Annotated in this window: 55 protein-coding genes and 3 tRNA genes (2 of these 58 cut by a window edge); 13 read left to right on the forward strand and 45 right to left on the reverse strand. The window is 57.0% G+C overall.

The genetic code is table 11. The annotated features are described in order from the left end of the window. Positions 1–399, forward strand: partial view of a universal stress protein gene (locus KEHDKFFH_RS03325; protein WP_104320610.1) — the 3' portion only. Its footprint begins 33 nt before the window's first position; only the last 399 of its 432 coding nucleotides appear in the window; the start codon falls outside the window, past its left edge; its stop codon occupies positions 397–399. A 59-nt stretch (positions 400–458) separates the two neighbouring features. Here the strand turns inward: KEHDKFFH_RS03325 and KEHDKFFH_RS03330 are convergent, their stop codons facing one another. From KEHDKFFH_RS03330 to KEHDKFFH_RS03355, 6 genes are all read right to left on the reverse strand, one after another. After that, the gene (locus KEHDKFFH_RS03330) at positions 459–1,127 is read right to left on the reverse strand and encodes a DUF6901 family protein (RefSeq protein WP_104320611.1); all 669 of its coding nucleotides are present in this window, start codon (positions 1,125–1,127) and stop codon (positions 459–461) included. After that, entirely contained in the window at positions 1,124–3,076 is a 1,953-nt protein-coding gene (locus tag KEHDKFFH_RS03335) for an ATP-binding cassette domain-containing protein (RefSeq protein WP_104320612.1), read from the reverse strand. The genes KEHDKFFH_RS03330 and KEHDKFFH_RS03335 overlap by 4 nt, the downstream gene beginning before the upstream one ends. Before the next feature lie 8 nt (positions 3,077–3,084). Then, on the reverse strand, positions 3,085–3,879 hold the full coding sequence (locus tag KEHDKFFH_RS03340; RefSeq protein ID WP_104320613.1) for an MOSC domain-containing protein: 795 nt from the start codon (positions 3,877–3,879) through the stop codon (positions 3,085–3,087). 135 nt (positions 3,880–4,014) lie between these two features. Further along, positions 4,015–4,090 (reverse strand) — tRNA-Gly (locus KEHDKFFH_RS03345). Positions 4,091–4,148: 58 nt separating this feature from the next. Further along, positions 4,149–4,865 (reverse strand): murein L,D-transpeptidase catalytic domain family protein, encoded by a 717-nt coding sequence (locus tag KEHDKFFH_RS03350; protein WP_104320614.1) that lies wholly within the window; start codon positions 4,863–4,865, stop codon positions 4,149–4,151. A gap of 146 nt (positions 4,866–5,011) precedes the next feature. Continuing rightward, positions 5,012–5,614, reverse strand: a complete 603-nt coding sequence (locus KEHDKFFH_RS03355) for a DUF924 family protein (RefSeq protein WP_104320615.1) — start codon at positions 5,612–5,614, stop codon at positions 5,012–5,014. Between the two features lie 116 nt (positions 5,615–5,730). On the opposite strand from KEHDKFFH_RS03355, the gene KEHDKFFH_RS03360 reads away from it, so the two are divergent. The 3 genes from KEHDKFFH_RS03360 to KEHDKFFH_RS03370 all read left to right on the forward strand — a co-directional run bounded on the left by KEHDKFFH_RS03360 (position 5,731) and on the right by KEHDKFFH_RS03370 (position 7,238). After that, on the forward strand, positions 5,731–6,105 hold the full coding sequence (locus KEHDKFFH_RS03360; RefSeq protein ID WP_104320616.1) for a sirohydrochlorin chelatase: 375 nt from the start codon (positions 5,731–5,733) through the stop codon (positions 6,103–6,105). A gap of 54 nt (positions 6,106–6,159) precedes the next feature. After that, complete coding sequence (locus KEHDKFFH_RS03365; protein WP_104320617.1) at positions 6,160–7,077, forward strand: TIGR01777 family oxidoreductase; 918 nt, start codon at positions 6,160–6,162, stop codon at positions 7,075–7,077. Positions 7,078–7,162: 85 nt separating this feature from the next. Beyond that, positions 7,163–7,238 (forward strand) — tRNA-Glu (locus tag KEHDKFFH_RS03370). A gap of 49 nt (positions 7,239–7,287) precedes the next feature. On the opposite strand, the gene ccoM is transcribed toward KEHDKFFH_RS03370, so the two are convergent. Then, positions 7,288–7,440 (reverse strand): cytochrome c oxidase subunit CcoM, encoded by a 153-nt coding sequence (ccoM, locus tag KEHDKFFH_RS20560; protein WP_192875739.1) that lies wholly within the window; start codon positions 7,438–7,440, stop codon positions 7,288–7,290. 240 nt (positions 7,441–7,680) lie between these two features. Between ccoM and KEHDKFFH_RS03375 the strand changes: the two genes are divergently transcribed. The 3 genes from KEHDKFFH_RS03375 to pta are packed head-to-tail and all read left to right on the forward strand — an operon-like array spanning position 7,681 to position 13,500. After that, positions 7,681–10,092, forward strand: a complete 2,412-nt coding sequence (locus KEHDKFFH_RS03375; RefSeq protein ID WP_104320824.1) for a bifunctional diguanylate cyclase/phosphodiesterase — start codon at positions 7,681–7,683, stop codon at positions 10,090–10,092. 27 nt (positions 10,093–10,119) lie between these two features. After that, complete coding sequence (locus KEHDKFFH_RS03380; protein WP_104320618.1) at positions 10,120–11,316, forward strand: acetate/propionate family kinase; 1,197 nt, start codon at positions 10,120–10,122, stop codon at positions 11,314–11,316. A gap of 27 nt (positions 11,317–11,343) precedes the next feature. Next, the gene (gene pta / locus KEHDKFFH_RS03385) at positions 11,344–13,500 is read left to right on the forward strand and encodes a phosphate acetyltransferase (protein WP_104320619.1); all 2,157 of its coding nucleotides are present in this window, start codon (positions 11,344–11,346) and stop codon (positions 13,498–13,500) included. 28 nt (positions 13,501–13,528) lie between these two features. Here pta and der read toward each other — a convergent pair whose 3' ends face one another. From der to trmJ, 13 genes are all read right to left on the reverse strand, one after another. Continuing rightward, positions 13,529–14,950, reverse strand: coding sequence for a ribosome biogenesis GTPase Der (gene der, locus KEHDKFFH_RS03390; RefSeq protein WP_104320620.1), 1,422 nt, complete (start codon positions 14,948–14,950; stop codon positions 13,529–13,531). Between the two features lie 9 nt (positions 14,951–14,959). Then, complete coding sequence (gene bamB / locus KEHDKFFH_RS03395; RefSeq protein WP_104320621.1) at positions 14,960–16,132, reverse strand: outer membrane protein assembly factor BamB; 1,173 nt, start codon at positions 16,130–16,132, stop codon at positions 14,960–14,962. After that, on the reverse strand, positions 16,132–16,788 hold the full coding sequence (locus tag KEHDKFFH_RS03400) for a YfgM family protein (RefSeq protein ID WP_104320622.1): 657 nt from the start codon (positions 16,786–16,788) through the stop codon (positions 16,132–16,134). Before KEHDKFFH_RS03400 ends, bamB begins: the two co-directional genes overlap by 1 nt. Before the next feature lie 52 nt (positions 16,789–16,840). Then, positions 16,841–18,121 (reverse strand): histidine--tRNA ligase, encoded by a 1,281-nt coding sequence (hisS, locus tag KEHDKFFH_RS03405; RefSeq protein WP_104320623.1) that lies wholly within the window; start codon positions 18,119–18,121, stop codon positions 16,841–16,843. A gap of 49 nt (positions 18,122–18,170) precedes the next feature. Next, entirely contained in the window at positions 18,171–19,289 is a 1,119-nt protein-coding gene (gene ispG, locus KEHDKFFH_RS03410) for a flavodoxin-dependent (E)-4-hydroxy-3-methylbut-2-enyl-diphosphate synthase (RefSeq protein ID WP_104320624.1), read from the reverse strand. 35 nt (positions 19,290–19,324) lie between these two features. Further along, positions 19,325–20,350, reverse strand: a complete 1,026-nt coding sequence (locus KEHDKFFH_RS03415) for a RodZ domain-containing protein (RefSeq protein ID WP_104320625.1) — start codon at positions 20,348–20,350, stop codon at positions 19,325–19,327. Continuing rightward, complete coding sequence (gene pilW, locus KEHDKFFH_RS03420) at positions 20,340–21,113, reverse strand: type IV pilus biogenesis/stability protein PilW (protein ID WP_104320626.1); 774 nt, start codon at positions 21,111–21,113, stop codon at positions 20,340–20,342. The genes KEHDKFFH_RS03415 and pilW overlap by 11 nt, the downstream gene beginning before the upstream one ends. A gap of 74 nt (positions 21,114–21,187) precedes the next feature. Beyond that, positions 21,188–22,300, reverse strand: coding sequence for a dual-specificity RNA methyltransferase RlmN (gene rlmN, locus KEHDKFFH_RS03425; RefSeq protein ID WP_064228071.1), 1,113 nt, complete (start codon positions 22,298–22,300; stop codon positions 21,188–21,190). A 63-nt stretch (positions 22,301–22,363) separates the two neighbouring features. Further along, positions 22,364–22,792, reverse strand: coding sequence for a nucleoside-diphosphate kinase (gene ndk, locus KEHDKFFH_RS03430; protein ID WP_069184985.1), 429 nt, complete (start codon positions 22,790–22,792; stop codon positions 22,364–22,366). Between the two features lie 68 nt (positions 22,793–22,860). Further along, positions 22,861–24,009, reverse strand: coding sequence for an IscS subfamily cysteine desulfurase (locus KEHDKFFH_RS03435; RefSeq protein WP_104320627.1), 1,149 nt, complete (start codon positions 24,007–24,009; stop codon positions 22,861–22,863). A 22-nt stretch (positions 24,010–24,031) separates the two neighbouring features. Then, positions 24,032–24,529, reverse strand: a complete 498-nt coding sequence (gene iscR / locus KEHDKFFH_RS03440) for a Fe-S cluster assembly transcriptional regulator IscR (RefSeq protein ID WP_104320628.1) — start codon at positions 24,527–24,529, stop codon at positions 24,032–24,034. Between the two features lie 78 nt (positions 24,530–24,607). After that, positions 24,608–25,381, reverse strand: a complete 774-nt coding sequence (gene cysE, locus KEHDKFFH_RS03445; RefSeq protein ID WP_064228158.1) for a serine O-acetyltransferase — start codon at positions 25,379–25,381, stop codon at positions 24,608–24,610. Next, positions 25,374–26,237 carry a tRNA (cytosine(32)/uridine(32)-2'-O)-methyltransferase TrmJ gene (gene trmJ / locus KEHDKFFH_RS03450; RefSeq protein WP_104320629.1) on the reverse strand — a complete coding sequence of 288 codons (864 nt, stop codon included), beginning with the start codon at positions 26,235–26,237 and terminating at the stop codon, positions 25,374–25,376. The genes cysE and trmJ overlap by 8 nt, the downstream gene beginning before the upstream one ends. Before the next feature lie 183 nt (positions 26,238–26,420). Here trmJ and KEHDKFFH_RS03455 point away from each other — a divergent pair, with 183 nt between their 5' ends. Next, positions 26,421–27,221 carry an inositol monophosphatase family protein gene (locus KEHDKFFH_RS03455; protein ID WP_064228066.1) on the forward strand — a complete coding sequence of 267 codons (801 nt, stop codon included), beginning with the start codon at positions 26,421–26,423 and terminating at the stop codon, positions 27,219–27,221. An 84-nt stretch (positions 27,222–27,305) separates the two neighbouring features. Here the strand turns inward: KEHDKFFH_RS03455 and secF are convergent, their stop codons facing one another. The 18 genes from secF to KEHDKFFH_RS03545 form a co-directional block, all read right to left on the reverse strand. Next, the gene (gene secF / locus KEHDKFFH_RS03460; RefSeq protein ID WP_104320630.1) at positions 27,306–28,259 is read right to left on the reverse strand and encodes a protein translocase subunit SecF; all 954 of its coding nucleotides are present in this window, start codon (positions 28,257–28,259) and stop codon (positions 27,306–27,308) included. Continuing rightward, on the reverse strand, positions 28,252–30,126 hold the full coding sequence (gene secD / locus KEHDKFFH_RS03465) for a protein translocase subunit SecD (protein WP_104320631.1): 1,875 nt from the start codon (positions 30,124–30,126) through the stop codon (positions 28,252–28,254). The genes secF and secD overlap by 8 nt, the downstream gene beginning before the upstream one ends. 94 nt (positions 30,127–30,220) lie before the next feature. Further along, positions 30,221–30,526 carry a preprotein translocase subunit YajC gene (gene yajC / locus KEHDKFFH_RS03470; RefSeq protein WP_241956430.1) on the reverse strand — a complete coding sequence of 102 codons (306 nt, stop codon included), beginning with the start codon at positions 30,524–30,526 and terminating at the stop codon, positions 30,221–30,223. A gap of 86 nt (positions 30,527–30,612) precedes the next feature. After that, complete coding sequence (gene tgt, locus KEHDKFFH_RS03475; RefSeq protein WP_104320825.1) at positions 30,613–31,734, reverse strand: tRNA guanosine(34) transglycosylase Tgt; 1,122 nt, start codon at positions 31,732–31,734, stop codon at positions 30,613–30,615. 14 nt (positions 31,735–31,748) lie between these two features. Then, a complete protein-coding gene (gene queA / locus KEHDKFFH_RS03480; RefSeq protein WP_104320633.1) occupies positions 31,749–32,852 on the reverse strand; it encodes a tRNA preQ1(34) S-adenosylmethionine ribosyltransferase-isomerase QueA in 1,104 nt (367 codons plus the stop codon). A gap of 35 nt (positions 32,853–32,887) precedes the next feature. Continuing rightward, a tRNA-Leu gene (locus KEHDKFFH_RS03485) sits at positions 32,888–32,974 on the reverse strand. An 82-nt stretch (positions 32,975–33,056) separates the two neighbouring features. Beyond that, the gene (flgL, locus tag KEHDKFFH_RS03490) at positions 33,057–34,283 is read right to left on the reverse strand and encodes a flagellar hook-associated protein FlgL (RefSeq protein ID WP_104320634.1); all 1,227 of its coding nucleotides are present in this window, start codon (positions 34,281–34,283) and stop codon (positions 33,057–33,059) included. Between the two features lie 18 nt (positions 34,284–34,301). Beyond that, on the reverse strand, positions 34,302–36,332 hold the full coding sequence (gene flgK, locus KEHDKFFH_RS03495) for a flagellar hook-associated protein FlgK (protein WP_104320635.1): 2,031 nt from the start codon (positions 36,330–36,332) through the stop codon (positions 34,302–34,304). A gap of 5 nt (positions 36,333–36,337) precedes the next feature. Then, on the reverse strand, positions 36,338–37,324 hold the full coding sequence (gene flgJ / locus KEHDKFFH_RS03500) for a flagellar assembly peptidoglycan hydrolase FlgJ (protein WP_104320636.1): 987 nt from the start codon (positions 37,322–37,324) through the stop codon (positions 36,338–36,340). Positions 37,325–37,332: 8 nt separating this feature from the next. Next, on the reverse strand, positions 37,333–38,430 hold the full coding sequence (locus KEHDKFFH_RS03505) for a flagellar basal body P-ring protein FlgI (protein WP_104320637.1): 1,098 nt from the start codon (positions 38,428–38,430) through the stop codon (positions 37,333–37,335). Next, positions 38,427–39,128, reverse strand: a complete 702-nt coding sequence (gene flgH / locus KEHDKFFH_RS03510) for a flagellar basal body L-ring protein FlgH (protein ID WP_422385680.1) — start codon at positions 39,126–39,128, stop codon at positions 38,427–38,429. The genes KEHDKFFH_RS03505 and flgH overlap by 4 nt, the downstream gene beginning before the upstream one ends. 19 nt (positions 39,129–39,147) lie before the next feature. Beyond that, on the reverse strand, positions 39,148–39,936 hold the full coding sequence (flgG, locus tag KEHDKFFH_RS03515; RefSeq protein WP_104320638.1) for a flagellar basal-body rod protein FlgG: 789 nt from the start codon (positions 39,934–39,936) through the stop codon (positions 39,148–39,150). An 82-nt stretch (positions 39,937–40,018) separates the two neighbouring features. Then, positions 40,019–40,771 carry a flagellar basal body rod protein FlgF gene (locus KEHDKFFH_RS03520; RefSeq protein ID WP_014576887.1) on the reverse strand — a complete coding sequence of 251 codons (753 nt, stop codon included), beginning with the start codon at positions 40,769–40,771 and terminating at the stop codon, positions 40,019–40,021. Between the two features lie 76 nt (positions 40,772–40,847). Next, positions 40,848–42,749, reverse strand: coding sequence for a flagellar hook protein FlgE (locus KEHDKFFH_RS03525; protein ID WP_104320639.1), 1,902 nt, complete (start codon positions 42,747–42,749; stop codon positions 40,848–40,850). A gap of 27 nt (positions 42,750–42,776) precedes the next feature. Next, positions 42,777–43,454, reverse strand: a complete 678-nt coding sequence (locus tag KEHDKFFH_RS03530; RefSeq protein ID WP_088828593.1) for a flagellar hook assembly protein FlgD — start codon at positions 43,452–43,454, stop codon at positions 42,777–42,779. An 18-nt stretch (positions 43,455–43,472) separates the two neighbouring features. Beyond that, positions 43,473–43,922: a flagellar basal body rod protein FlgC gene (gene flgC / locus KEHDKFFH_RS03535; RefSeq protein ID WP_104320640.1), complete on the reverse strand. Its 450-nt coding sequence runs from the start codon at positions 43,920–43,922 to the stop codon at positions 43,473–43,475. A 34-nt stretch (positions 43,923–43,956) separates the two neighbouring features. Then, a complete protein-coding gene (gene flgB / locus KEHDKFFH_RS03540; protein WP_104320641.1) occupies positions 43,957–44,355 on the reverse strand; it encodes a flagellar basal body rod protein FlgB in 399 nt (132 codons plus the stop codon). Positions 44,356–44,596: 241 nt separating this feature from the next. Then, entirely contained in the window at positions 44,597–45,148 is a 552-nt protein-coding gene (locus tag KEHDKFFH_RS03545; protein WP_104320642.1) for a nitroreductase family protein, read from the reverse strand. 166 nt (positions 45,149–45,314) lie between these two features. Between KEHDKFFH_RS03545 and KEHDKFFH_RS03550 the strand changes: the two genes are divergently transcribed. Continuing rightward, positions 45,315–45,626: an Mpo1-like protein gene (locus tag KEHDKFFH_RS03550; protein ID WP_104320643.1), complete on the forward strand. Its 312-nt coding sequence runs from the start codon at positions 45,315–45,317 to the stop codon at positions 45,624–45,626. Between the two features lie 97 nt (positions 45,627–45,723). Beyond that, positions 45,724–47,067 (forward strand): adenylate/guanylate cyclase domain-containing protein, encoded by a 1,344-nt coding sequence (locus KEHDKFFH_RS03555; RefSeq protein WP_422385682.1) that lies wholly within the window; start codon positions 45,724–45,726, stop codon positions 47,065–47,067. Positions 47,068–47,097: 30 nt separating this feature from the next. Here KEHDKFFH_RS03555 and queF read toward each other — a convergent pair whose 3' ends face one another. Genes queF through KEHDKFFH_RS03570 form a run of 3 tightly spaced genes read right to left on the reverse strand, consistent with a single transcriptional unit; the run spans position 47,098 to position 49,648 of the window. After that, on the reverse strand, positions 47,098–47,916 hold the full coding sequence (gene queF, locus KEHDKFFH_RS03560) for an NADPH-dependent 7-cyano-7-deazaguanine reductase QueF (RefSeq protein WP_104320645.1): 819 nt from the start codon (positions 47,914–47,916) through the stop codon (positions 47,098–47,100). Between the two features lie 14 nt (positions 47,917–47,930). After that, complete coding sequence (locus tag KEHDKFFH_RS03565) at positions 47,931–48,704, reverse strand: ABC transporter permease (protein ID WP_104320646.1); 774 nt, start codon at positions 48,702–48,704, stop codon at positions 47,931–47,933. Then, a complete protein-coding gene (locus KEHDKFFH_RS03570; protein WP_104320647.1) occupies positions 48,701–49,648 on the reverse strand; it encodes an ABC transporter ATP-binding protein in 948 nt (315 codons plus the stop codon). Before KEHDKFFH_RS03570 ends, KEHDKFFH_RS03565 begins: the two co-directional genes overlap by 4 nt. A gap of 261 nt (positions 49,649–49,909) precedes the next feature. On the opposite strand from KEHDKFFH_RS03570, the gene KEHDKFFH_RS03575 reads away from it, so the two are divergent. Beyond that, positions 49,910–51,025, forward strand: coding sequence for an organic solvent ABC transporter permease (locus KEHDKFFH_RS03575; protein WP_104320648.1), 1,116 nt, complete (start codon positions 49,910–49,912; stop codon positions 51,023–51,025). Here the strand turns inward: KEHDKFFH_RS03575 and KEHDKFFH_RS03580 are convergent. From KEHDKFFH_RS03580 to KEHDKFFH_RS03590, 3 genes are all read right to left on the reverse strand, one after another. Further along, a complete protein-coding gene (locus KEHDKFFH_RS03580) occupies positions 51,015–52,322 on the reverse strand; it encodes a cyclic di-GMP phosphodiesterase (protein ID WP_104320649.1) in 1,308 nt (435 codons plus the stop codon). The genes KEHDKFFH_RS03575 and KEHDKFFH_RS03580 overlap by 11 nt on opposite strands. 176 nt (positions 52,323–52,498) lie before the next feature. Beyond that, positions 52,499–52,948, reverse strand: coding sequence for a hypothetical protein (locus tag KEHDKFFH_RS03585; RefSeq protein ID WP_241956419.1), 450 nt, complete (start codon positions 52,946–52,948; stop codon positions 52,499–52,501). A 217-nt stretch (positions 52,949–53,165) separates the two neighbouring features. Continuing rightward, complete coding sequence (locus KEHDKFFH_RS03590; RefSeq protein WP_104320651.1) at positions 53,166–53,444, reverse strand: PilZ domain-containing protein; 279 nt, start codon at positions 53,442–53,444, stop codon at positions 53,166–53,168. A 188-nt stretch (positions 53,445–53,632) separates the two neighbouring features. Here KEHDKFFH_RS03590 and KEHDKFFH_RS03595 point away from each other — a divergent pair, with 188 nt between their 5' ends. Further along, complete coding sequence (locus KEHDKFFH_RS03595) at positions 53,633–54,649, forward strand: Fe(3+) ABC transporter substrate-binding protein (RefSeq protein ID WP_104320652.1); 1,017 nt, start codon at positions 53,633–53,635, stop codon at positions 54,647–54,649. A gap of 156 nt (positions 54,650–54,805) precedes the next feature. Then, entirely contained in the window at positions 54,806–56,494 is a 1,689-nt protein-coding gene (locus KEHDKFFH_RS03600; RefSeq protein WP_104320653.1) for an ABC transporter permease, read from the forward strand. A 5-nt stretch (positions 56,495–56,499) separates the two neighbouring features. Here KEHDKFFH_RS03600 and KEHDKFFH_RS03605 read toward each other — a convergent pair whose 3' ends face one another. Then, positions 56,500–56,880, reverse strand: partial view of a thioesterase domain-containing protein gene (locus KEHDKFFH_RS03605; RefSeq protein ID WP_104320654.1) — the 3' portion only. It continues 105 nt past the right edge of the window; only the last 381 of its 486 coding nucleotides appear in the window; its start codon lies beyond the right edge, outside the window; its stop codon occupies positions 56,500–56,502.

Genomic DNA, 56,880 nt, shown 5'->3' on the forward strand with positions numbered 1-56,880 from the left:
GATCTCACCGAAGAGGCCCCGCAGGTGCTGAATAAGGCAAAAGTCCTGAGCGAGGCCCACGGTGCCGAGCTGATGCTGGTCCACGTGGTTGAGCCTGTTGGGTACGCCTATGGTGGCGATATCCCGATGGACCTGACGGAACTGCAGGACCAGCTCGATAAAGCGGCCCGCGAACAGTTGGGAACTTACGGCGATCAGTACGGTGTGGCAAAGAACAATCAGGTGGTGACAGTCGGGCGTCCGGAGTCGGAAATTCACAGGCTCGCCAAGGAGCAGGAGGTGGATCTGGTGATCGTCGGTAGTCACGGGCGAAAGGGTTTCCAGCTATTGCTGGGCTCAACCGCTAACGGGGTCCTGCATGGAACCGAATGCGATGTTCTGGCCGTTCGTATTCATTAACGGTTGCTGAACACAAGGCCCGGGCATGGACCCGGGCATGCGCTGAGGGGAAGTGGCTATCAGGCACCCTCCCCGCCCATTTTCGCCTCCAGTTTGCGCAGCTGACTTTCCAGTGAGAAGCTGACGCTTGAGGCCATTGAGAAGAAATTCAGCAGCGCCTTCAGGTTACTGTCACCCTTGCAGACCGAGTGAATACGCTGCCAAAGGGCCTGGTTGACCAACTGCAGCCTCTGATTCCTCTCCACCAGCCCCTTCAGCTCCCAGTCCGGAGTCTGGTGATTCCGTTTCGCAAAGTATTGCTGCAACAGATAGTGGGAAACACTGCGCATAATAAATTCATCGGTATTTGCGAACGGAAGATGGTGGACCGCCATCGGCTTGAGCTCCGAAAGCACCGGGCAACCGCTGGTTGCCATTTTCAGCCCAAGCAGCGACCGGAGCGCCTCTTCAAGGGCCGTCTGTTTCATATAGCTGCGGCGGTCATCGGTCACTTTTACTTCAACCTTCTGATAGGCATCCTCATCCCGGAAGGCCTCCACCACCGGCAATATTTCCGTTGCCGCCGGGCAGTGGGGAGATTCCGCCGCTTTTAGCGGGCAGTTGCTGCACTGGCAATGCTCCAGCTTTGTCCATGACGGGAGCGAGCCCGACGGCCGGGACGGCTTGTCCGTGACCTGGAATTCAACGGTACGACCGTCCTGAAATCTGAAATCGTAGTGTACATTCATTGGTTTGCCTGTTCTTCCAGCTCCATCCACCGCTCGATGACCTGCTCCAGACGGTTTTCCTTATCCGTCAATGCTTCCAGAGTGGCCGAGACTTCATCCGGTGGGCCTGAATAAAAATCAGCCTGGGAAATTCTTTCCTGCAGGCCGGCGACTTCCTGCTCGAGCACCTCTATCTGTCCTGGCAACTGCTCCAGCTCGAGCTTGAGCTTGTAGCTCAGCTTGGCGGGCTTTCCTTTCTCAGATAGCGCTCCCGTTTTTATGCCATCCGCAGCTTTCTGTGATCCGGCCTTGCCCGTATCACCAGACGTTTTAATGGATTTATCCTGCTTGTCCGGTCGATTGCCGGTGGCTTCTGACGGGAAACAGCCCCCCTGTCGACGCCAATCGGTGTATCCACCGACGAACTCACGCACTTTGCCCGATCCATCCAGGAAAACCGTTTCGGTGATCACATTATCAAGAAACTCACGGTCGTGACTGATCACTATCACGGTGCCAGCAAATTCCGCCAATTGTTCTTCCAGCAGTTCCAGCGTTTCCACATCCAGATCGTTGGTTGGCTCATCGAGCACCAGGATATTGGCGGGCTTGCTGAACAGCTTCGCCAGCAGCAGCCGGGCACGCTCACCACCGGAGAAGACGCTTACCGGTGACCTGGCGCGCTCCGGGGTAAACAGGAACTCCTGCAGATAGCCAAGCACATGTTTGCTCTGGCCATTAATGTCGATGAACTCCCGACCCTCGGACAGGTTATCCAGTGCGTTCCGGGTCAGATCCAGCTCACCCCGCAACTGATCGAAGTAAGCGACCTGCAGATTGGTTCCAAGACGAATAGAACCCTCGGTTGGTTCCAGATCTCCCAATAAAAGCCGAACAAGGGTGGTCTTGCCCGTGCCGTTCTCGCCAACGAGTCCAATCTTATCCCCGCGAAGGATGGTAAGATTCATATCTCTTATTACCGGGGTGCCATCCGGATAGGCAAAGCCCGCGTTCCTGGTTTCAACCACCAGCTTGCCAGACCGCGCCGCGTCTTCCACCGCAAAGCTGGCGGTTCCACCCCGCACTCTGCGCTGCCGGTGTTCCTCACGCATGGCTTTCAGGGCCCGAACACGCCCCATATTACGAGTCCTGCGAGCCTTGATGCCCTGACGAATCCAGGCTTCTTCCTGCTTCAGTCGCTTATCGAACAACGCATTCTGCCGCTCTTCCTCCTCAAGCGCTTTCTCTTTCAGATCAAGGTAGCGATCATAGGTGGCGGCAAAACTCACCAGCTTACCCCGGTCCAGCTCCACAATTCGGGTCGCCATGCGCCGGATAAACGCACGATCGTGGCTGACGAACAACATGGCGCCGCGGAATTGGCCAAGGGCTTCCTCCAGCCAGGCAATTGCCGGTACATCAAGGTGGTTTGTGGGCTCGTCCAGCAACAGTATGTCCGGGTCGGCAACCAGTGCCTTGGCCAGCAAAACCCGGCGCTGCCAACCGCCAGACAAAGTATCCAGCGTCTGATCCGGGTCAACACCGTACTGCCCGAGAATGGTGCTGACTTTCTGGTCGAGGCGCCATCCATCCAGCGCCTCCAGGCGCTCCTGAACTTTCATCAACCGATCAAGACTTGCCTCATCGGCCTGCTGGGACAACTTATGGAATTCGGCCAGAAGCTTGCCGGTTTCCGGAAAGGCTCCGGCGACAACTTCATAGGCAGTGCGGGTATCTTCTGATGGAAGGTTCTGAGGAAGCACCGCCAGAACAGCCCCGTCGTCCAGACGCACCACGCCACCATCGGGTATCACTTCCCCACTGACAATCTTGAGCAGAGTCGATTTTCCCTCACCGTTTCTTCCCAGCAAACACACGCGCTCTCCGGCATCGATAACCAGCGAAGCCTGATCCAGCAGCGGGTGCATTCCATAAGCCAGGGAAACTGAGTCCAGCGTTAACAGTGGCACGTTTGGTTTTACTCCGATTTGTTGACAGTAACGGGATCACCCACCCGAATAATGCCCGGTGATTCATGAATGGCGTTCTGGCCGAAGATGACGCCCTCCTGGGTTCTCCGATAGCCGGAGAGCGTCCTCAGGGGCTGCAGGGCAGCATCCTTTTGCCCGGTGGAAGGATCCACGGTGGTCATTACACAGCGCGAACAGGGCTTTACGATGCTCAGATGGTTGTCGCCAATGCCCAGGCTTTGCCAATAATCTTCATCCCAGGCCCCTGCCCCCTCAAGCACGATATTGGGGCGGAATCTGCGCATCTCCACAGGCACTTCGAGCCGGGTATTCAGCTCTGCCAGGGAGGCAGTATTGGTCACCAGAAAGGGGAAGCCGTCGGCGAAACCCACCCGGCGGTAGTCGTTGACCCGGCCCGCATCAACGCGGCGAAAGGAGTCGTCCGGCATAAAGACCAGGCGAACAGGCTTACCGCAGAAACGGCTCAAGGCAGCGTTAGCCTCGGGCAACCCCGTCCGGGCCTTGACCCAGTCTCTCCAGACCAGAACCCGAACCTCTTCTTCTACGGCACCCAGGACAAACTCGCCCTCATCGGGAATGCTGATCACGACCCGGTCACCTTCCAGACGGGTTCCGACACGGGCAAGTTCCGGGTGCTCCCTCTGGGTAACAAACCGGCGGTCGTCATCCACGATCATCCATCGACGATCCCCATCCGGCCCGAAGTCATCGGTACTGAAACAGGTCACTTCAATGCCAGACAAGGATTTGACGGGGTACACGAACAGCGAATGGACCTTCATGGCGGGCAGCCTCCCCAAAGAATCAGGATACGCAACAGGCTGCTGAGTATACCTGACCACACGCCCTGGCGCCGAGTTCGCAGGTGCCCGAATACGAAAAAACCCGGACCTTTTCAGGACCGGGTTTTCTGGATCTGGAGCGGGAAACGAGATTCGAACTCGCGACCCCAACCTTGGCAAGGTTGTGCTCTACCAACTGAGCTATTCCCGCAATGCTGATCGGCTGTTACCGACAACGGAGGCGTATTCTACGGATCCCGACGAAGCCGTCAACCACTTTTTTTCAGGTTTTTTCCAGCCAGTGTCTTGTTGTCGCATTTCAGGAAACCGGAACTGTGCAGCCACTCCTGGTTGGGGTAGTACTTGAACACCAGTTGCCCGCCCTTGAGGTTGTCCACCACACGCTTGATGATCTGGTTATCCACGGCCGGGCACCCGTGGCTCCGACCTATGCGGCCGTATTTGCTGACCCAATCTTCATTCACATAATCGGCGCCGTGAATCACGATGGCCCGCTGCCTGGCAAGATCATTGATGCCCGGCTCAAGACCATCCAGCCTGAGCGAGTAGCCGTGCTTACCGTAATAGGACTCCCGGGCCTGAAAAAGTCCGATACTGGACTGGTAACTGCCCTCGACATTGGAGAAGGCGGTCGATTCGAAATTCCCTGAATTCTTGCCGTGAGCGACCAGATCCCGCAGCAACAGCTCACCCCTTTCGAGATCAAAGATCCACAGTCTTTCCTGGTTGGACGGCAACGAGAAATCGATAACCGCAAGCCGCTCGGGCATCTGAACACCGTTGGAGACAGCACAACGGGAGGCGTTGATCGCTGTCTTGAGGACCGTCGTGTCAATTTTAGGCGCGGCTGCACTGAGGCGATCAAGAAGCTGGTCATCCAGAGAGGCGCCAAACGATGAAAGAGGTAGCGCAGCACACACAGCCAAAATCAGGCCGGCGGGCGAAAAACGCCGCGTTTTTTGCATTTCATGTCCCCGATAAAATAATTGAAGGCCGAGAGTCGTATCCCGAGCCAGTCATAAGTCAGTGTTGTGCATTTTATCAGGTAAAGTTGCCAACCCCGTCAGAATGTACGTTTTTCATACAAAACTTTAAGAAAACAGCGATTACCCTACTGCCCGAACCGGCGCCCACCTTCCAGGTAATCCTGCTCGTCCGGTGTTGACGTTCTGCCCAGGGCCTTGTTCCGGTGGGGGAAACGGCCATACTGCTGGATGATGGCCCGGTGATCCCGGGCAGATTGCAGAAAACTGCCCATAAAATCGGCCAGAATTCCCTGAGTAGACCGCGCAAGCTGTTCATAACATTCCACGGACGTGTCCTGGTCCTCCTTGAGCTCGGAATGCTGCAGGGGCATGTACAGGAATGCCCTGTGGACCGGAACAAGCATCATATCCTGGCCTTTCTGCATCGCTTGCCGGCAGAGCTTTCTGGCCTGACGATCCTGGTCAAATGCCATGGCAGCGCCGCGGAATATATTCCGGGAAAACTGGTCAAGCAGGATGATCTCGGCGAGTATCCCGCCGGCCTCACGGCGCCAGTGGTCGAGCCCCTGCTCGGATGCAAACAGAACCATCGACAGAAAACGCCGACGAATTTCCTGGTCGAACCTGCGATCTGACCGGAACCACTTGTTCCGATGATCACTGTCTGGCAGCCCATGTTCGTCCAATTCGCCAAACCAGAAATCCAGAATCTCTTTCCAATCGAACATTCACCGTCACCCTGTTACTTTAGTAGTTTCCGGACAGTAGTTGCCGGACCTCATATCGCGGCCGGCACTCCGGACTTACGACAGGCCCTATCAATTTGACTACCCCAGGAGCGGCAATGAACAGCCCCCGCATTATTTTGTTGGCACATGGAAGCAGTGACAAGCGCTGGTGTGAAACCTTCGAACAGCTTGCTGCCCCGACTCTCGCGTCTGTCGATAACGCTCGGGTTGCCTACATGGAACTTGCAGAACCATCCATGGACACCGTCATCAAGGAAGGTGTTGCGGAAGGCACTACCGAGTTTACGATCATCCCCCTGTTCCTTGCAGCCGGACGTCACCTGCGCAAAGACGTTCCAGCAATGATTGAAGAGCTCGAAAAGGCACATGGTGCAACCATTCAACTTGCGCCACCGATTGGAGAAAACCCGCTACTGGGACAGGCGATCCGGGATGTTGTTATGCTTCAACTGGAACAGACGCCAGCCTGAGCCGGGCGTTTTGAAAATCGATTCGACCGGCAGTGCGTGACAGGAGCAACCATTATGTCGAAAAGGATTCTGATTACCGGTGGTACCGGCTTTATCGGCCATGTTTTGTGCCGTGAATTGCTGGCACGGGAATACGAGCTCACGGTTTTCAGCCGGCAATCGGCAGAAACGGTCAAGTCCAGTTGCGGTCGGGTCGAAGCAATCCGCGACCTGCAGCAGCTTCGCGCCCACCCCGGGTACGATGCCGTAATCAATCTTGCCGGTGAAGGCATCGCCGACAAACGGTGGTCTGAAGCCCGCAAGCAGGAATTGCGGGACAGCCGGATAGGCGTAACCGAAACGCTGGTGGAGATCATCCGAAGTTGGGAGCGGGCTCCGGAGGTGCTGGTATCAGGTTCGGCCGTTGGCTTCTATGGGGATCAGGGGGCTGCAACCGTAACCGAAGATACCACCCCCAACGATGAATTTACCCATCGCCTTTGCCGCGACTGGGAAAACGCCGCCAAACCCCTCGCCGACGATGGCGTAAGGGTGTGCTACTCGCGAACAGGTGTGGTGGCAGGCCCTGGCGGAGGCTTCCTTGAACGGATGATTCTACCCTTCAAGCTCGGGCTTGGCGGGCGTCTGGGCAGCGGTACGCAGTACATGCCCTGGGTACACCGCGACGACGTCGTTGGTGCGCTTATCTGGATGGTGGAAAACCCGAGCGCCTCGGGCCCGTTCAATGTGGTGAGCCCGAACCCGGCAACCAACGCAGAGTTCACCCGAAGCCTGGGTAAGGTTTTGCACCGCCCCACGCTTTTTCCGGCGCCAGCGCCGGTGCTGAAGGTTGCCCTGGGAGAAATGGCCCGCCTTCTGCTTACCGGTCAGAAAGCTATCCCAGAAAAACTTACTACGGGAAAGTTTGAATTCCGGCATCCCGATCTGGAGCCGGCACTGGTTCAATGCATTGCGCCCGGATCATCCCGGTGACTTTTTTTAAAAAGGCGTTGACAGTATTCCGAAGCTTTCTTAATATACGCGCCACATCGACGAGGCAAGGTGTTGAAAACGTTGCGTCCCCTTCGTCTAGTGGCCTAGGACTCCGCCCTTTCACGGCGGCAACAGGGGTTCGAACCCCCTAGGGGACGCCAATTTTTCTACCTTGACGTTCTGGAAAACCGGAGTTTTCCAGAAACGTCTTCAGACCGGCTTCTGGCCGTGCTTCCCTTCTTTTCTGTTCTGGTGCCCGTGCTCCTTCTGATCTTTCATCACGAAGATGCCCACACCAACGAAAAAGCCAATCATCAGCAGTACTGTGGCGATACCCGCGATCACAACGGCGTCCATATACATGTTGTTTCTCCTTCCGGCAAAGAACTTGATTAAACTCAGGTTACGCCCGCCATGCCCGCAAGGTATTGATCCAGGTCAACGTATCCGTTTCGCCCTGTGTACGCATAAATACTGAACCACAACACATTTCCTTCGATTTTTCCTGCATTTGCAAGGCATTTGAAAGAAACTGCTGCTATAGTCGAAAGCTAAAGGAAGTGTCCGATCTCCTAACCGGTCTGGGTGGCTGAAGTTCAATACATGCCAAAACTGTCGACGCGTCTTCAACGTTTTCGCACAGGCTCGCCCCTGTCTTTCAGGCTGCTGGCCTGGATTCTTCTGTTCAGCTCCGCCTTTACACTGGTGGCCTCCGCACTCCAGATCTACTCCGATTATCGAAAAGACCTCTCGCAAATCGACAACCGCATGCAGGTAGTTGAAGCCGGCTATGCATCCAGTCTGGCCCGCAGTCTGTGGGCCCTGGACCAGAAGCTCCTTCAAACCCAGATGGAAGGCATACTCAGTTTGCCCGATGTGGTTCATCTGCGGCTGAGGATCGAACCCGATTCCGAGCTGGTTATGGGAGAAATCCCGCGGGACGCTAAAACCACCTCCCACAGTTTCAATCTCGTTCATCAGGGCGATGAAATGTTCAAATTGGGCGAGCTAACGGTGACCGCAGATCTGGACAGGGTTTACGATGAACTGAAGCGGAAGGTGGGGGTCATACTGCTGACCCAGTTCCTGAAGACCTTCTTTGTTTCGATCCTGATTATCTGGATTTTCCAGCATTTCGTGGCACGCCATCTGACTACCATGGCAAATTACGCCCGGGACTTTTCTCTGAAAACCACCTCGAAGCCTCTGACGCTGGACCGGCCCAACACACCATCGAACCGCAACGACGAGCTTGGCAGGGTTACAGACGCCTTCAACCAGATGCGCGAGCGGCTGAATGCGGATATGGAACGCCAGCAAAAAGACGCGGCGGAGATCCGGAAGTTTTCCAAAGCCATTGAGCAAAGCCCCTCCTCCGTCCTGATCTGCGACCGCCAGTGGCGTATCGAGTTTGCCAACCAGAAATTCACCCAGTTAACTGGCTACGAGGCCGCGTCGATTATTGGCAAACACCCCGGCGCACTCGGGGACAACGACATCGAAAACCGCGAAAGCCGACACCTCTGGCAGTCCATTCGCTTGCAGGTGCAGCGCGTCGGGGTCTGGCAGGGTGAAGTGAACAGCGTGCGCCGTAATGGTGAACGCTTCTGGGAGCAACTGATTGTCACCCCAATCAAGGACGAATCCGGCGGCACCACCGGTTACCTCATCCTGGGTGAAGACATCAGCATCCGCAAACGTTATGAACAGCAGCTCTTGCGCCAGGCCAACTACGACATCCTGACCGGACTGCCCAACCGGATGTTGGCCCTGGACCGTCTGAAACTGGCACTGGCACAGGCACGTCGGGAAAGCACCCTCGTGGGCGTAATGTTCCTGGATCTGGACAACTTCAAGCACATCAACGATACCCTCGGCCACGATGCCGGCGACAACCTGCTGATTGAGGCAGCCCGTCGGATTTCCAGCTGCCTCCGTGGCACCAGTACCGTTGCACGGCTGGGGGGCGATGAGTTCCTGGTCATCCTGCCGGGCCTGACCGGCCCGGAGGCCTCGTCGCAGGTTGCAGAGCGTATCCTGAAAACCTTCTCGCCACCCTACATACTCAATGGCCAGGAGGTTTTCGTAACCACGAGCATCGGCATCGCTATTTTCCCAACGGACTCTGACAACAGCGGCACGCTGCTGCAGCACGCCGATGCCGCCATGTACCAGGCAAAGCACAAGGGCAAGAGCTCCTTTGCCCATTTCGCCCCGGAGATGACAGAGGTCTCCCACGAGCGCCTGAAGATGGAGTCCAGCATGCGCAGGGCTCTGGAGCTGAAGGAATTCGAACTGTATTTCCAGCCGATCGTGAATACCGATTCTGGCACGCTTTGCTCGGTTGAGGCTCTGCTGCGCTGGAACAACCCGGCCATGGGCATGGTGATGCCCGACCGGTTCATTCCCCTGGCCGAGGAAACCGGTCTGATAACACCCATCGGCGAGTGGGTTCTTGAAGAGGCTTGTCGAGCGGCCGTGGGATGGAGGCAGGCCAGCGGAAAAGACATTGGTATATCCGTGAACGTTTCGCCACGCCAATTCCGGGATCCGGGCTTTACCGAGGCCGTGATGCACGCCCTCTCTACCAGCGGTCTGGCACCGGAGCAGCTGGAACTTGAAATTACCGAACGACTGATTCTGGACAACTCAATCGAAACCGCCGAAATCCTGCGCCAGCTGGACAAGGCCGGGATCCGATTGTCAGTGGACGATTTTGGTACAGGCTACTCTGCCCTCAGTTACCTGAAGAGCTACCCGTTCGATACGCTTAAAATTGACAAGTCCTTTGTCCAGGATGTCATGAAGGAGCCCGAGGATGCCTCACTGGTAAGGGCTATCATCAACATGGCCCACAGCCTTGGCCTGCGAGTGATCGCAGAAGGGGTGGAAGAAGAAGCTCAGACCCACTTCCTGAAAAAGGAAGGTTGCGACTTCTCCCAGGGCTATTTCTACAGTCGCCCTCTGCCGGCTTCGGATTTTGATGCCTGGCTGGCCAGCAATCATCGGGTATAGATTCAAAACCGTTGGAACCTCACTCCCATGGAAGACACCGTACTTGTCGTAAACTGCGGCAGCTCATCCCTGAAACTTGCATTATTCGATGGCCAACACAGAAAGCAGGCATCCGCGCTCGCTGAGCGCCTCGGTCAAAACGATGCATTTGCCCGCGTTGAAGGCCAGGAAGAGATCATTCCGCTGGATCCCGGTGCCAGCCACGATCAGGCGCTGAACACACTGGTCAAAGTATTCCGGGATCAGGGATTGATGGCATCGACTCCGACTGCCATTGGCCACCGCGTGGTTCATGGCGGTGAAACCTTCCGTGAAGCCGTACTTCTTGATGACGATGTCATGGATGCCATTGAGGACTGCGCGGGGCTTGCCCCCTTGCACAACCCGGTCAATCTGTCCGGTATTCGGGCAACCCTGGCTCAGTTTCCCGAGGTGCCCCAGACAGCCGTTTTCGACACCGCCTTCCATCAGACTCTGCCCAAAAAGGCCTTCCTGTATGCGCTTCCGGAAGCCTGGTATCGAGAGTGGGGAATTCGCCGTTACGGATTCCACGGCACCAGTCATGCCTTCATGGCGGCCGAAGCTGCCCGTCTGCTGGGGAAAACACCGGCCACCACCTCCGTCATATCAGCCCACCTGGGAAACGGATGCAGCATTACGGCCATCCGGGACGGGATCAGTGTGGATACCAGCATGGGCCTTACGCCCCTGGAAGGCCTGGTGATGGGAACCCGAAGCGGGGATGTCGACCCTGGCCTGTTCGACTTTCTCCGCAGCAAAGGCGTAGCCGCCGACGAGGTGCACCGGGTCCTGAACCACGAAAGTGGCCTCCTCGGCCTTTCCGGCCAGACCAACGACATGCGCTCGCTCTGTGAACTGGCGGACCATGGTCATGAGCCATCTCAAACCGCCATTGATGTCTTCTGCTTCCGCCTGGCCCGTTACGTTGGGGCCATGATGGCATCCCTGAGCAACCTGGACGCGCTGGTTTTAACTGGCGGCATCGGGGAAAACAGTGCCCGGATCAGAGCCGAAACCATTAACCATCTCAAGCTCATGGGATTTGAACTCAGCCCGGACCTCAACAATCATCATGGCGAGTTCAGCGATGGCCGGATCGAGAGTCCCGACTCCAGATTTCCCGTGTTGGTGATCCCCACCAACGAGGAACTGGTTATTGCACGGGAAGCATCCCGGATCGCCGGCTCTGCTGCTCCGGGCTGACCCACACGCATCATCAGGACGACCATCATGGCAAAGAGTCTCTTTTTTGCACCGACATCCATGGATTCAGGCCTCACTTCCGTCTGTCTCGGTCTGCTGCGCGCCCTGGAACGGGTGGGCGTGAGCGTCGGCTTTTACAAACCGTTCTGTCAGACCGTTCACCGCGCCGAATCCATGCATAACGCAGGTCAGGACTCCTCCGTCGCTTTCGTGCGGGCAAGCAGCCATCTGAACCCGCCGGATCCGATTGCCCTCAAGGAAGCCCAGCAACTGCTCAACAGAGGCAAATCGGATTACCTGCTGGAGACCGTGGTTGGCGAATACCAGAAAGTTGCCCGGAACGTGGACGTGGTCATCATCGAAGGCCTGGTTCCAGACCGAAGCGAAGCCTATATTGCCCGGTTGAACGTAGAGGTAGCCCGCAATCTCGGTTCCGAGGTCATCCTGGTGAGCACGCCCAAAAACCTGGACGCCCGGCAAATGGATGAAGAACTGGACTTTTCATCACGCCTGTTTGCCAACCCGAGCGATCCGGATGTTATTGGCGTCATCCTGAACAAGGTGGGCGAGCCCGAGCAGGCGGGGCTAGAGCCCCGATCCAACAGCAACCACCCCGCCCCAACCACCATTGATTACCAGAGCCAGTGCAAAGTATTCAGCGAGGGCCGTTTTCGGTTGATTGCGGAAATTCCCTGGCAACCGGAGCTGCTTGCACCAAGGGTCTCCGACATAGCCAGAGAACTCGGATTACCGGTTCTCAATGAGGGACAGATGCACGCCAGGCGGGTCCAGAAGGTGTCGGTGTGTGCCCGAAGCATCCGCAATATGACCGAGACTCTGAAACCTGGCACCTTGCTGGTAACACCGGGCGACCGGGAAGACATTGTGGTGACCACAGCGGTTGCTGCTCTGAACGGGGTCCCACTCGCCGGCCTGATGCTCACCGGTGGCCTGATGCCAGACCAGCGTGTGATCGAGCTCTGTCATCGGGCGCTGGAAACCGGTTTGCCGGTACTGGGATCGGATGCCAATACCTATGAGACGGCCCATATGCTGGCGAATCTGTCGTCCGCCATTCCCATTGATGACCCCAACCGTATTGAAAAAGCGATGGAGGCGGTTGCCACCCGCATAGACACCGACTGGTTGCAGCAGCACCTCAAGGTTGCGCGACAAAACAGACTGTCTCCTCCGGCTTTCCGGTATCAGCTGTCTGAACGGGCCCGGGCTGCCGACAAACGCATCGTACTGCCCGAGGGCAGCGAGCCAAGAACCGTGCAGGCGGCTATCATCTGTCATCAACGCAAACTGGCACGGTGTGCTCTGATCGGGAATGCCCTGGAGATCAAGCGAGTAGCGGACTCCCAGGATCTGGAACTGCCCAAGGATATCGAGATTATTGATCCCACAGAGGTGCGCCAGCGCTACGTTGCTCCAATGGTCGAATTGCGCAAGCATAAGGGGCTGACATCAGACATGGCAGAGGCCATGCTCGAAGACAACGTCGTTCTCGGTACCATGATGGTAGCTCTGGATGAAGCCGACGGCCTGGTGTCGGGGGCCATCCACACAACGGCCAATACGGTGCGACCCGCCCTTCAGCTGATCAAGACCCATGACCACGCGAAAGTGGTCTCTTCCGTGTTCTTCATGCTGCTTCCGCAACAGGTGGTGGTCTACGGCGACTGCGCCATTAACCCGGATCCGAATGCCGAGGAACTGGCAGACATTGCTATCCAGAGCGCGGAATCGGCAGAAGCCTTCGGAATCGAACCCCTGGTTGCGATGATCAGCTACAGTACTGGTGAGTCAGGCAGCGGCCAGGACGTGGACAAGGTCAGAGAAGCCACGAGGATAGCTCGTGAGCGCAGGCCGGATCTTCTGATAGACGGGCCGCTTCAGTACGATGCTGCGGCCATCGAGAGCGTGGCCAGGAGCAAGGCGCCGGACAGCAGGGTAGCGGGCAAGGCCACGGTATTCGTGTTCCCGGACCTGAATACCGGCAACACCACCTACAAGGCCGTTCAGCGCAGTGCCAATGTGGTCAGTATCGGGCCGATGCTGCAGGGGTTGCGTAAGCCGGTCAACGATTTGTCCCGGGGCGCACTGGTGGAGGATATCGTCTTCACCGTTGCCTTGACCGCCGTTCAGGCAAAGCAGGTAGAAAGTGCCGGGCCGGGCTGAGGCAGTCTGCCCTCACCCGGCCACGGAATCAGCGCTTGAGACTCTTCTGGCGTTTTTTCTTGGGACGACGACCCTGTTTCTCGTCGTTGTCCTTCTTGACCTTCTGACGCGGCGTCAGACGATCCACTTTGCCAGCGAAGGGATTTTCGCCCGATTTGAACTCAAAACGGATCGGTGATCCGGTTACCTTGAGGACCTTGCGGAAGGTGTTCTCCAAATAGCGCTTGTAGGCGCCCGGCAATGAATCCACCTGGTTACCGTGAACCACAAGCACCGGCGGATTGGATCCGCCCTGATGGGCGTAACGCAGTTTGATTCGACGCCCGTGCACCATGGGCGGCTGATGCTGGGCAATGGCATCCTGCAGGATGGCAGTCAGGCGGTTGGTCGGCCACTTCGCCATGGCAGACTCGTAACAGGCTTGCACCGACTCATACATCACGCCCACGCCAGAACCATGAAGTGCCGAAATGTAGTGCTTATCGGCGTAATCCAGGAAGTCGAGACGACGCTGCACCTGCTCTTTCACCCGAACACGGTCTTCGGGATCCATGCCGTCCCACTTATTGACGGCAATCACCAGCGAGCGGCCGGCATCAAGGACAAACCCGATCAGGTGAAGGTCCTGATCCACGAGGCCTTCCCGGGCATCAATAACCAGAATAACTACATGAGCGTCATCAATCGCCTGCAGCGTCTTGATAATGGAGAACTTCTCCACCACTTCACTGACATTCTTGCGGCGACGGACACCGGCGGTATCAATCAGCGTGTATTGACTGCCCTGACGCTCGTACGGGATATAAACGCTATCCCGGGTAGTACCCGGCATGTCGTAAACCACCACGCGCTCTTCACCGAGCATGCGGTTGACCAGGGTGGACTTGCCCACGTTCGGCCGGCCGACCACTCCGATGCGGATGCCGGGGTAACGATCAGCCCGATCCTCTTCCTCCCGCTCCTCCTCAGAGGGCAGCAGGATTTCGAGCATCGAGCGGATACCCCGGTTGTGGGAGGCTGCAATCAGGAAGGTGGATTCAAAGCCCAGGCTGTAGAAATCCGATGCCGCGATATCCGGATCCTGGCCATCGGTCTTGTTCACAACCAGATGGGCCTGCTTGCCGGACCGACGAAGACTGTCTGCAATGAGTTCATCGCCTGCAGTCAGGCCAGCACGACCATCCACCAGGAACAATACAATGTCAGCCTCTTCCACCGCCTGCATGGACTGGCGGGCCATTTCAAGATCAAGGCCCTGCTCGTCACCGGTAAGACCACCGGTGTCTATGACGATGAAGCGCTGCCCCTCGTAGCTGCCCTCACCGTATTTGCGGTCACGGGTAAGCCCCGGAAAGTCCGCAACCAGGGCATCCCTGGAACGGGTCATCTGATTAAACAATGTCGATTTGCCGACGTTAGGGCGTCCGACAAGGGCAATAACTGGGGTCATAATTGGGGATCAATCCTGCGGCTTAACCTGGAATACGGCCATCTTTCCGCTGTTGCCAAAAACTAGCAGGTTACCATTGGCAAGGCGCTGTGCCGGTACGCGGATACCCTCATCGTCGAACTCCAGCTGGCCAACCAGCTTACCATTCTCTCGGTCAATGGCATGCAGGTAGCCTTCGAAATCGCCCACCACCAGATGGTCTTCATAAACCATTGGCTGGGTCAGCTGGCGCCAGGCAAGACGATCCTGGGTCCAGACTTCCCGACGATCCGAGCCCCTCAGGGCAACAAGGTCGCCATTGGCCGAGGCCAGATAGATCTGACCGCCACCAATCATTGGCGAGTAAAGGCTGGACGCCTTCCGGCTCCAGATCTCCTGGCCGGTACGAATATCGACGAGGGCAAGCTTGCCCTGGTAGCCAACCACCATAACGGCGGTCTCAATAACCAGAGGTTGCCCCGCTACGTCAACCAGCCTTTCCAGCTCGGTACGCCCCTGAGGCTGGCCCACTTCGTATTGCCACATCGGCTGCCCCGAGGCTGCCGCCAACGCGATCAGTTTGCCGCTGGCAAAGGATGCAATCACCACATCACCACCGACCAGAGGTGCAGCAGCGGCTCGCATCGAAAGGACCGGAACGGTTCCGTCATACTGCCATAGCTTTTCGCCATCAGCGGCGCTGAAGCCGAGAACCTTGCCATCAGTGGTCTGGGCAACAACGAGCGAGCCATTGGACTGGGGCGCTGACAGCACTTCTGTCGGCAGAGGCTGGCGCCAGACCTCGGAGCCGTCCTCACGGGAGAGGGCTACCAGATCCGCGTTCTCGGTGGTCAGGTAGAGGTACTGCCCATCACCGCCGAGACCAGAAAAAATGCGCTCCTCAAATTCTGATTCCCAGACAACCTTGCCGGAATCCGAGGCCACTGCATAAAGCTCACCATCTGCCGACGCGGCGTAGATCAGATCACCGGTATTAAGGGGTGCCAGGTAAAGAAAATCGCCATCATGGCCGTCGCCCACGGACATGCTCCAGACTCTCTTGAATTCGGCGGTCGCCTCAATCTCGGGAACCGGAACAGGCTGTTCGAAAGTATCCGTGGTGCTGCAGCCGGAAAGTGCGGCCATAAGTGCCAGCCCCATCAGCAGTCCGCGTTTTGAGATCCTGTCGCGGATAGCCGGCATCAGGCATCCTCCCCGACACCGAGGTCTGCCAGTTTCAGTTCCAGAATACCGCTACGGCCTTGCTGACTCTGCTCACGGGCAGCAAGATAGGCCTCACGTGCGCCCTCCCGGTCGCCCTGCGCCAACAGAATGTCGCCACGGAGCTCGGAGTACATGGCATCAAACGCATCCGCATCGCCGGCGCCATCAATGGTGGTCAGTGCCTCTTCGTACTGGCCTGCGGAAAACTGGGCGCGCGCCAGGCGATTGCGCACCACAAGTGCCAGTGCCTGGTGCTCGCCAGTGTTTTCCAGCGCCCACTTCAGGGAGTCAATGGCAGCTTCGGCATTGCCCTCCTGCATCAACTGCTGGCGTGCCAGGATCAGGTTGCCGTAAACCGCATAGGCACTGTCTGTGTAATCTTCCCTCAGGGTCTGAGCCACAAACGCGATGGTTTCGCCGCTGGTTTCATCGGCCTGGTCACTGAAGGCATTCAGCAAGTTGGCGAACTGGTTCGCTGCCTCGGTGCGCTGCTGGGCCTGATGGTTCTGCCAAGCCTGCCAGCCAAACACAATGGCCAGGGCCGCACCAATGCCGATCAGCAGAGAACTGCCGTTCTTTTTCCACCAGTCCTTGATCGCCTGGATCTGTTCTTCTTCGGTGCGCAACTCTGCCATGAGGACTCCTGTTGTCGAATTTTTGCTTTTGTATCAGTAAATTTGGTCAGATTCAGTTGGCCAGCGCCGCTGCCAGAGCGGCGGCCAGCTCGTCCTGGGCAATCTCGGTTTGCGGTTCATCAGCACGCAAGGGCTTAAGTCCGGCAGTACCATTGGCAATCTCGTTCTCGCCCAGGATGACCGCGTACCTGGCACCACTCCGATCAGCCTTCTTCATCTGGCTTTTGAAACTGCCGCCGCCACAGTGAGAAACGATCACCCGCTCCGGCAAGGCCGCACGCAGCTTTTCAGCCAGTATAAGAGCCGGAGCCAACGCCACCTCACCCATCGCCGTTACATAGATGTCGGCATTGCTGTTCACGTAATCCGGGACCAGCTCAAGCGTCTCCAGCAGCAGGATAAGGCGCTCCAGGCCCATTGCGAAGCCCACCGCGAATGTCGGTTTGCCACCCAGCTGTTCCACCAGGCCATCGTATCGACCACCAGCGCACACTGTGCCCTGGGCACCAAGACTGTCGGTTATCCATTCAAATACGGTCTTGCCGTAGTAATCCAGGCCTCGAACCAACGCCGGATTCACTGAATACGCCACGCCTGCCGCGTCCAGCAAAGCTTTCAGACGCTCGAAATGCTCTCGGGATTCATCATCGAGATAGTCGTCGAGGCTGGGCGCATTTTCCAGGATCTTACGGGTGGAAGGATCCTTGCTGTCCAGAATCCGTAGGGGGTTAGACTCCAGGCGACGCTGGCTGTCGGCATCCAGGTCTGATTTGAACTGGCTCAGGTAATCCACCAGTCCCGCGCGGTAAACCCGACGGGATTCGGACGTTCCGATGGAATTGATTTCCAGCCGGGTATGCTCAGCAAGCCCGAGCTCTTTCCAGAGTCGTGCGGTCAGTATCAGCAGCTCGGCATCGATATCAGGACCAGTCATCCCGAAACATTCCACGCCAATCTGGTGGAATTGACGATAGCGCCCTTTTTGCGGGCGTTCATGCCGGAACATGGGTCCGGTATACCAGAGTCGGCGGGTCTGGTTGAACAACAGGCCATGCTCCTCGGCGGCACGAACGCAACCAGCTGTGCCCTCCGGGCGCAGGGTCAGGCTGTCACCGTTGCGGTCCTCAAAGGTGTACATTTCCTTTTCGACAATGTCGGTGACTTCACCAATCGACCGCTTGAACAGGTCGGTCTGTTCCACAATCGGCATACGGATTTCCTGGTAGCCATACTGAGCCAGTACCCGGCGCACCGTGGATTCCACAAACTGCCACACGGGCGTCTGCTCCGGCAGGATATCGTTCATCCCGCGAATTGCCTGAATCTTTGCCAATGTTAACCCTTAACTCTGTCTGGATGGTTGTGCCCGGGAATGGTAACGATCAGTTGTCAGAACGGGCAATGATCGATTCTTCCTGTTCCTTGCGCCGTGCCACTTCTTCACGAATCAGGCGCTCCAGATCGTCGGTCAGTGTGGCGTTGTCCAGCTTCTGGTTTGGTTTGCCCGCCATGTAGAAAAGATTCTTGGGGCTGCCACCGGTAAGGCCGAGATCGGCAACCTTGGCCTCACCCGGGCCATTGACGATGCACCCGATAATTGCCACGTCGAGGGAGTCATTCACATCCTCTAACCGCGCCTCCAGATCATTCATGGTCTGGATTACATCGAAGTTCTGACGCGAACAGCTCGGACAAGCGATGAAATTAATGCCACGGCTTCGCAGGCGAAGGCTCTTGAGAATATCGAAACCCACCTTGATCTCCTGCACCGGGTCGGCCGCAAGAGACACCCGAATAGTGTCGCCGATGCCGTCCATCAGTAGCATACCAAGACCAATGGAAGACTTGACCGTACCCGAGCGCAGGCCACCGGCTTCAGTGATGCCCAGGTGCAGCGGCTGCTCGATTTGCTGGGCGATCTTGCGGTAGGCATCCACAGTCATGAACACCTCGGACGCTTTCAGGCTGACCTTGAAATCCTGGAAATCATGGCGGTCCAGGATATCGATGTGGCGCATGGCGGATTCCACCAGCGCGTCTGCCGTGGGCTCACCGTATTTACGCTGAAGAGACTTCTCCAGGGAACCGGCGTTCACACCGATTCGAATCGGGATATTGCCGTCCCGGGCAGCGCTGATGACAGCACTGACACGATCATCCCGGCCGATGTTGCCCGGGTTGATACGAAGACAGTCGACACCCAACTCAGCCACCCGGAGGGCGATCTTGTAATCGAAATGGATGTCGGCGACCAGCGGCAGGGATACCTGCTCCCGAATCTTTCCGAACGCCTCTGCAGCGTCCATGGACGGCACAGAAACCCGCACGATGTCCGCACCCGCTTCCTGCAATGCCGTGATCTGGCCAACCGTGGCTTCCACGTCGCAGGTGTTGGTGTTGGTCATGCTCTGCACCGCAATTGGCGCGTCGCCACCTACAGGAACATTGCCCACCATGATCTGGCGGGATTTGCGTCTGGTAATCGGGGAATCCTGTTTCATGTCTTGCTGACCGATATAGAAAATTTGATCAAGTTTCAGATTGTCAGGGTAAATTCTGACCGGTTGTTGACAACCCGGTAGCCACCGATGTCCACAGGCTCGCCCTGGAAACGAATGGATTCGACCGCATCAACCGCGCCAATGACGACCCGTAGCGGGGCTGGTCCGGCCACATCGATCTGATCTCCGTTACGCTGAAGCGAATTCACCAACCGGTTACCCGCGGCATCACTGACCTGAACCCAACAATCATCGCTGAAGCGAATCTGAAGCCGGCCGGTATCCGCCACTTCAGCCAGCCCGTTTGGGTTTTCAAGCACCGGCTCGGGCGTCTGAACAACCGTCGGAATCTGCTCGGTGACCGGCTCGACGGCCTCCGACCGGTTCTCTTCAACCGCTGCCGTCTCAATTGGGGCCTGAGCCTCGCCAGCATCCGGTTCAGCCGGCTCTACCAACGGTTCCCGCTGCTCTGTTACCACCGGATCAGATTCCATGACCGCGGGCTCGGGCTCCTCGACACTCGCCACCATTTCGGGCTCGGAGCGTTCGGCTTCGGGCGCCGCTGCCAGTTCCTCGGTTTCACCCTGATCATCTGGTGCAGCCTCAGATTCTGTTGCCGCCTCGGAGGGTGCTGCATCCTGCTCAGGAGCCAGGAAGGTGAAGGCCAGATAACCGGCAATGCCCAGAACCACCAGAAAAAACAGGGCCTTGGCCAATTGACGTTTACGACGTCTGCGACGTTCGATATCAACCAGGGGGTTGGCTTCCTGCTCCTGTTCCCGCTGTTGCCGGATGGGCTCCAGCTCCTGGTCCAGATCTGCAATCACCGCATCCGCATCCAGCCCAACCTGTTTTGCATACGCCCTGACATACCCTTTCAGAAAGAGTTCACTGTCAATCTGGCTGTAGTCTCCCGACTCTATCGCCTGTATGACTGAAGGGCGCAAATGCTGCGCTGCGGCGACATCTCCGGTACTCAGACCGGCTTTTTCCCGTGCCTTCTGAAGCTGCTGCCCTACGGGCTCCTTCATCGCTGGCTGTGAGTTTTCTTCAGTTGCCATTAGAAATCAGCACCTTATATTGTTGGTATTCGACTGACTCCGGAAATTTGTTTCTGAGCTGAAGCGCAAGGCTCGCTTCCTGGTTTTCATCGCTAAAATAGCGGGCGATGCGGATCCCTGTAAAAAGGCTCTCCGGTGAATGAACCAGACGCTGATTCCTTTGCATCAAAGTGATCAGTCGCGAATAGTAACGGGCGGCATCATCGTAATTGCCGGTCTCGACGGAAACCCGGGAAAGTGCCAGCAACGAACGGGCATCTCCCCGCGTGAGTTCCACAGCCCGGCGATAGGACGTCTCTGCAGCCTCCAACTCGCCGAGTCGTTCCTGAGTCATACCCAGGTTAAAGAACACAGAGCCACGGTCCTGATAACCGGTATCCCGGGACGCGGCCCGGAACTGGTCGCGAGCGTCTTCCATCCGATTCTGGCCGAACAGGAAGGCCCCGTAGTAGACCCTAGCCCTGGTGAATCCCGGATCCCTGGAAATAGCACGCTTGAAATTCTGCTCGGCGAGTTCCGGTTCACCCTCGGCGTTGTACACCAGGCCCATCGCGGCCCTGGCGGATGGGGCATCCGAATCCAGTTTTAGCGCTCTTTCGAGGTGATGGCGAGCCCGCTCAAGATTGCCCTGCCCGATATAGGCGGTGGCAAGTTTCACATAGTTATCGAGGGCCTTCTGACGATCGGCTTCCCGTGAAAACCGACTGTCGGTGGTGGTAACGCAACCTGTAACCAGCAGAGTCAGCAGCATGGCGGCTAACATGGAAAAGCGTCGGTTTGCTGGTGGTGTTATCACGGGTGTCCCCTTCCTCGATTGGGCTGTAAGGCGTTCCTGGTTCAGGGATTCACCTGCTGAACCTGAATGTACCTCTGGCTCCGACGGGTTCTGTCTTCAACCCGACCTACCAGTTGACCACAAGCGGCATCGATGTCATCACCCCGGGTAGTCCTGATAGTGGCAATATATCCTGCTTCGTTCAGGACGGCCTGGAACCGCCGGGTCGCATTCATACTCGGCCTCCGGAAATCACTCTCCGGGAACGGGTTAAAGGGAATCAGGTTGATCTTGCAAGGCAGATCCCGTAACAGCACGGCAAGCTCACGGGCATGTTCCGGCTGATCGTTCATTCCCTCAATGACGGTGTACTCGATCGTCGCCTTGCGCTTGTCCGGCAACCGGGCGAAGTAACGCTTGGTCGCGGCCAGCAACTCGGCAATCGGGTACTTTTTATTCAACGGAACCAGTTTGTTACGAAGTTCATCATTCGGCGCATGCAGGGAAATGGCCAGTGAAACATCGGTAACTTCCGACAGGCGATCCAGAGCCGGCACAACACCAGACGTGCTGAGGGTAACCCGGCGCTTGGAGATCCCGTAGGCCAGATCCTCCATCATGAGGTTCATGGCATCCACGACATTGTCGAAATTAAGCAGGGGCTCGCCCATACCCATCATGACCACGTTGGTAATGGGCCGATCCGGGCCTGGCTCAAAAGGCATGAAGGCCTTGCGTGCAACCCACACCTGGCCGATGACTTCCGCCGCGGTGAGATTGCGGTTGAACCCGCGCTTACCCGTGGAGCAAAAGGTACAGTCCAGGCTGCAACCGATCTGCGAGGACACGCAAAGGGTTCCGCGCTCTCCGTCCGGAATCAGCACAGTCTCAACACTGTTGCCGTTGTCCATGCGCATCACCCATTTCCGGGTGCCGTCTTTGGACGTTTCGTCGTAAACCACCTCAGGACCACGGATCTCGGCAACCTGCTTCAGCTTTTCCCGCAGTGCCTTGCTCATATTGGTCATTTGATCGAAGTCATCAGCGCCACGCTGATGGATCCACTGCAAAACCTGGGTGGCACGAAAACGCTTCTCCCCCAGGGATTCAAAGAAAGCTTCGAGCTTTGCTTTCGGCATCCCCAGCAGATTGGTTTTTTCAGCGGCCGCTGTCATTTCATAACCTCGATCAGATAACCAATTCAGAGGCGACCGGACGATCGCCTCCGATCAACGCAATCAGCCCCGCGGGCAGATTTCGTTGTCATTGAAGAAATAAGCGATTTCGCGCTCGGCAGAAGCCGCGGAATCAGAGCCGTGAACGGCGTTCGCGTCGATGGAAGAGGCGAAATCCGCACGGATGGTGCCAGCGTCGGCTTCCTTCGGATTGGTTGCGCCCATCAGATCACGATTCTTCAGGATAGCGCCCTCGCCTTCCAGAACCTGAACAACCACAGGGCCGGAGGTCATGAAAGCAACCAGATCGTTAAAGAACGGACGCTCTTTGTGCTCTGCGTAGAAGCCTTCTGCCTGCTCCTGGGTGAGGTGCATCATTTTGGCAGCAACAATGTTCAGGCCGGCTTTCTCGAAGCGGCTGTAAATTTCGCCGATCACGTTTTTTGCTACCGCGTCGGGCTTGATAATCGAGAGCGTGCGCTCAGTTGCCATGGTCTTTCTCCAGTCTGTGGATGGTAAAAATTCTGGCCTGCGATTATACGCAGTCCGGGGCAAACTTCCTACCGCACTGCACGGAGGCGGCTAACAACATCAACTATTTGCGAACTGGCAAAGGCCACTTCCTCTTCGGTTGTGAACCGTCCGAGGGAAAAACGCAGTGCACGATGGGCCTGCTCATCACTCAGCCCAATGCCACGGAGAACGTAAGACGGCTCGACTGTGGCCGATGCACAGGCCGAACCGGAGGAGACCGCCAGATCCCGCAGACCCAGCATCAGGGACTCTGCATCAACGCCGTCAAAGGATAGGTTCACGATACCGGGGACTCGACTGCTTTCGCTGCCGTTTAGACTGACACCCTCAAGAGACTGAAGCCCCGCCAGAAAGGACTTCCGGAGCGCCTCCAGTTTATCGATTTCTTCCTCAAGCCCGGATTGGGCTAGCGCGAACGCCTTTCCCATTCCCACAATCTGGTGGGTCGGCAGGGTTCCGGAACGCATTCCCCGTTCATGCCCACCGCCGTGAATCTGCGCCTCGATACGAACATCCGGCGAGCGCCTTACATACAGAGCGCCAACGCCCTTCGGGCCATAAACCTTGTGCCCGGACAGCGCCAGAAGATCTACTGGCATGGAGCTAACGTCAATAGCCATCTTGCCGCCGGCCTGAGCCGCGTCCACATGGAAAAGAACGCCTCGCTGGCGTAATTCACCACCAATGGCAGCAATATCGTTGATGGTTCCCAGCTCGTTATTTACCAACATCAGGCTAACGAGCACGGTATTTTCCTTCAGCGCACCCAACACCTGATCACAACTGATCGTTCCATCGGCGGCGGGATCCAGCCAGGTCACTTCAGTACCCTGGTGCTCCAGCCACTTGCAGGTATCCACAACCGCCTTGTGCTCAATCTTCGAGGTGACAATGTGAGCATCCTTACGGCCGGCAACGGCGCCCTTGATCGCCAGGTTATCCGATTCTGTGGCGCCTGACGTCCAGACAATTTCACGGGGGTCGGCGTGAATCAGCCCGGCAACCTGCTTGCGGGCGGCTTCCACAGCCGCTTCCGCCTGCCAGCCATAAGCGTGGGTTCGGGACGCAGGATTACCGTACACGCCATCCAGCGTGAGGTACTTCATCATTTCATCGGCGACAGCAGGATCAACGGGCGTGGTGGCCGCGTAGTCCATATAAACGGGCTTTTTCATGGATTCCGGAAACTTGTTGGTGTCAGGCCGGCGCCTGATCAGACAGGCGTTCGGTGTTGATGGTTTCAGAGCCGTTGTCAGACTGACGGCGATTCTGCCGGTCCGCAACCTGGCGAATTTCATGCTTTCTCATCAGATCTCCAAGGCTGATCTCGCTGAGAAACTGATGAATCTGATCGCTGAGATCAGACCAGAGGTGGTGGGTCAGACACTTCTCGCCATTCTGGCAATCGCCCTTGTTGCCGCACCTGGTGGTGTCCAGCGATTCGCTGACGGCATCGACAACTTCGGCAATGTAAAGTTCAGCCGCCGGACGGCTGAGCCTGTAACCTCCACCGGGGCCACGAATACTGATAACCAGCTTCTGGCGGCGGAGACGGGAGAAAAGCTGTTCCAGGTAGGACAGTGAGATTTCCTGACGGGCCGAAATATCGGCGAGACTCACCGGCCCCTGGTCTCCATGCAGAGCCAGATCAAGCATTGCCGTTACGGCATAGCGGCCTTTGGTGGTCAACTTCATAGTGTCAGCCCCATGACGGGATTGAATCTCAAAAACGCAGCTGAGAGTATGAATTGACCAACCATTTCAGTCAAGTATTCAGCGGCGCACCTCATCGTCATCCCGGACGCAATCAAAGTCCTCTTCCTGTAACGGTGGCAACTCGCCATTCTGGTACTCGCTGTTCACCTTGCGCAGGGCCTTGCACATGTTCTCGATGCGGTCATCCACCGCATGCATGTGATCAAGCAGCGAGCGCATGGCCCGGGCAACCGGGTCTGGCATTTCCTCTGTTACACCATAGGCATCGAAGCCCATGCGTTCTTCCATCTCCTTGCGGCGTGCGTCATCTTCGCCTTTGCGTTTGACGATGACGCGGCCTGGAATACCAACCACGGTTGCACCTGCGGGCACTTCCTTTGTCACCACTGAATTTGAGCCGATCTTGGCACCCTCGCCCACTTCAAACGGCCCCAGAATCTTTGCACCGGCACCAACCACGACACTGTTACCGATCGTGGGATGGCGCTTGCCCTTGTTCCAGCTGGTTCCGCCCAGGGTGACACCTTGATAGAGGGTCACGTCATCGCCGATCACCGTGGTCTCGCCAATAACCACTCCCATGCCGTGGTCAATGAAGAACCGGCGGCCAATGGTCGCCCCCGGATGAATCTCGATACCGGTCAGCCACCGGGCAATGGTGGAAATGGTGCGGGCAAGCCATTTCAGACCGAGACTCCACAACCAATGGGAAAACCGATGAAACAGCAGCGCGTGCAAGCCCGGGTAGTTGGTCAGAACCTCAAAGGTGTTCCTCGCGGCGGGATCCCGGTGGAACACGCTGTTAATGTCTTCCCGCAAACGCTCAAACATGGCCATTATCCTGTTCCGTCGCCGCAGTGCCGGCCTCGGTTGATTTGCTGTTATTCCGCGTGCCTGCCGCCTTCTGAACAGCAGTGAGAATACCCCTGAGAATGTTGATTTCCATCTGATCCAGTCTGGCCCGCTGGAACAGTCGCCGCAAGCGCGTCATCAGTTGCCTGGGGTTCTCCCGTCGATGGAAATCCACATCAATCAGCACCTGCTCCAGGTGCCCGAAAAAGCCCTCGACATCGTGAACTTTGGCCGGCGGCACATCCCAGCCTTCATCCCCGGGCCTGGTCATCGACTTTAGGTATGGGCTTCCTTCACCGCCTTCAAGGCTTCGCAGATAATACATACGCAACTCATAACACATCACCTGTACCGCCATGGCCAGATTAAGGGAGCTGTAATCCGGGTTGGACGGAATATGAATGTGATAATGGCAGCGCTGCAGCTCGTCGTTGCTGAGACCATGATTCTCTCTTCCGAACACCATGGCAACCGGGCCGCTCTCAGCATGCCCTGCAGCAGCGGCTGCCGCCTCAGGGGGGGCGCAGACCGGCCAGGGCACCTTCCTTCCACGGGCACTCGTGCCCATAACCAGCACGCAATCAGCCAGGGCATCATCCAGTGATGAAACCACCTGTGCATTATCAAGTACATCCGAAGCACCCGCCGCGCGCGCATACGAAGTTTCATCCGGAAAGGAACAGGGATTGACCAGCCACAGATTTCCCAGCCCCATATTTTTCATGGCACGGGCGACAGCGCCGATGTTGCCTGAATGGGATGTCTCTACCAGAACAATCCGGATCTGATCCTGAAATGTTTCCGTCCCTTCCTGTGGAAGTGCGCTTTTGTGCATTGTTAGCAGGCCCAAGGTTATTGATCAGGGCGGCAATGATAGCAGAAAGCACCCTCACCCTGCCCCTCCGGAGAACCCGTAACCTCTGGTTATCCGTGCTATTGCTGAGTCAAAAAACATACAAGCGGGGTGATCTTTTGCTATGATACCCGGCCTTCACACACCCGGATAATGAACACTCAGATGCAACCAGCTATTAAAATGGCCCTGCGCGTCGCGCGTCAGGGGTCCGATTATCTGAAAGCCCATTTCGAGCGCCAGGAACCCACCGGCAAGGACGACTCCGAACGCCGTCGTCAGCTGGAACGGGTCGAGCAGTCTATTTACGACAACTTTGCCGAACAGCTCGAAAAGGCCTACAAGGACCACAGCATCGCGCCATTGAACGAAGCGAATGCCGGAACCAGCGAGAAAAGCTGGCATATTTTTCCAGTCCTGGGCCGTGAGAATTTCCTTCGGGGCATTCCGGAGTTTGCTCTGGCGCTGTCCCAGAAAAAGAATAACCGAACCGAAAACCTGCTTCTGGTGAACCCCGTTACCGGCGAAGAATACTCCGCCAGTCGTGGCCACGGCGCCGCTTTGAACAGCCGCCGGGTACGCGCTTCGGAAATCAAACTGCCAGAGAAAGCGGCCATCGCCACCAACCTGCTCGACCAGGCCCGCAAGAGCGAAGATCCGATGCTCTGGGGTGAGATGGCCGCTGTGCTGGCACGGGATTCCGGCATGTTCCGCACATCTGGCTGTGTAGTTCTGGATATCGCCAGGGTTTCCGCTGGCCTGATGGACGCGGCGATCATTTTTCGCCCGGAAGCCAGCGACCTGGATCTTGGCGTCACACTGGCCATGGAATCCGGCGCACTGACCGGTGACTTCTCCGGTAACCCGTCGACCGGTAATGCCCGCCAACTGGTAGTGGCAAACCCGAAACTGTTCCGTGAAGTCCTGAAAGTACTGCACCCATTCCGGGGTCGCCTGCCTCGTTAAGGTTTTCGGCCCCAGCGGGCACAAAAAAACCGCCAACATTGCGTGGCGGTTTTTTTGTGGCCGAAATTGGCAGAGCAAATGGATTTACATCCTGTTCAGCCACTCTGGCGGCTCTTCTTGCTCTTCTGCGTTTTCTGCCCCCTCCTTCGGCGGAACAATCAGGTCGTCACGAGACACACCCATGACCATCAGAAGGTTGGCAGAAACGTATATGGACGAGTAGGTACCGACAATCACACCAATAATCAAAGCCAGGGCAAAGTTATTAATCGCCTCACCACCCAGGAAATACAGCGCCAACAACACGATCAAGGTAGTACCGGAGGTGTTGATTGTCCGGGCAATGGTCTGGTGAATAGACTCATTGATAATGTCCCAGGGCTCACCCACACGCATCTTGCGGAAATTCTCCCGGATCCGGTCCGCAACAACGATGGTATCGTTCAGTGAGTAGCCGATAACCGCAAGCAGCGCGGCCAGAACAGTCAGATCAAACGTCCACTGGAACAACGCGAACACACCCAGAACGATGATCACGTCGTGGGCCAGAGGCACCACCGAAGCAATACCGAACTTGAACTGGAAGCGCATACCCACGTAGATCAGCACGACCGCCAGAGCAATCAGCAATCCCAGGCCGCTGTCTTCCTTGAGCTCCTCACCGACCTGCGAACCAACGAACTCGGAACTTACCAGTTCAAGCTCTGCACCACCCTCTTTCAGGGTTCGGGTTACCTCGGGGGCCAGCTGATCGTTGTCAGCCTCGGCCATCCGCACCAGAACTGTGGTATCGGCCCCGAAATTCTGGACGGAGAACTGCTCATAGCCGGCTGCATTGAGCCTGGACCGGATTTCATCAAGCTGCGGGGCTTCCGCATACTCAAATTCAACGGACGTACCGCCGGTGAAGTCCATACCCAGGTTCAGGCCACGGGTCGCCAGCAGCGCAATGGACACAACAATCAGCGAGATGGAGATTACGGAAGCAATTTTCCGCAACCCCATGAAATCAAACGGTTGCTTATGATCTTCAGACATTGGCGAGCTTTCCTCCGATCGACAGCTTCTCGACCCTGCGGCCGCCGTAAACAAGGTTAACGATGCTGCGGCTGACCATCAGGCCAGAGAACATCGAGGTCAGGATCCCGATGCACAGTGTCACCGCAAAGCCTTTCACCGGACCGGAGCCCATGGCAAAGAGAATGACGGCAACCAGCAAGGTGGTGATATTGGCATCAAAAATGGAGACGAAGGCCCGGGAATAACCGGAGTTGATCGCCGTCTGGGGCGGCGCACCGGATTTGAGCTCTTCCTTTATCCGCTCGAAGATCAGTACGTTGGCATCCACCGCCATACCAACGGTCAGAACAATACCGGCGATACCCGGCAGGGTCAGAGTCGCGGACAGGATCGACATACACGCTACCAGCAGCATCAGGTTAAGTGTCAGGGCAATGTTTGCAACAACGCCAAACCCACGGTAGTAGACCAGCATGTACAACAGCACCAGACCGAAGCCAAGCGCTACCGACATCATGCCGGCATCGATGTTCTTCTGACCAAGGCTCGGCCCAATGGTCCTTTCCTGAACAAAATACATTGGAGCCGCCAGCGCGCCAGCACGCAGCAACAATGCCAGTTCCGCAGCTTCTGGAATGGAATCAAGCCCGGTAATCCGGAAACTGCTGCCCAGAGCGGATTGCACGGTGGCCAGGCTGATAATGCCCTTTTCCACAACGCGGTTCTCCACTTCCTGAGGCTCACCATCCACCATTCTGGTTTCGGTTTCCGTGCGATACTCGATGAACAGCACGGCCATCCTGCGACCAATGGCATTGCGGGTAGCCCGGTTCATCAGATCACCGCCAACTGAATCCATGGTGATGTTGACCTGGGGCTGCCCGTTTTCATCAAAGGCTTGCTGGGCATTGGCTACATTATTACCGGTAGCAATAACTTCCTGCTCAAGACGGGCGGTGCGCTGAGGCTGATCCCGGAAGCTATATTGCTCGGTTTCACTGTTCGGGGCATCCTGACGTGCCTCCATACGGAACTCAAGATTCGCAGTGGCACCGAGAACCCGCTTGGCCTGAGCAGTGTCCTGCACACCGGGAAGCTCAACGATAATGCGGTCGGCGCCCTGCTGCTGAACCAGAGGCTCGGCGACACCCAGTTCGTTCACCCGGTTACGGATCGTTGTCAGGTTCTGCTCAAGGGCATAATCCTGAATCGCGGACACTTCCGACTCGGACAGTGTCAGCACGAGAAGGAACTCGTCTCCCTCGGTCTGCTCATCAAGGAGAAATTCGTTGTACTGGCCTCGGACGAGACTGAAGGCTTCAGACCGGGCGGCCTCGTCCCGGAAGCTCAGAACAATCTGCCGATTGTCCTGTACATCGCCACCACGGTAGCGAATGCGCTCTTCCCGCAGGTCCCGCTTGATCTGGCCAGACATAGCTTCGAGCCGCTGGTTGACCGCCGTCTGCATATCAACTTCCAAAAGGAAGTGAACACCTCCGCGGAGGTCCAGACCGAGCTTCATCGGGCCCGCGCCAAGACTTCTGAGCCAACCGGGCGTTGACGCAGCCATGTTCAGCGCCACCAGATAATCATTGCCCAGGGCGGCCTGTACCAGAGGGCGAGCCTGTAACTGGTCTTCAGAGTTGGTGAGACGGATCAGAGCATCCCGATCCTGAAGAGTACTGCTTTTCACCTCGATGCCCCGGCTTTCCAGAACATCAACAGCCCTGTCGAGCACACCGGCATTCACATCGGTGCTACTACGGGCGCCAGTGATCTGGATGGCGTAATCGTCGGGGAAGAGGTTGGGCAAAGCGTAGATAAACCCGATCACGAGCGCGACCAGGATAACCAGGTTTTTCCAAAGCGGATACTTGTTCAGCATGGGATCCCTTGTAGCCGGCCTGGTGGCCGGCCTTGGTGTTTCAGCCAGGAAGATTCAGACCGGCCACCAGGGATGGCCGGCTAAATGGCCCCGCTCAGATGTCCTTGAGCGTGCCCTTCGGCAGAGCCGCAGCAACGGCTACTTTCTGGACCTTGATCTCTACGTTGTCGGCAACTTCCACAACGATGAAATCGTCGGTTACCTTGGTGATCCTGCCGGCAACACCACCGGAGGTCACAACTTCGTCACCCTTGTTCAGGCCGGACATCAGGGCCTTGTGCTCTTTCGCACGCTTGGACTGCGGACGCCAGATCAGGAAATAGAAAATCAGGATGAAGCCTGCAAAAAAGATCACCTGGCCCATAACGCCCATTCCCTGAGCACCCGGGTCCTGTGCCATGGCCAGAGCAGGCATCAGAGCCAAAAGGCCGGCAACGAGCATTTTAATAGATTTCATTGAATATCTCCGTTGGTTTAGCGAATAGATCAAACATTGCCCAGGGGCGGAACGGTCTCTCCGCGCAGGGCATAGAAGTCGGTTACAAAGTCCGACAATGTACCTGCTTCAATGGCCCCACGCAATCCAGCCATCAGGTTCTGATAGAACCTGAGGTTGTGGATGGTATTCAGCTGGGAGCCCAGCATTTCCCCACATTTATCCAGATGATGCAGATAACTTCTCGAAAAATTCTTACAGGTGTAACAATCACAACGCTCATCCAGCGGCGCGGTATCATGGCGGTGCCGTGCATTGCGGATCTTTACAATCCCGGTTGAGGTGAACAGGTAACCATTCCTGGCATTTCGGGTCGGCATCACGCAGTCAAACATGTCCACTCCACGCCGGACGGCCTCAACAATATCTTCCGGGCGCCCCACGCCCATCAGGTACCGCGGTTTGTCCTCCGGCATCTTCGGCGGCAAATGGTCCAGAATCCGGATCATGTCTTCCTTGGGCTCGCCAACCGAGAGGCCACCAATGGCATAGCCGTCAAAGCCAATGTCTGTGAGCCCGTCCAGGGAACGGTCCCGCAGGTCCTCGTACATGCCACCCTGGACAATGCCGAACAATGCCGCGGGATTGCCCTCGTGGGCATCCTTGCTCCGTTGCGCCCAGCGCAGGGACAACTCCATGGAATCTTTTGCCTGGCGTTCGGTGGCAGGATAAGGCGTGCATTCGTCAAAAATCATGACGATGTCCGATCCCAGATCCCTCTGCACCTGAATAGCAATCTCCGGGGACAACTCCACCGGCGAGCCGTCTACCGGTGACCGGAAGGTGACGCCGTCCTCGGTAATCTTGCGCATTTCGCCCAGGCTGAACACCTGGAAGCCGCCGGAATCGGTCAGGATCGGCCCCTGCCACTGCGTGAAATCATGCAGGTCGCCGTGCGCCTTGACCACCTCAGTGCCCGGCCGGAGCATCAGGTGAAACGTGTTCCCCAGGATGATTTCTGCGCCGATTTCATGGATATCGCGGGGCAGCATACCCTTGACGGTGCCGTAGGTGCCGACGGGCATGAATGCGGGTGTTTCAACTGTGCCCCGGGGAAACGTCAGCCGGCCACGACGGGCACGCCCATCCTCTCCCAGTTTTTCGAACGACATGAAACAGGTTTGTGTCACAAAGCCTCCCCGGCATTATTGTTACCGGCTTCATTGGATTCCAGGGCTGCCCCAAGCAACATGCCACGGCTGGGTTCCTGCCCGGTAATAAACATGGCGTCACCGTAACTGAAAAAACGATAACGTTCCCTCACCGCTTCCCGGTAGGCCTCCATCACATTGTCATAGCCGGCGAACGCACTGACCAGCATGATCAGGGTGGACTCCGGCAGATGGAAGTTCGTTACCAGGGCATCAACGGTCTGGAACCGATACCCCGGGTAAATAAAGATGTCAGTCTCACCGGTGAACGCCCTCAGGCGGCCGCCGCGACTGGCCGACTCCAGAGAGCGAACCGACGTGGTACCTACGGCAACCACACGCCCTCCCCTTGCCCGGGTCCGTTCGATCGCGTCAACGGCGTCCTGGGGCACGTTCACCACCTCGCTGTGCATGGTGTGATCTTCGATTTTCTCCACCCGAACGGGTTGGAAGGTGCCGGCACCCACGTGCAGCGTCACAAAGGTGCTTTCGATTCCACAGGCGGCCAGCTTCCCCAGCAAGCCCTCATCGAAGTGCAGTCCCGCCGTAGGTGCGGCGACGGCGCCGGCCTCCCTGGCGTAAACAGTCTGGTAGCGTTCCCGATCAGTGGATTCGTCCGGTCGATCAACGTAAGGCGGCAGCGGCATGTGGCCAATCCGCTCAAGCACCTCAAGCACCGGCTCATCAGACTCGCATACCAGGTGGAACAGAGCGTCATCCCGACCGGACATGATCAACGATGTGCCATCTTCCAGGATGACTTTCTGCCCTTCCTTCAATGCTTTTGAGGCACGAACATGGGCGATGATTTCATGCTCCCCGGTTACCCGCTCAACCAGCACCTCAACCTGGCCACCGGTCTCCTTCTTGCCGAAAAGGCGTGCAGGAATCACCCGGGTGTTATTAAACACCAGCAGGTCGCCGGGCTGGAGAAGGTCAGGAAGTTCACTGAAAATGCGGTGGTCGAGCTTGCCGGAAAGACCGTCAAGACAAAGCAACCGTGATGCGCTGCGATCTTTGAGCGGATAGCGGGCGATCAATTCGTCCGGCAGGTCAAAATGAAAATCGGAGACATTCATGGAATGGACTGTTAACGACGCCGAAGGAAAGAAGATGGTAGCGGCGGGCGGACTCGAACCGCCACGGGTTTTACCCCAACGGATTTTGAATCCGTCGTGTCTACCAATTTCACCACGCCGCCATCGGAGAGTGTTGGGGATTATACTGAGCTAAATCGCGAAAGCAATAAGCCAGCGGACAGAACTGCCCGCTGGTTCAGATATTTACAATCTGTCGAACAATGACAGCCTCGATACCTGCGCAAACGACTGCTGGGCTGCCTGCAGCACGAAGCTCTGGAAACTCAGGTTACTGATCGCTTCTGCGTAGTCCACGTCTTGTAACTGGGACCGGATTTCATTGGTATAAACCGAAGAATCCTCAAGGAAGGTCTTGGTCGATTCCACCGCGTTCATCCGGCCACCGAGTTCGGTTTGCTTGAGGATGATGGTCTCCTGGGCGTTGTCCAGGTTGATCAGCGAATTGGCGATCAGGTCATCGTACTCGGCCTGTCCGCCCGGGCTGCTCTTGTCGATATTGTTAAGACCGGAAATCAGGTTTTCGATGGTGCCGAACACCGACTGCTTTTCGTTGATTTTCAGGGTGAAAACGTCACCGGCGCCGGGCACTACGTCTTTCAGGGTTACCTCAACCCCCGCTACCGTAAACGGTTCTCCGCTCTGGTAGGTAGCCGGATTCACGTTGGTCAAAACATCTCCCTGGCTGTCGGTTGCAATGATATTCCCACCGACACCAACCTCGACCGTGATGTCGTCCGGGAATGAATTGGGATACTCCGCAGCAAGATCTGCTTCGTTAACCAGACTGACCCCGGAAATGGAGGCGGCCGGTGTAATCACAGTGCTGTGCTCGCCGGTTATTGCAGCGGGAACCCGGACGAAAATGTCCTTGCCGTTATCACTGATGGGGACGGTAACGCCGTCATCAATCTCCAGGACTCGCTGCCCCTCGTCTCCCTGGTACACCCAACTACCTGAGGGATCCTGCTCAAAGGCCTTCACCGAGCCCTGGAACCCACTGAAAATATATTCGCCGGAGGCATCCCGGGTATTGGCAATATTCGCCAGCTGCCCCAGTCGCTCCTCCAGCTCCGAAGAAATCGAGCGCCGGTCGTTGGCCGACAAAGAACCGTTACCGGCCTGAACCGTCAATTCGCGGATCCGCTGAATCACATCGATTGAGCTTTCCAGCGCACTCTCTTCCTGCTTCAGACGATTATCCGCCAGATCAACATTACGCTGGTAGGTTTGAACCCGCGAAAGCTCCTGGTCCAGTTTCAGAATCCGGGCTGCAGCCACCGGATCGTCAGACGGTTTGTTGACCCGTTTTCCGGTGGAGATCTGTTGCTGGGTGTTGTTCAGGCTGGCATTCAGCTCCTGGAGCCGATTGATACCGCCCGAAAAAATCTGCTGTGATGAAATTCTGATCATGTCACATCACCTCAACCGTTACCGGAAACTCTGTAACAGGGTATTGAACAGGTCCTGGGCCACCGACATCACCTGGGCCGAGGCATTGTATGCGGCCTGATACTGGATCAGGCGGCCGGCTTCCTCATCCAGGTTGACACCAGATACCGATTCCCGCTGGTTGGTTGACTGTTCCAGAAGGGTTTTCCCGGCATCCACATCCAGTTGACTCTGGCGCGTTTTAACACCGATATCTTCAACAAGCCCCGCATAACCTTCGGAAAAATTCTGGCTGCCGCCGTTCAGGGTATTGGCCGTACCGAGGGCGGCCAGCAGTTCCGCGTTCCTATTGTCAGAAACGCCGTTGGAGTTGTAATTGATCTCGAAGGTGTCACCGTCAGCCGGCTGACCGGTTATCTTGAACTGAAAGCCCTGATACTCGGCACCATCCGCTGGATTGTCACTGAACAGTTCATTGGCAACACCAGGCGTGTAAGGACGATTAGCGGTGCCTATGGGATTGCCACTGCCGTCTGTCACAGTGAACACCAGGCCGGTACCCGGATCATCAAACGTTACGGTTATCGGGCCATTCGTCAATTGCCCAGACGACTGGAAAGCGGGTAACAAGGAGTTGGTGAACGGATTCCTCACGTTCAACATGGTGCCCTGATCGATCTTGCCGGTTCCGATATTGTTATCTCCGGTCGTCGCACGAACCGGGCTCGCAAAGGCCAGGTCCTCTTCCCGATTAACCACCAGACCGATACTTTCAGCAGCATTTCGACTGGGCTGAATCAGGTATTTGTCACCAGCATTGAAGGTGCCGCCTTCAACCCGGATGTTGAAGCCGGGCATGGTAATCTCAGACTGGGACGGGTCCGGCAAACGGCCCTGGTTCACGGTTTTTCCCGTTGCCTGATCAATCAGTTCGTAGCTCCGCCCGTCGCCACTGAACTGAAGCGTCCACCGCCCTGCGGGGAGCGCAGAGCTGTCGGTTATTTCTACGGCAAGCTGGCCGGTGGTGGAGGCCGCGTTATTCCCGTTAGGGACCACCCGGCTGCGTTGTGCCTCCAGCGAATTGACGTCAGTGAAGAACAGGCCGCCAAGCTCGCCTTCCAGATCCATCCCGATTTCATGTTGATGGTTCATGGTGTCGGAGAGTGCAATGGCAATTCTGCCAAGCTCATCGAAAGCCGGTTTCAGACCTTCGGTATCGAAACGCAGAAGCCCCCCCAACTTGCCGCCGGTTATCTGCTCATCAATATTGAGAGTTCGGCCACCGTTGTTCAGGGTGAATTCCAGACGGGTCGGATCCTCGGCGTTTTCCCGGGTGCCAAGAGTGGAAGCATTGCTGCCAACCACGAGAGAGAGGCCGTTCGACAGTGACACGTTAACCTGGCTGCCGTCGGTCGGAGTTACCTTGATGCTGACCAGCTCGGAAAGCTGACGCAGTTTCTCGTCCCGCTTGTCCAACAGCTCGTTGGGCATTTGCCCCTGGGCAATGCCTGGTGATTCAGAAATCGCCAGATTCAGTTCCGCAATGCTCTTTAGCAGGGTATTGGCATCCTTCACACCCTGCTGCATCTGGGTCTTGATGGATTCCCGCTGCTGAATGAACTCCTGATTCAAGGCCTGGAACCGGTTAACAACCTGTTGCGCCTCGCTCAGAACCAGTTGGCGCTGTGGCAGAGACGTCGGATCCTCGGCTGCGTTCTGCAGGCTGGCAAAAAAGTTGTTCAGGGCATTGCTGAGGCCCGTGGTTTCACCGCCCAGGAGGTTATCAAGCCTGGAAAGCTCCGAGTTAAGGGCCTGTTGCTCGCCGTAAAGCGTGCTGTCTTCCCGCACCTGCTGAACCAGGTATTCATTGGCCAGGCGCCGAATGTCCGCAACGTTCACCCCGCTGCCAATGGTGCCGGCGCCAGTGCGCTGGCCTTCCTGGGTTTCGAACAGCACTTCCTGGCGACTGTAACCAGGCGTGTTGGCGTTGGTTATATTGTTGCCTGTGGTATTCAGCGCAGCCTGATGACTGAGGATGCCGGTCAGACCAATGCCTATCAGCCCTGCCATAAGGTTTACTCCTTCATCCCGTCACTGCCCATAGACAGTGTCATCAGTGAGTCACGGTTCATGATCTGGCGGATCTTGCTGCCGTAGTTGGGGTCAGTCGCATAGCCGGCTTCCTGGAGCTTCTCTGCAAAGACCTCAGGCTGGTCTGCTACCGACAGCACCTCCCGGTATCGGGGATTGGATTCCAGGAACGAGACATAATCACGGAAGCTGGATTCGTAATCCTGGTAGGCCCGGAAGCTGGCCTGCTCCTTCAGTGGCAGCCCTTCCCGGTATTCCGTGGTGGTGATCGATACCGCATCGCCCTGCCAGCGACTATCCGCCTTGATGCCAAACAGGTTGAAACTGGGTTCACCCTGCTCACCACGAATCATGTGCCGGCCCCAGCCGGTTTCCAGGGCGGCCTGGGCCACCATGAGTTTCGGATCAATGCCCGAATCGCGGGCAATCCGCTCGGCCACCGGCAGCAGCTCGGTGACGAAATGCTCTGGAGATTCAAACCGGTCCGGCAAATTCGACGGTGTAGCGGTCACCGGTGACGCTGCTTTCTCTGCCACAGAAGCCACTTTCTGCAGGCGGTCAGGCAATTGAGGAGTAAGGGCGGGCAGGCTTCGATCATAATCCGCAAGACTTGCCTTGTGGCCAGCAAGCCTGCCGCCTTCATTGTCCATGCCCGGAATCTGTTTGCCCAATTGGCGAACGAGCGCCTCGGCAAGACCGCTGCCCTTGCCTCCCGCCATGGTCAGACTCATCTGGCTGTCGAACATATCCCGGTATAGCTCGGACTGGTTGCTCTTCAGGTAGTTGCCCTCGGAGAAGACGTCGCCGGCCTTACGCATGGACTTCAACATTTCAGACAGGAACAGGCTCTCGAACTGGCGCGCCACCTCGCGCAGAGCTGACTCTTTGTCAGTGCGAGCCTGGGCCTTCAACGCATTGAGACCGTTGAAGTCGGTATAAACCTGGGCCTGTTGAACCTTGTAGTCCTGCATCACGCCACCTAGATAACAATCAGCTCGGCGCGCAGTGCACCGGCCTGTTTCAGGGCTTCGAGTACCGCCATTACGTCGCCCGGAGCCGCACCTACCTGGTTTACGGCCTGCACGATCTCGTTCAACGTGACGGCCGGGCCGAACTTGAACATCCGCGCCGGCTCCTCGGTAATGGCAATCTGGGAATCCTGCTCAATGGCAGTATCACCACCGGCAAAGGGATTCGGCTGCTCCACGTTGGGGTTTTCCTGAATGGTGACTGTCAGGTTGCCGTGGGTCACTGCTGCCGGGCTGACCTGAACATTCTGGCCAACCACAATGGTGCCGGTGCGACTGTTAATCACGACTTTCGCAGCATCCTCCGCCGGATCCACTTCGATGTTCTCGAGGATCGACAGGAAGCTGACCCGCTGGGACGGATCCCGGGGCGCTCGCACAGAAACCGACGTGGCATCATGGGCATAGGCCATGTCCGGGCCCAGCCGGTCGTTCACGGCTTCCACCACCCGACGTGCCGTTGTGAAATCCGGGCGCAGCAGATGGAAGGTAATGGTATCGCCCTGAGTGAACGGCGAAGCTACCTCGCGCTCGATCGTGGCCCCGTTGGGGATACGACCAACGCTGGGAACATTCACGGTGATTCTGGAGCCGTCCTGCCCCTGGGCCCCGAAGCCACCAACCACCAGGCTGCCCTGAGCCATGGCATAAACATTGTTGTCCGCGCCCTTCAGCGGCGTCATCAGAAGGGTGCCGCCACGCAGGCTGTCTGCGTTGCCGATGGAGGAGACGGTGATGTCGATTTCCTGGCCAGCTTTGGCAAAAGGCGGCAATGTCGCACTCACCGTTACAGCCGCAACGTTGGCAAGATTCGGATTGACGCCTTCCGGAAGGGTCACGCCAAACTGATTCATCATGTTCCTGAAGGTCTGGTTGGTGAACGGTGCCTTGTCACCGGTTCCATCAAGACCAACCACCAGGCCATAACCCACCAGTTGGTTGTTGCGGACACCCTTGATTCGGGACAGGTCCTTCAGGCGGTCTGCCAATACCGGGGCCGAAACTACAGCCAGGGCAAGCACCCAGACAATTAAACGGCGCAAGCTCATAGAGGCCACCACTCACTGTTGAAGAAGCGTGCCAGCCAGCCCATCTGGTTTGCCTGGTCAAAATCACCAGTGCCGCCGTAGGCGATCCGGGCATCGGCAATACGGTTGGAGGCAACAGAGTTATCGGGCTGGATATCCTGGGGGCGTACCAGTCCGGTCAGGCGAATGTATTCGTCGCCATTGGTCAGAGACAGCCACTTTTCGCCGCGAATGCGAAGAACGCCGTTCGGCAGTACCTCAGTCACCGTGACGGTAATGCTGCCGGCAAGGCTGTTGCTTTGATCAGCCTCTGCCGAGCCCTCGAAGTCGCGCTCGTTGTTCAGTGAGGTGGCAATCCCGAAATTGTTCTTGCCAAGAATAGTCGGCTCCGGCAATGAAATTTCATTGTCCTTGGTGATGCTGGTTTCGGCATTCTTGCTGGCGCGGGTGGATTCCTGCAGATTCACCGTCAGAACATCACCAACATTCAACGCCACGGTATCGCCGTAAAAGTTGTAGTTCCGCGAGACCTGATAGATCGAACCAGAGGCGCTGTCCCGCTGCATCATGGCCTGAGGGCGAACCGGCGCAAACTCGGGATCATCCGGAATTGCCCGCGGGCGGCTCATGGCGGTGCATCCCTGCAGCAGAATGAGAACCACCACAGTCGCCAGGGTACTGGCGCCTCGGGCTGTCCGATTGCTTGTCATCAGTTTCATGACCTTACCTCTGGCCGCGTTAGCCAATGTTGTTGGTGATGAACTGGAGCATCTGGTCGGTTGTGGAGACCACTTTCGAGTTCATCTCGTAGGCCCGCTGGGTGGTAATCATGTTCACCAGCTCCTCAACCACCTCAACGTTGGACGACTCTACGGAGCCCTGCTCAATACTGCCCAATCCGGCCAGCCCGGGCTCACCTTCCGCAGGATCGCCACTGGCGTTGGTCGCCTTGAACAGGTTGTTACCGATGGCCTGAAGGCCCTGGGGATTGATGAAATCCACCAGAGTAATCTGGCCCAGGTTTACCGGTGCCGCCTGATCATCCGTTACTGCCGTCACGGTGCCGTCTTTACCAATGGTTATATTGGTGGCGTTCTCCGGCACATTGATGGCCGGTTCCAGCGGGTATCCATCCGGGTTGACCACATCACCGTCAGCATTGAGCTGGAACTGGCCATCCCGCGTGTAGGCAATCTGGCCATCCGGTAACTGAACCTGCAGGAAGCCGCGGCCATTGATGGCCATATCCAGGGGCTGCTCGGTAATCTGCAGGTTGCCCTGGGAGAATTGCTTGGCTGTACCCACAACCCGCACACCGGTACCCAGCTGCAGGCCGGAAGGTAATTCGGAGTTCTGGGTTGTCAGACCGCCGGGTTGCCGGTTGATCTGGTACAGAAGGTCCTGAAACACGGCCCTGTCCCGCTTGAAGCCAGTGGTGTTGACGTTCGCCAGGTTGTTGGAAATGGTGGACATGTTGGTGTCCTGAGCGCTCAACCCGGTCTTGCTGACCCAAAGTGCTGGATGCATGCTGCTTACTCCTTGCCGGGGGCAGTCAGGCGGCCATTTTTTGCCGCTTCAGGCCCGCCAGGCCAATGTGTTCAGTCGTTACTTAAAGGTTCTGCAACAGCCGTGCCGTTGCTTCGGAATTCTCGTTGGCAGTGGTCATTACCTTCACCTGCATCTCGTATTGCCGGGACAACTGAAGGTTCGAGATCATCTCTTCCACCGCATTCACGTTGGAGCTCTCAAGGAACCCGGAGGCAACCCGCTGGTTTGCGTCCGGTGGCTCGGGACCATCCAGAGCCTGATCCGGCTTGCGGCGCATGTGTCCATCGAGGCCTTTCTCCAGGGCTTCCGGCGGCGGACTGACCAGTTTCAGCCGGTCGACTTCAACCAGCTGGTCCGGTGGTCCACCCACAGGAACGATTGAGACGGTGCCATCGGCGCCAATCTCGACGTTGTCAAAAGGCGGAAGCGCTACCGGCCCACCGTTGCCGAGCACCAGTTCGCCGTTGGCCAGGCGTACCAGGCCGTTGACATCCACCTGGAGACTGCCACTGCGGGTGAAGACTTCCTCGCCCTGATCGTTCTGGATGGCAAGCCATCCCTCTCCTTCAACCGCCACATCCAGTTTGCGCCCGGTTTCCATCAGCGCACCGGCGGAAAGGTCCGTGCCGGGCCTTTCGGTCATGGCATAGGCGCGAGTCGGGTGGTGCTCCCCGTAGACAGGCATGCTGCGGGCCTGGGCGAAATCTTTTTTGAAGCCGGTGGTACTGACGTTCGCCAGGTTATTGGCATGGGCCTGCTGGGCCAGCATATTCTGCTTGGCACCAGACATACCGATGTAGAGGGCTTTGTCCATGGGAAAACTCCTGCCGGAATTTTGACTGTTTCCAGTCTTCCTGCAGGAGTCATGCCATGTTGACTAGCTGACGATGTTAACGGAGGTTGATGATGGTCTGTGTGACCGCATCGGAGGTTTCAATGGTCTTGGCGTTCGCCTGATAGTTGCGCTGGGCGATGATCAGGTTGACCAGTTCCGCAGACAGGTCCACGTTCGATTCTTCTACCGAGCTGGCCTTGATAGAGCCCAGGGTTCCGGTATCCGGGGCACCTATGATCGGCTGGCCGGATTCGAAGGTTTCGACCCAGGAAGTGTCGCCAACAGGCGACAATCCATTGGTGTTATTGAACGATGCCAACGCTACCTGACCCAATGCCTGGGATTGGCCGTTTGTGTAACGTGCGAATAATACCCCCTGATCCGATACGTCGAGCCCGGAAAGGCGACCGGTGGTATAGCCATTTTGCTGCTGGTCATTAACCCCGAATGCCGCCCCGTACTGGGTTGTTCCGCTCAGATTTATCACGAAAGCTGAGGTTGTTGGTGGCTCAGGAATCGGTGTTACCACCGTCTCGCCGGCTGCAGGAGGTCCGTCCGCGCCATTGGGCTGACCGGTATCATCCTTGGGAATCCAGTCATCGATCAGTATTTCACCGCTTGGGTCGCCATCAATAGACTGCAAGGCACCGTCCTGGTCAAACCGCGCGGTGTAAGGTGTCACGTCGGTTCCGCCCACAAATTCGCCATCAATCTGGGCATAGACTGACCACTCACTCACCCCAACCCCATTACCCGGAGACGGGTTTTTCACAAAGAATTGCGTCAGTTCATGGGAGTTGCCCAAGCTATCGTAAATAGTAGTGGATGTAGCGTGGTTGTAGGTACGCTGGTCCAGGGGGTTAAACTGGTTGGTAACGCGAATCGGAGACGCGTTAAAGGCCACCTCAAAGTCGTTGTCCGCAGAAGTTGACGCTATACCAGTTACTGACCGGTCAGCGGTGACATTTACATCGCCCTCAACGGTGCCGGTATCGCCGTTTCCATTTCCATCTGCAAAGGTGTAATCGAGCGTTTCGCCCTGATTATGAATCACGCGCAGGACATCATTGCTACCTGATCCATCGTCCACCAACGACGCCGAAATGGCCGTTTCCGAAGAGTTATTGATGGAATCCACCAGATCCTGAAGCGAGTTGATATTTGAGGTATCCAGTGTCAAAGGGGAACCGTTAATATCAAGACTGAACGAAAATGAGCTGGCACCGGTTATAAAAGTGTTATCAAGGGCCGGCGTGCCATCAAACGTTGCCGTTGTCGTGGCTGAGGCACTTAATCCAGGCGCATCATTAATAGTAGAAGCCGCCAGGCGAGCACTCGCCGTGGGATCGATAGCAACATTGAAATTCGGCGAGCCATCGGAGTACTGCACGTCAAAGCTCTCACCCTGAATCGACGCAAGCGTCAATGGCCCGATATCTCTCACGCGGGTTTCCAGAACAGACTCTCTTGAATCCAGGTTCAGGTCGGAATCCAGATTGGTCGTGCGACGCGGCGACAGGTTATCCGTCTCAATCTGAAGATCCCCGCGAATCCCGGATAGATTGCCGTCTTCGTCTGCGGTATAGCCCTGAACCCGCATGCTCTGGTTGTTCGTTACATAGCCTTCCTTATCAATCCCGAACTGGCCTGCCCGGGAGTAGCGAATCTCGCCACCGTTGTTAAGAATAAAGAAACCGTCGCCACTGATGGCCATGTCCAGGCCGCTGTCAGTGAAGCTGATATTGCCCTGGCCGAAGGACTGCTTTACATCCTGAACCCGGACACCGTCACCGATCGGATTGGTGCCTGCACTCAGGAAGCCGCTGGCGTAAAGATCGCCAAACTGGGCTTTGCTGCCCTTGAAGCCGACTGTGCTGGCGTTGGCAATGTTGTTGCCGGTGACGTCCAGATCCACCGATGCCGCACGAAGGCCGCTCAAACCTGTATTAAATGCCATGGTTCACCCCTTGGTGTCTCACCGGTCTCAGTTAATTTGTTTCACATCAGACAGAGCAATGGAGCCCATGCCTGCAAGATTCAGGGTTATCGAGCCGCCCTGGCCCAAAGACACGCTGTCCACATTGGCGCTAACCATGGTGCCCAACTGCTGCGGCCCATCGGGATAGGAAGCCTCTGCCACAATACGGTAGGGTCCCGGCGGCAAGGGATTGCCGTTGCCGTCCTGACCGTCCCAGCGGAAAGACGCCACACCCGCCTGACTTGCGCCAAGATCAATCTGACGCACCCGCTCACCGTTCTGCCCCTCGATGGACAGGCGTAGACCGCCGGTCGATGCCGGAACTTCAATGGTTCCGGTAATTTCGCCTTCAGCGCCCAGAATCCCGATCTGAGAGGGCGCAAGTACGGTTTTACCCACCATGGCGGAGGCCTGCAGGGCCTGAGTGGAACGGAACTGTCCAACCACATCTTCGACCGTACCGGAGAGATTCTGCATCTCCTCCAGCGAGCTGAACTGGGCAAGCTGGGAGATAAATTCGCCGTTATCCTGCGGCTCCAGCGGGTTCTGGTTTTTCAGCTGTGCCAGCATCAGTTCCATGAACTCGTTCCGGCCCAGCTCGCTGGTACCCTGACCGCCATTCTGTTGCTTCAGCTGGTACTGGCTCAGAACATCCGACGCGTCTGTTGCATTTACTGCAGTCATGTTGTGCTCCTCACCGTATTACTGCTGACCGAGAGTCAGAATGCGCTGCATCATGGACTTGGCTGTGTTCATGACATCCACATTCATCTGGAAACTTCTGGACGACGACATCATGTCCGCCATCTCTTCAACCACATTCACATTGGGGTAAAAGACATAACCGTCCTCGTTGGCCGCCGGATGATGTGGCTCGTAACGCATCTGCAGCTCCGCATCACTTTCAACGATACCTTCAACCCTGACACCGGCACCCGGGCCCTCATCGGCCGCCATCGGCAAACCGCCCTGCCCCGGATTCATCAGCGACTGCTGAATGGCCGAGAACACCGGTTTCCTGGCCCGATAGGTTTCACCCGTGCTAGAACTCGCTGTCTCCGCATTGGCGATGTTGGACGCGGTTGTGTTCAGCCGCAGTGATTGCGCGGTCATGCCGGAACCGGCGATATCAAAAATGCTGCCAAGTGACATGAAAACTCTCCTTCGCTAACCCTGTGACTGCGGCTTACTCGCCTTTAATGGCTTTGGTCAAACCGCTGAACTTGCTGTTCAGAAACTGGAAGCTGGCCTGGAAATCCATGGCGTTGCGCATGAAGCGGGTCTGCTCCTGCTGGGCGTCCACGGTATTGCCGTCAACCGACGGCTGGTGAGGTACCCGATACATCAAATCGCTTTCCGAGGCCGAGAGGGAGGTATCCATGTGCGCATCATGCGTTTTGGCCATCTGGAATCCGCTGACCTGCTCCTGGGCCTTCTGCATCATCGCCTGGAAATCCAGGTCGCGGGCTTTGAATCCCGGGGTATCAGCGTTCGCCAGGTTGTTTGCCAGAACTTCGGCACGTTTAACCCGCGCTTCAACCGCGTGTTGGTGAATGCCCAGAGCCGAATCGAACGTAATTGCCATGTTGCCTCCCGAAAACTGCACCAGTATGCCGACCTGTTTTTGCCGGCTGTGCTCTTTGACAGGACTAAAGCAAGCTGGATGCCAGAATTCAGGCGAGGTGTAAATTTGTCAGGAAAGCCAGTATTGGCGGGCCCTGACCAGTGGTGAATGAACGGTCAGGGCAAAGCAGGCAAGGAACGGGCAAGAAAAAGCGGCAAGCTGCTTCCCCCGGCGCGGACCGGGGGAGCATTCAGTCAGGAGATCAGGGCCAATGACGCACGAACTCATCAACCCCCGGCCTGGGAACAGCCGGTTTGGGAGCGGAGACTGTTCCGGTGTAGAGAAAGCCGACGATTTGCTCATGCTCTTCCAGCCCCAGCCCGGCGTGAACTGAGGAATGGTACGCAACACCGCCCGTTCTCCACATAACGCCGTAACCGGCGTCCTGCAGGGCAATCTCAATAAAACTCATGCCGGCTGCGGCCGACATCACCTGCTCGATCTCAGGTACTTTGGGATGCGTTTTCGGCGACGCGATACCAACAATCACCATTGGCGCCCGAAGAGGGGCGCGCCTGAGCTTCTCGATCTCCTTCTCGTCGCTGTTGTTGGCACAGGTGGACGCAAACAGTTCGCCCAGAGCCTCCAGCCCTTCGCCCTCTACGACCAGGTAGCGCCAGGGCCTCAGCAGCGCGTGATCAGGCGCGCGGGCAGCACAGGCAAAAGCCCGGTCGAGGGTTGCCGGGTCCGGCGCGGGCGACTCCAGCCTGGGTTCTGACGAACGATTGAGAAGAAAATCGGTAACTGCTGTCATATCTGCTCGCTGTCTGATCGCTGTTCTGATGAGTTGGAAAAATGGGTACGAATGCAATTCCCTGCTGTGAATTGTGGCTTGTACGTAATGCTGTTAACCTTTAGTCGTAGTCGGGTCTACCAACAATTATAAATGACGCGGTCGTACAACGGTGAGTGGCAACACAATGAGCAACCAGCAAACCTTCAACAGCTTTTCCGAATTCTATCCTTACTACCTTGAAGAGCACAGCGACGTCACCTGTCGCCGTCTGCACTTTGCCGGCAGCCTGCTGGTTCTGATCGTGGCCTTTTGGGCACTGACTACAGGCAAGCTTTTGTGGCTTCTGGCCTTGCCGGTCATTGGCTATGGCTTTGCCTGGGTGGGTCATTTCAAGTTTGAGAAAAACCGCCCTGCCACCTTCAAGTACCCACTGTACAGCCTGATGGGTGACTGGGTCATGTTCCGCGACATGCTCATTGGCAGGATCCGTTTCTGAAATGATGAGCGCCCCGGCAGACCTTCGCAACGCCAGCAGCTCAGCTGGCAGGTCCCTGGCGTCTGAGGCGTCGGGCAACCCGATTGCGATTCCGCCAATGCCCGATTACAACGGCCGGGTGCTGGCCTATACGTCAACCGCCGCCATTATCGTAACCGGTGTTCTGCAGGGCGCATTTCCCCAATGGCTCCTTTGGCTGGTTGCCGGTGCCCTGACCTGGCCGCATATCGCTCACGCCCTCACCCGCCGAACGTTCCTGAGAAATTCACCACGCATTCGCCAGAAGATGCTGATTTTCGATTGCGTTGTCGGTGGCGGGTTTATTGGCTGCATCGGGCTGATCGTCATACCCTCCCTGGCCGTTGCGCTGATGCTGATGTTCAGTTGCCTGATTGTCGGGGGTATCCGCCAATGGCTTATGGGCACCGTTTTCATGGCCGCCGCCATTGCAGGCTCTGTCGCTATTCTCGGCCCGGCAGACGGGCCACATTCGCCCCTGCTTACCAGCATTGTGTCGATTCTCTCAACCGGCATATATATTTGCGTCACCGCCTATTATTCCCACCAACAGGCACGTGCGTTGATGCTGGCAAAAACCCAGATCCAGAACCAGCGTGAGCAGTCCATCGCACTTTCCCACAAGCTTTCCAAATACCTATCGCCTCAGGTCTGGCAGTCCATCTTTACTGGCGAGCGGGATGTGCGGCTGGAAACCCAGCGTAAGAAACTGGCGGTGTTCTTTTCGGACATCAAGGGCTTCACCGAGCTGTCCGAGGAAATGGAGCCGGAGGCACTGACCGAGCTACTGAATCACTACTTCAACGAGATGTCGGAAGTGGCCCTGAAGTATGGCGGCACCATCGACAAGTTCGTTGGCGATTCCATCATGGTGTTCTTTGGCGACCCAACCAGCCGGGGCCAGCGGGAGGACGCCTTTGCTTGTGTCTCCATGGCCATCGAGATGCGCAAGCACATGAAAATCATGCGCCAGAAATGGCGCAGCCAGGGCATTAAGACCCCGCTTGAAATTCGAATGGGGATCAGCACCGGTTACACAACCGTCGGCAACTTCGGCGCGGAAAACCGGATGGATTACACCATCATAGGCAAGGAAGTGAATCTTGCCAGCCGGCTTGAATCCCTGGCGGAGCCGGGTGAAATCCTGGTTTCCTATGAGACCTTCTCGCTGATCAAGGACAAGATCATGTGCCGGGACAAGGGTGAAATTACCGTGAAAGGCTTCGGCAAACCGGTGCCAATTTATGAGGTGGTGGATTTCCGGCGCGACATGGGCCCCAACCGCAGTTTCCTCGAGCACGAGCACAGTGGCTTCGCCATGTATCTGGATTCAGACAAGATCACCGAGAAGGAACGCCAGGCCATTCTGATCGCCCTGGAAGACGCCGCAGACCGCCTGCGACGGGAAGAGGATGTTTCCTGAGGCGCATCCCTGCGCTCACGACCACCGGCATTACTGACGTATCAGTCGCGGCCCGGCATCCTTGCCGGTTTCTGTGCTTCGCCAGGGGTTAATATCCAAACCGCCCCGGCGTGTGTATCGGGCAACCACTGTAAGCGACTCCGGGTTGCATCGGCGCATCAGATCGGTAAACACCGTTTCCACGCAATGCTCATGGAAATCTTGCTTCTGCCGGAAGCTCACGACGTAACGCAGCAAGCCAGCCCGATCGAGTTTGGGGCCAGTGTAGCTGACCATCAGGGTGGCCCAGTCCGGTTGGCCCGTCACCGGGCAGTTGCTTTTGAGAAGATGAGAGCATAACTGCTCAGTTACCACCTCACCGCCGGTCCTCAGAGAGTCAGGCGAATACTCATAGGCCACCTCGCTAACCGGTTCATCATCAATTAACTCGAACCCCACGGGACGACCAATGGCCTCCCCTGATTCGTCGACACTTAACAGATTAACCTGCACTGCTCCGCCGCAGGCACTGGACAGATCCCGGGTAATCACTTCGGCAACCTGTTCCCGGGAGGAATAAACTGCCTGGTTCAATGAGTTGAGGTACAGCTTGAGTGATTTGGACTCAATGATCGAAGGCGAGGCCGCAGGAAAAACAATCTCCGCCCAGGCCACCTCCGGAACACCATTTGGCCTCAGCCACGAGATTTCCCAGGCCTGCCACAAGTCCTCGCCAAACCATGGCCAACGGCCGTCTTCCAGCCCCAGGCGGCGACGGTTTTCCTCCCTCGCCACGGGGAACAACAGGCCCGGGTCGTAGCTGTCCGGGTAATCGCTTGTTTTGCCAAGCGGCGCGTCATTAAGTGCCATAGGTGTTCCTGAGATCAGTGGCGAATGCCTTTTCCGCGCTCGAGCATTCTCAGGGCGATGAATGCCAGCACGGAGATGAAGACCAGAATCATACCAAGAGAAACGAACGGATTAACGTCTGACACGCCCAGAATCCCGTACCGGAAGCCATTGACCATATACAGGATGGGATTGGCCATGGATACGCCCTGCCAGAACCCTGGCAGCAGATCAATGCTGTAGAACACTCCGCCCAGATAAGTCAGGGGTGTCAGTACGAACGTGGGCACGATGGAGATGTCATCAAACTTGGTTGCCAGCATGGCGTTGATAAAGCCGCCCAGTGCGAACAGTGCGGACGTCAGAAATACCGTCAGAACCATCATGGGCAGGTTGTGGATGGACAGCCGGGTAAACGCCAGTGATAGCAGCGTGACAATCAGGCCGATCCCCAGGCCCCGGGCCATGCCTCCGCACACGTAGCCGGCAAGGATGACCCAGTTAGGTACGGGGGACACCAAGAGCTCCTCAATACTGCGCTGGAATTTCATGGAGAAGAACGACGACACGACGTTGGCGTAGGAACTGGTGATTACCGCCATCATGATCAGGCCCGGCACAATAAACGACATATAGTCGAAGCCACCCATCTCGCCGATCCGGGAGCCGATGAGGTTGCCGAAAATAATGAAATACAGGGTCATGGTGACCGCGGGCGGCAGCAACGTCTGGGCCCAGATACGGGTAAACCGGCGTATCTCCCGAACAACAATGGTGCTGAAGGCTGTGAACAAGGCATGTGGCGTCATGCTGCACCCTCCACTGCCTTGCTGGATTCAGCGTTCTCCTCAACCATGCGAATGAACAGTTCCTCAAGCCGGTTGGCCTTGGTTCTCATGCTGACCACCTTGATGCCGAGCCGCTCAAGCTCCACGAATACCTGGTTGAGCCCCTGACCTTTCTCCACTTCCACCTCCAGGGCTCCTTCCGCGTCGAGGCGTGTTGGAAAACCGTTGAGCTCGGGCGCGGAGTCGAGGGTCTTCTCGGTATCCAGCACAAAAGTCTCCCGGCTCAGTTGCTGCAGCAAGGCTTTCTTGCTGGTGTGCTTGAGGATCTTGCCATGGTCGATAATGGCAATGTTGCGGCAAAGGGCTTCCGCCTCCTCCAGGTAATGGGTCGTCAGGATGATAGTGGTACCCTGACGGTTCATCTCCTCCAGAAAGGTCCACATGGAACGGCGGAGTTCAATATCCACGCCTGCGGTGGGCTCGTCCAGAATCAGCAGTTTCGGTTCGTGGACCAGGGCGCGGGCAATCATCAGACGGCGCTTCATGCCGCCAGACAGCATCCGGGCCGGGGTGTTCCGTTTGTCCCACAGACCAAGCTTTTTCAGGTACTTTTCGGCCGACGCCGAGGCCTGCTTCAACGGAATTCCGTAGTAGCCGGCCTGGGTGGTCACAATATCAAAGACTTTCTCGAACTGGTTGAAGTTGAACTCCTGGGGCACCACGCCAAGGTTCAGCTTGGCATCGGAAAGGTGAGTATCGGTGTCATAACCGAACACCCGAACCTTGCCTGCTGTCTTGTTCACCAGGGAGCAGACAATACCCAGGGTGGTCGATTTGCCGGCCCCGTTAGGCCCCAGCAAGGCAAAGAAATCCCCCTCGGCGACGTGCAGATCAATCCCCTTGAGAGCCTGAAACCCGTCACCGTAGGTCTTGGTGAGGCCCTCAATTTCCAGTGCATTGGTCATAAATCAATCCGATTCGGTGAAAAAACGGCATGAACGGCCCAAGCCGCCAGCCAAAATTTAGAATGCTGTTTATTGTGACAAAGCTGCTGATTTCAAGGCCCTTATCAGCCGGGCGTGTGCCCTGGCCAATAACGGAAACTGCGACAGGAATCCCGATATGAGGCAAACCCCGCCCCTATAATGCGGTTACAACAATTTACAAAAGGGGCTGCCGCACCCTGAGTGCGGGCGCGCTGAATCGAAGGGAATGTACGAACAACCATGAGATCCGTTCACCGCATCCGACTAACGTTTACACTTCTGGGCGCCCTCGCCCTCTCTGGCTGCCTGGATGACAACGGCAGTTCCGGCGACGACACCAGCACCGGCCAGGTCAACTTCAACGGTTTCAACGGCCTCTCCTACCAAACGGCGAGCCAATCGGGCGCCACGAACCCTGCAGGAGAGTTCCGCTACTACCCCGGCGAGACACTCACCTTCAGCGTTGGAGACCTGCCATTGGTCAGTGGCGTGCCGGCCCGGCAACACATAACACTGCTCGAGTTCTTCGAGACCACCCGAACGGAGCTGCAAACGCCGATGGTGGATGAAGAAGGTCTGAGCACCCACACGCTTACCGAGCAACAGGTTCTGGAAAACACGACGCTGATGAACCTGTCCCGGTTTCTGATGCTTCTGAACTGGAGCCAGAATGTTGCAGAGGGCGAAGGGGTCGATATCCGGGATCGGGTTATTGCGCAGTTGAATGCCGCCCTTCCGGACCTGACAGCACCCATTGACTTCAGTGTCAGCGAATCAGAGTTCACTGCAACCGATCCCATGTCTCCGGCCAACCAGCTCCTGGCCGCAATCTGCTTTTACCCGGAAGACGACGAACTGTGTGAGGAACCACCAACCCAGGAGGAGATCGATAATGCGCCTCCGAGGCCAGAGAACGACGAGGATCGCGATCCGGACATTGAATACAGTGAAGACTTGCAAGCCAAAAAGGACCGGATCGAAAATGCCGTGCGCACCATGGAAGACATCGATTCGGAGGATGCCCAGATCTATCTCACGCGGGAGCTCAAGGCGATCAGTACAACCGTCGCGAATCGTTATTTCCTGGATGAAGACGTAGCCAGCCATCCGGCCACTGATACAGCCCTGAAGCAGGTTGCGGTTCGAAAGATCGGCGGCGGGCTCTCTCTGGCGGAGCTGGAAGCCATCAGCACACGCCCGCAGGATGTCCAGATACATTCAGCCGACTGGCAGAGCGGAAAAGTGGAGTATTTTGTCGCCGGTCCCTCCGGCGGAGAATCCGAGCTTCTGCTCAGCTTCCGTCCGGAGGATACCTATCGGTGGGTTCGCAAACAGCTGCGTGTGATTATCCGCTGATCAGGCGGGTCAGACTCCAGCGTGACTCCACGCCAGTAACATCATAACAGGACGGATCCAGACCTTCCGTGCCGTGTGGCAGGCATTCACGAATCCGCACCGTTTCCGCTGCTTCCTTGCCTTCGTTGTACCGGGCCAGATCAATGATTTTGGCAGTTTTCAAAGGCCTGGAAGCAGTATCTGTCATAACCATGACACGAGGCCAGAGCCGGCGTTCCGGGGAGTGTGAAACCACGATGCCACGCTGCCCGTCGGAGAGCTCCACGAGGCTGCCGGTGGGATAGATACCAATCGCCTGGATAAAATTCTCCACCAGGTCTTCCTGGAACTCGATGTTGCGCATCTCGTAGAGCAGCGTTACCGCTTTTGCTGGGGTCATGGGTTCGGTGTGGGAGCGGGGTGCAATCAACGATTCGAAAAATTCCGCAATGCCGGCCACCTTGGCTAACAACGGAATGCGATCCCCCCGGACACCCTCCGGGAAACCGGAGCCATTATGGCGCTCGCGATGCCCCTGAACAACACTGAGTACCGCACGTGAGAGCCCACTGTTCTCCAGCATGGCAACGCCACGGGTAACGTAACCACGGTAAGTAAGATATTCCTCGGCGCTTAACTGACCTTCCCGGGCCAGCAACTCAGGCGGCAGCGTGGTTTTGCCCACCTGCGACAGCAAACAACCGAGGCCAAGATGATTAAGAAGCCCTTCGTTCAAACCCAGATGTCGACCACAAACCAGGGCCCAGACCGATGTGTTCAAGGCATGCCGGTAAAGGTAACTGTCATGAGCACGGGTGCGACTGAGCCACAATAACGCATCAGGCTGGCGAACAACGCTGCTCACCATTTTGCTGGTGATCGCGGCGATCGGCCTGAGATCCGGCACGCCGTCGGCACGGAGGGTCTCGAAAAGCTGGTCCAGCGCCACTTCCATATCGTCCAACAGGCGTTTGGACGTTTTCATTTCCTTTTTAAGGCTGGTGACGGTTTCGTAGGCTACCGGCTCCCGAATACTCAGTGGCGGCAACTGAAGCTGCTCTCGCCCACCGCCACGCTTGTTCAGTGTCTTGCCGAAAACCGGCTTGCTACCGCCTTTTACCTCTTTTGCTTCCCGCGCTTCCGCCACATCGACCATGACCCACTTACAGTGGGAAACCAGGGCGCGAATGTCGTCCTGGGAGCGAATATGGAAACCCTGAATCGGGAAGGGAGTCTGGTGCCATGGTCTGTCCAGATCAGACACGAACATGCCCACTTCCAGATCATGTACTGCGACTTTTTTCTGTTGGACACCCACGGGCCACCTCACACAACAAACTTTTCGATGGCTACCATTCTGACTGAACCGCCGGAAGACACAATTACAATATCGTATCGCCAGGTAACCCAAACGCGACAAAGAGTAACGCTAATTTTCAATGGGAAACAAAATGTAGCAACGTGATGGGAGTCACATATCAACGTCAGAAAGTGTCACTCTGCGTCACATACGGATTCATCAAATTCCGGCAACCGGGCCCGCATCGAGCCCCGCGGGGCCTTGCGGACATAAACGGTGTAGGGCACTGAAGAGGCCCGCAGGTAATCAAGGTTTACGGCATCATCACCCTGCCCCTCTGTGACAACCGCGGGGGTACAGGAAACCAGCAGCTCCAGCTTGTCGTCCATTTCGGCGATACGGGCATCCGGATCCGCTGGATTAATGGACATGCATCGGGTCGAGCCGGTTGCCGGCTCGCCCTCCCCTGCTACAAGATCCTTGCCCGGTTCGCCGCAGGCGCGAATGCCGGTGCCACAGCCACCCGCCCCATTGCCGTCGCGCAGCCGCCAGACACGGTCGCTGCATTGGGTTTCCAGCTTTACCGAGGTTGCCTTGTCACCGGCGAACCACCAATTGGGGTATTCAGCGCTCTGCCAGGACATCCGCACATGCCTTGGCTCTCCTGATGAATTTTCCGCCGGAAACATTGCAAAATGGGAGTAATAGCTGGCACAGCCCGATGTAAGCAACAGCATCAGGCTTGCAAGAACTGGCTTGTAAGCTCTGGAAAAGGCTGGAAAGATCATCTGACTGGCACATCCCTGACGGCGGTTGAGTTAGCCATGCCATTATCCATGACAGGCGCCCTGAATCCGCCTATCAGTCACCATTTTGATCAAACTGGAGGCCATACCCGTCGTTGGTTTTACGCACGACCACCATTTCAAGCACCGGTGCCGGAACAGGCAGACCCTGCACCTGCACGGTGACCTTGTCGCCAAGGTTCGGCGCGAAAGGCTCAGTGTCGACAACGATAAAAACACCGCCATCGGAAATATCGCGGGTCGAGAATATGAATTCTCCCAGCTCGGTGTGCACCACCTTTACTTTCGCACTCATGGCAGTGCGCATGTGCTCTCTTCGATCGTTCCCAACCATCTGAGGATTCCACTACTTTTTGCATAGTTTTTATAGTCTTCCGAAGCATAACACCATTTTCAGAAAAATATGCCAACGGAGATATTGACTATACAATTAATAGAAATGAGAATGGTTGGCGTTTTTAAACGCCTGCAAATCTCAATGCAGGCAACTCATTAACGGAATCACCTGAAAAGGATGGGACTATGCGAATGAAACTGGCTGCCACCGCAGCAATCGCCCTTACCGCCATGCCCATGGCCGCCTCCGCAGACGGCGAGGTCAACATCTACTCCTACCGTCAGGCATACCTGCTTGAGCCCCTGCTGAACGCTTTCGAGCAGGAAACCGGCATCAAGAGCAACGTTGTATTCGCCAAACAGGGCCTTGCAGAGCGCCTGGAGCGTGAAGGCCGCAACAGCCCGGCCGATGTGGTGATGACCGTTGATATTTCTCGCCTTAACGAGCTGGTAGAACGTGATCTGGTGCAGGGCGTGGACAACGACACCCTGGCAGAGAACATTCCGGAAAACCTTCGCCACCCAGACGGAAAATGGTTTGCACTGACCACCCGCGGCCGGCTGATCTTTGCCTCTAAGGAGCGTGTCGAGGAAGGCGAGATCACCACCTACGAGCAACTGGCGGATGACAAGTGGGACAACCGGATCTGCACTCGCAGCGGCAAGCATCCGTACAACATTGCCCTGTTCTCCTCCATGATCGCCCACCACGGTGAAGCCGAGACCGAGAAGTGGCTGGAAGGCCTGAAAGACAACCTGGCCCGCAAGCCCCAGGGAGGCGACCGTGACCAGATCAAAGCCATTGCCGAGGGCGTCTGCGACATCTCCATCGGTAACAGCTACTACTACGGCAACATGCTGCAGGATGAGAACCAGCGTCCGATCGCCGAGCAGGTTCGCCTTGTGTTCCCGAATGCCGAAGGCCGGGGAACCCACGTAAACATCAGCGGCATCTCCCTGACCAAGAGCGCGCCGAACCGCGAGAACGCCATCAAACTGATGGAATTCCTGTCCTCGCCGGAAGCCCAGCGCATCTATGCCGAAGCAAACACCGAATACCCGGCAAACCCGAACGTACAGCCCTCCGGGCTGGTTGCCGAGTGGGGTGAAATCAACCCGGACGACCTTTCGCTGCAGGAAATTGCCAACAACCGCAATGCCGCAGTCAAGCTGGTTGACCGCGTCGATTACGACGGCGAGTAATCGCAAGTGGTGAGGGTGGTTTCGCCGCCCTCACCCGCGATTCGGCGGGCAACTGCCCAATCCGTGGGTGAAGCCAGTCATTGCAGGCATCAGGCCAGGTGACTACAATCTGCAACCTTCAATCGGACAGACCCCACATCCAGACACAGGAACACTATGAGCGAGGCCGCAACCAGCGTTAACCCCGGGCTACCCCAGCCCCTGCTGGCAAAGCGTACCTCTCCAAGATGGATGATCAGCGCACTGCTGACCACCGCCATCGTAGCCCTCCCTGTTCTTTCCGTTATTTTCCTGGCGTTTTTTCCCGAAGAAAATATCTGGCCACACCTGATCGACACCACGCTTCCCCGTTACCTGACAACGACTCTCAAGCTGATGATTGGGGTGGGCGCCCTTACTCTGGTGATAGGCCTGGCTTCCGCCTGGGCAGTCACCATGTGTGAGTTTCCGGGCCGCAAATTCTTTGAGTGGGCCATGCTGCTGCCTTTCGCAGTACCGGCCTACGTTATTGCCTATGTATACACCAGCCTATTGGACTACGCAGGGCCGGTCCAGGGCGCACTGAGGGACCTGTTCGGCTGGAACAGTGCCGCCGATTACTGGTTCCCGGAAATCCGCAGCCTTGAAGGCGCTACCCTGATGATCGGGCTGGTCCTTTATCCCTACGTTTACCTGCTGGCCAGGGCAGCCTTTCTGGAACAGTCCCCGTCTCTGTTCGCCGTCAGCCGCAGTCTCGGCCACTCCGCTCTGAGCACGTTCTTCAAGGTGGTTCTGCCCATCGCCCGCCCGGCGGTTGCCGTGGGTCTCTCGCTGGTGCTGATGGAAACCCTGAACGATTTCGGCACCGTGGATTTCTTCGCGGTTCAGACCCTCACCGCCGGCCTGTTTGATACCTGGATGAACCTGGGCAACCTTGGCGGCGCGGCCCAGATAGCCACCACCATGCTGATTTTCGTGGTCATCCTGGTAACCCTTGAGCGCTACTCGCGAAGACGCCAACAACAATTCGCAGCCCGGGATAACCGGGATCCGATCCAGCGCTTTACCATGTCATTCCCGCGCCAGATGATTTGCGTGGCCGTGTGCGCATTACCGGTGCTGTTCGGGTTTGTGATTCCCGGTGCCACGCTCGGCCTCTATGCCTGGGAATATTTTGGCGAAAGCTGGAACCCGGATTTTGTCCGCAACACCTTCAACAGCCTCTTCCTCTCGGGTACTGCGGCCCTCACCACTCTGCTGATCGGTATCACGCTCGCCTACAGCCGCCGCCTGCACAACACTCGCAAAATGCAGGTGCTTATGCGGCTGTCCAGTCTTGGCTACGCCATGCCCGGAGCGGTGCTGGCCGTGGGCGTGATTGTGCCACTGGCGGGTTTTGACAACTGGCTGGACAGCCTGATGCGGGATGTTTTCGGTATCAGCACCGGCCTGTTACTCAGTGGTTCGGCCTTCGCCCTGGTGTTTGCCTATACCGTGAGGTTCCTGGCGGTTTCCGCCGGTAGTGTGGAAAGCGCGTTGCAGAAAATCACCCCCAGCATGGACATGGCATCGCGGTCTCTTGGACACAGCCCGGGTAACACCCTGGTACGTGTTCACCTCCCCATGCTGAGGGGCACGCTGGTTACCGCAGCCCTGGTGGTGTTCGTGGATTGCATGAAGGAATTGCCGGCCACACTGATTCTCAGGCCGTTCAATTTCGAGACACTGGCCACCTACGTGTACCAGTTTGCGTCTGACGAGCGACTGTACCACAGCGCCCTGCCCGCCCTGATCATAGTGCTGGCAGGCATCATCCCGATCATCCTGATGAGCCGCTCCATTTCCAACAGCCGATCAATCGCCTGAGCGGATCAGAAAGTGACCCGGGATTTCACATCCTGAACCACGAATCGCCCCTGGAACACAGCCACAGGGTCGCCTTCCGGCATCGTGGTCGGCTCCCCACAGAAGACTTCAGCAGTCAGATCCAGCCGTCCCTTGCCGTGCCTCGCAAGGCTCTTGCGAAAACGTTCGGGAATCTCTTCACCTGGCAGCCGGCAGATCACGTAAAAATCCGATGTCACGGGCTCCAGATAGTCGATATTCCCGCTCTGCACCACGACATTCCCCCGGAGGCCGAGGTCCCAGAGCGCCAGCTCCGTCAGGCCCCAGGCCGCCGTTACCGCCGCCGAGTAAACACTACCTCCGAACCCGGTACCCTGGTGGTTACTGTTGGGCTCCAGCGGCGCACT

It is taken from the genome of Marinobacter maroccanus (assembly GCF_002933275.1).
Classification (GTDB): Bacteria; Pseudomonadota; Gammaproteobacteria; order Pseudomonadales; family Oleiphilaceae; genus Marinobacter; species Marinobacter maroccanus.

Bases quoted from the DNA above. Each gene is read 5' to 3' on its own strand.
- KEHDKFFH_RS03330 (WP_104320611.1), bottom strand. From the start codon at position 1,127: ATGAATGTACACTACGATTTCAGATTTCAGGACGGTCGTACCGTTGAA.
- KEHDKFFH_RS03340 (WP_104320613.1), bottom strand. From the start codon at position 3,879: ATGAAGGTCCATTCGCTGTTCGTGTACCCCGTCAAATCCTTGTCTGGC.
- KEHDKFFH_RS03350 (WP_104320614.1), bottom strand. From the start codon at position 4,865: ATGCAAAAAACGCGGCGTTTTTCGCCCGCCGGCCTGATTTTGGCTGTG.
- KEHDKFFH_RS03355 (WP_104320615.1), bottom strand. From the start codon at position 5,614: ATGTTCGATTGGAAAGAGATTCTGGATTTCTGGTTTGGCGAATTGGAC.
- KEHDKFFH_RS03360 (WP_104320616.1), top strand. From the start codon at position 5,731: ATGAACAGCCCCCGCATTATTTTGTTGGCACATGGAAGCAGTGACAAG.
- KEHDKFFH_RS03365 (WP_104320617.1), top strand. From the start codon at position 6,160: ATGTCGAAAAGGATTCTGATTACCGGTGGTACCGGCTTTATCGGCCAT.
- ccoM (WP_192875739.1), bottom strand. From the start codon at position 7,440: ATGTATATGGACGCCGTTGTGATCGCGGGTATCGCCACAGTACTGCTG.
- KEHDKFFH_RS03375 (WP_104320824.1), top strand. From the start codon at position 7,681: ATGCCAAAACTGTCGACGCGTCTTCAACGTTTTCGCACAGGCTCGCCC.
- KEHDKFFH_RS03380 (WP_104320618.1), top strand. From the start codon at position 10,120: ATGGAAGACACCGTACTTGTCGTAAACTGCGGCAGCTCATCCCTGAAA.
- pta (WP_104320619.1), top strand. From the start codon at position 11,344: ATGGCAAAGAGTCTCTTTTTTGCACCGACATCCATGGATTCAGGCCTC.
- der (WP_104320620.1), bottom strand. From the start codon at position 14,950: ATGACCCCAGTTATTGCCCTTGTCGGACGCCCTAACGTCGGCAAATCG.
- bamB (WP_104320621.1), bottom strand. From the start codon at position 16,132: ATGCCGGCTATCCGCGACAGGATCTCAAAACGCGGACTGCTGATGGGG.
- KEHDKFFH_RS03400 (WP_104320622.1), bottom strand. From the start codon at position 16,788: ATGGCAGAGTTGCGCACCGAAGAAGAACAGATCCAGGCGATCAAGGAC.
- ispG (WP_104320624.1), bottom strand. From the start codon at position 19,289: ATGAAACAGGATTCCCCGATTACCAGACGCAAATCCCGCCAGATCATG.
- KEHDKFFH_RS03415 (WP_104320625.1), bottom strand. From the start codon at position 20,350: ATGGCAACTGAAGAAAACTCACAGCCAGCGATGAAGGAGCCCGTAGGG.
- pilW (WP_104320626.1), bottom strand. From the start codon at position 21,113: ATGTTAGCCGCCATGCTGCTGACTCTGCTGGTTACAGGTTGCGTTACC.
- rlmN (WP_064228071.1), bottom strand. From the start codon at position 22,300: ATGACAGCGGCCGCTGAAAAAACCAATCTGCTGGGGATGCCGAAAGCA.
- ndk (WP_069184985.1), bottom strand. From the start codon at position 22,792: ATGGCAACTGAGCGCACGCTCTCGATTATCAAGCCCGACGCGGTAGCA.
- KEHDKFFH_RS03435 (WP_104320627.1), bottom strand. From the start codon at position 24,009: ATGAAAAAGCCCGTTTATATGGACTACGCGGCCACCACGCCCGTTGAT.
- iscR (WP_104320628.1), bottom strand. From the start codon at position 24,529: ATGAAGTTGACCACCAAAGGCCGCTATGCCGTAACGGCAATGCTTGAT.
- cysE (WP_064228158.1), bottom strand. From the start codon at position 25,381: ATGTTTGAGCGTTTGCGGGAAGACATTAACAGCGTGTTCCACCGGGAT.
- trmJ (WP_104320629.1), bottom strand. From the start codon at position 26,237: ATGCACAAAAGCGCACTTCCACAGGAAGGGACGGAAACATTTCAGGAT.
- KEHDKFFH_RS03455 (WP_064228066.1), top strand. From the start codon at position 26,421: ATGCAACCAGCTATTAAAATGGCCCTGCGCGTCGCGCGTCAGGGGTCC.
- secF (WP_104320630.1), bottom strand. From the start codon at position 28,259: ATGTCTGAAGATCATAAGCAACCGTTTGATTTCATGGGGTTGCGGAAA.
- secD (WP_104320631.1), bottom strand. From the start codon at position 30,126: ATGCTGAACAAGTATCCGCTTTGGAAAAACCTGGTTATCCTGGTCGCG.
- yajC (WP_241956430.1), bottom strand. From the start codon at position 30,526: ATGGCACAGGACCCGGGTGCTCAGGGAATGGGCGTTATGGGCCAGGTG.
- tgt (WP_104320825.1), bottom strand. From the start codon at position 31,734: ATGTCGTTCGAAAAACTGGGAGAGGATGGGCGTGCCCGTCGTGGCCGG.
- queA (WP_104320633.1), bottom strand. From the start codon at position 32,852: ATGAATGTCTCCGATTTTCATTTTGACCTGCCGGACGAATTGATCGCC.
- flgL (WP_104320634.1), bottom strand. From the start codon at position 34,283: ATGATCAGAATTTCATCACAGCAGATTTTTTCGGGCGGTATCAATCGG.
- flgK (WP_104320635.1), bottom strand. From the start codon at position 36,332: ATGGCAGGGCTGATAGGCATTGGTCTGACCGGCATCCTCAGTCATCAG.
- flgJ (WP_104320636.1), bottom strand. From the start codon at position 37,324: ATGCAGGACTACAAGGTTCAACAGGCCCAGGTTTATACCGACTTCAAC.
- KEHDKFFH_RS03505 (WP_104320637.1), bottom strand. From the start codon at position 38,430: ATGAGCTTGCGCCGTTTAATTGTCTGGGTGCTTGCCCTGGCTGTAGTT.
- flgH (WP_422385680.1), bottom strand. From the start codon at position 39,128: ATGAAACTGATGACAAGCAATCGGACAGCCCGAGGCGCCAGTACCCTG.
- flgG (WP_104320638.1), bottom strand. From the start codon at position 39,936: ATGCATCCAGCACTTTGGGTCAGCAAGACCGGGTTGAGCGCTCAGGAC.
- KEHDKFFH_RS03520 (WP_014576887.1), bottom strand. From the start codon at position 40,771: ATGGACAAAGCCCTCTACATCGGTATGTCTGGTGCCAAGCAGAATATG.
- KEHDKFFH_RS03525 (WP_104320639.1), bottom strand. From the start codon at position 42,749: ATGGCATTTAATACAGGTTTGAGCGGCCTTCGTGCGGCATCGGTGGAT.
- KEHDKFFH_RS03530 (WP_088828593.1), bottom strand. From the start codon at position 43,454: ATGACTGCAGTAAATGCAACAGACGCGTCGGATGTTCTGAGCCAGTAC.
- flgC (WP_104320640.1), bottom strand. From the start codon at position 43,922: ATGTCACTTGGCAGCATTTTTGATATCGCCGGTTCCGGCATGACCGCG.
- flgB (WP_104320641.1), bottom strand. From the start codon at position 44,355: ATGGCAATTACGTTCGATTCGGCTCTGGGCATTCACCAACACGCGGTT.
- KEHDKFFH_RS03545 (WP_104320642.1), bottom strand. From the start codon at position 45,148: ATGACAGCAGTTACCGATTTTCTTCTCAATCGTTCGTCAGAACCCAGG.
- KEHDKFFH_RS03550 (WP_104320643.1), top strand. From the start codon at position 45,315: ATGAGCAACCAGCAAACCTTCAACAGCTTTTCCGAATTCTATCCTTAC.
- KEHDKFFH_RS03555 (WP_422385682.1), top strand. From the start codon at position 45,724: ATGCCCGATTACAACGGCCGGGTGCTGGCCTATACGTCAACCGCCGCC.
- queF (WP_104320645.1), bottom strand. From the start codon at position 47,916: ATGGCACTTAATGACGCGCCGCTTGGCAAAACAAGCGATTACCCGGAC.
- KEHDKFFH_RS03565 (WP_104320646.1), bottom strand. From the start codon at position 48,704: ATGACGCCACATGCCTTGTTCACAGCCTTCAGCACCATTGTTGTTCGG.
- KEHDKFFH_RS03570 (WP_104320647.1), bottom strand. From the start codon at position 49,648: ATGACCAATGCACTGGAAATTGAGGGCCTCACCAAGACCTACGGTGAC.
- KEHDKFFH_RS03575 (WP_104320648.1), top strand. From the start codon at position 49,910: ATGAGATCCGTTCACCGCATCCGACTAACGTTTACACTTCTGGGCGCC.
- KEHDKFFH_RS03585 (WP_241956419.1), bottom strand. From the start codon at position 52,948: ATGTCCTGGCAGAGCGCTGAATACCCCAATTGGTGGTTCGCCGGTGAC.
- KEHDKFFH_RS03590 (WP_104320651.1), bottom strand. From the start codon at position 53,444: ATGGTTGGGAACGATCGAAGAGAGCACATGCGCACTGCCATGAGTGCG.
- KEHDKFFH_RS03595 (WP_104320652.1), top strand. From the start codon at position 53,633: ATGCGAATGAAACTGGCTGCCACCGCAGCAATCGCCCTTACCGCCATG.
- KEHDKFFH_RS03600 (WP_104320653.1), top strand. From the start codon at position 54,806: ATGAGCGAGGCCGCAACCAGCGTTAACCCCGGGCTACCCCAGCCCCTG.